This window comes from Marinobacter sp. L-46, assembly GCF_056859535.1.
The window spans coordinates 57672-113826 of sequence record NZ_JBSXOP010000070.1 but is presented as its reverse complement, the minus strand read 5'-3'; the positions used below and the strand labels follow the sequence as shown (position 1 = coordinate 113826).

General features: G+C 56.9%; 52 protein-coding genes, 1 tRNA gene and 2 pseudogenes (2 of these 55 only partly in view). 22 read left to right on the top strand and 33 right to left on the bottom strand.

Annotated elements, in window-relative coordinates; all coding sequences use genetic code 11:
• The 3 genes in view from cydD to AC13DJ_RS11355 are tightly spaced (each overlapping or abutting the next) and all read right to left on the bottom strand, a layout consistent with a single transcriptional unit that may run on beyond the window.
• A protein-coding gene (gene cydD / locus AC13DJ_RS11365) for a thiol reductant ABC exporter subunit CydD (protein ID WP_482933625.1) crosses the window boundary here: on the bottom strand, nt 1–783 show its beginning. Its footprint begins 897 nt before the window's first position; only the first 783 of its 1680 coding nucleotides appear in the window; it begins with the start codon at nt 781–783; its stop codon lies beyond the left edge, outside the window.
• Nucleotides 784–1785: a cytochrome d ubiquinol oxidase subunit II gene (gene cydB / locus AC13DJ_RS11360; RefSeq protein ID WP_199457531.1), complete on the bottom strand. Its 1002-nt coding sequence runs from the start codon at nt 1783–1785 to the stop codon at nt 784–786.
• Nucleotides 1785–3230 carry a cytochrome ubiquinol oxidase subunit I gene (locus tag AC13DJ_RS11355; protein WP_482933626.1) on the bottom strand — a complete coding sequence of 482 codons (1446 nt, stop codon included), beginning with the start codon at nt 3228–3230 and terminating at the stop codon, nt 1785–1787. The genes cydB and AC13DJ_RS11355 overlap by 1 nt, the downstream gene beginning before the upstream one ends.
• A gap of 180 nt (nt 3231–3410) precedes the next feature.
• On the opposite strand from AC13DJ_RS11355, the gene AC13DJ_RS11350 reads away from it, so the two are divergent.
• On the top strand, nt 3411–4034 hold the full coding sequence (locus tag AC13DJ_RS11350) for a class I SAM-dependent methyltransferase (RefSeq protein WP_473801344.1): 624 nt from the start codon (nt 3411–3413) through the stop codon (nt 4032–4034).
• Between the two features lie 105 nt (nt 4035–4139).
• Nucleotides 4140–4226: transfer RNA gene (locus AC13DJ_RS11345), tRNA-Leu, on the top strand.
• 19 nt (nt 4227–4245) lie between these two features.
• On the opposite strand, the gene AC13DJ_RS11340 is transcribed toward AC13DJ_RS11345, so the two are convergent.
• The gene (locus tag AC13DJ_RS11340) at nt 4246–5850 is read right to left on the bottom strand and encodes a sensor domain-containing diguanylate cyclase (protein ID WP_482933627.1); all 1605 of its coding nucleotides are present in this window, start codon (nt 5848–5850) and stop codon (nt 4246–4248) included.
• A gap of 195 nt (nt 5851–6045) precedes the next feature.
• Here AC13DJ_RS11340 and AC13DJ_RS11335 point away from each other — a divergent pair, with 195 nt between their 5' ends.
• The gene (locus AC13DJ_RS11335; RefSeq protein ID WP_199457527.1) at nt 6046–6837 is read left to right on the top strand and encodes an enoyl-CoA hydratase; all 792 of its coding nucleotides are present in this window, start codon (nt 6046–6048) and stop codon (nt 6835–6837) included.
• An 11-nt stretch (nt 6838–6848) separates the two neighbouring features.
• On the opposite strand, the gene AC13DJ_RS11330 is transcribed toward AC13DJ_RS11335, so the two are convergent.
• From AC13DJ_RS11330 to AC13DJ_RS11320, 3 genes are read right to left on the bottom strand one after another with little or no spacing between them, the layout of a single operon-like run.
• Nucleotides 6849–7340 carry a DUF192 domain-containing protein gene (locus tag AC13DJ_RS11330; protein ID WP_058340920.1) on the bottom strand — a complete coding sequence of 164 codons (492 nt, stop codon included), beginning with the start codon at nt 7338–7340 and terminating at the stop codon, nt 6849–6851.
• Entirely contained in the window at nt 7340–8101 is a 762-nt protein-coding gene (locus AC13DJ_RS11325) for an ABC transporter permease (protein WP_094624002.1), read from the bottom strand. The genes AC13DJ_RS11330 and AC13DJ_RS11325 overlap by 1 nt, the downstream gene beginning before the upstream one ends.
• Before the next feature lie 23 nt (nt 8102–8124).
• On the bottom strand, nt 8125–9045 hold the full coding sequence (locus AC13DJ_RS11320; protein ID WP_022988235.1) for an ABC transporter ATP-binding protein: 921 nt from the start codon (nt 9043–9045) through the stop codon (nt 8125–8127).
• 138 nt (nt 9046–9183) lie between these two features.
• Between AC13DJ_RS11320 and AC13DJ_RS11315 the strand changes: the two genes are divergently transcribed.
• Nucleotides 9184–9633, top strand: coding sequence for a hypothetical protein (locus AC13DJ_RS11315; RefSeq protein WP_094624000.1), 450 nt, complete (start codon nt 9184–9186; stop codon nt 9631–9633).
• A 40-nt stretch (nt 9634–9673) separates the two neighbouring features.
• The gene (locus AC13DJ_RS11310; protein WP_058340923.1) at nt 9674–9970 is read left to right on the top strand and encodes a hypothetical protein; all 297 of its coding nucleotides are present in this window, start codon (nt 9674–9676) and stop codon (nt 9968–9970) included.
• Here the strand turns inward: AC13DJ_RS11310 and AC13DJ_RS11305 are convergent.
• From AC13DJ_RS11305 to AC13DJ_RS11290, 4 genes are all read right to left on the bottom strand, one after another.
• Entirely contained in the window at nt 9963–10541 is a 579-nt protein-coding gene (locus tag AC13DJ_RS11305; protein ID WP_482933628.1) for a hypothetical protein, read from the bottom strand. The genes AC13DJ_RS11310 and AC13DJ_RS11305 overlap by 8 nt on opposite strands.
• A gap of 142 nt (nt 10542–10683) precedes the next feature.
• A complete protein-coding gene (locus AC13DJ_RS11300) occupies nt 10684–12150 on the bottom strand; it encodes a PhnE/PtxC family ABC transporter permease (protein WP_482933629.1) in 1467 nt (488 codons plus the stop codon).
• A 17-nt stretch (nt 12151–12167) separates the two neighbouring features.
• A complete protein-coding gene (locus tag AC13DJ_RS11295) occupies nt 12168–12818 on the bottom strand; it encodes an ATP-binding cassette domain-containing protein (RefSeq protein ID WP_474540190.1) in 651 nt (216 codons plus the stop codon).
• On the bottom strand, nt 12818–13696 hold the full coding sequence (locus tag AC13DJ_RS11290; RefSeq protein ID WP_482933630.1) for a putative selenate ABC transporter substrate-binding protein: 879 nt from the start codon (nt 13694–13696) through the stop codon (nt 12818–12820). The genes AC13DJ_RS11295 and AC13DJ_RS11290 overlap by 1 nt, the downstream gene beginning before the upstream one ends.
• Nucleotides 13697–13862: 166 nt before the next feature.
• Between AC13DJ_RS11290 and senB the strand changes: the two genes are divergently transcribed.
• On the top strand, nt 13863–14834 hold the full coding sequence (gene senB, locus AC13DJ_RS11285; RefSeq protein WP_482933631.1) for a selenoneine biosynthesis selenosugar synthase SenB: 972 nt from the start codon (nt 13863–13865) through the stop codon (nt 14832–14834).
• Between the two features lie 8 nt (nt 14835–14842).
• On the opposite strand, the gene AC13DJ_RS11280 is transcribed toward senB, so the two are convergent.
• From AC13DJ_RS11280 to recQ, 5 genes are all read right to left on the bottom strand, one after another.
• On the bottom strand, nt 14843–15457 hold the full coding sequence (locus tag AC13DJ_RS11280; protein ID WP_473801353.1) for a helix-hairpin-helix domain-containing protein: 615 nt from the start codon (nt 15455–15457) through the stop codon (nt 14843–14845).
• A gap of 46 nt (nt 15458–15503) precedes the next feature.
• Nucleotides 15504–15902, bottom strand: a complete 399-nt coding sequence (locus AC13DJ_RS11275) for a hypothetical protein (RefSeq protein WP_058340929.1) — start codon at nt 15900–15902, stop codon at nt 15504–15506.
• Nucleotides 15903–16056: 154 nt separating this feature from the next.
• Nucleotides 16057–17583: a carbon-nitrogen hydrolase family protein gene (locus AC13DJ_RS11270; RefSeq protein ID WP_273132752.1), complete on the bottom strand. Its 1527-nt coding sequence runs from the start codon at nt 17581–17583 to the stop codon at nt 16057–16059.
• An 84-nt stretch (nt 17584–17667) separates the two neighbouring features.
• Nucleotides 17668–18582 (bottom strand): hypothetical protein, encoded by a 915-nt coding sequence (locus tag AC13DJ_RS11265; protein ID WP_482933632.1) that lies wholly within the window; start codon nt 18580–18582, stop codon nt 17668–17670.
• Between the two features lie 209 nt (nt 18583–18791).
• Nucleotides 18792–20666: a DNA helicase RecQ gene (recQ, locus tag AC13DJ_RS11260; RefSeq protein ID WP_482933669.1), complete on the bottom strand. Its 1875-nt coding sequence runs from the start codon at nt 20664–20666 to the stop codon at nt 18792–18794.
• Between the two features lie 174 nt (nt 20667–20840).
• Between recQ and AC13DJ_RS11255 the strand changes: the two genes are divergently transcribed.
• On the top strand, nt 20841–22046 hold the full coding sequence (locus AC13DJ_RS11255) for a 1-acyl-sn-glycerol-3-phosphate acyltransferase (RefSeq protein ID WP_482933633.1): 1206 nt from the start codon (nt 20841–20843) through the stop codon (nt 22044–22046).
• A 1-nt stretch (nt 22047) separates the two neighbouring features.
• Here AC13DJ_RS11255 and AC13DJ_RS11250 read toward each other — a convergent pair whose 3' ends face one another.
• From AC13DJ_RS11250 to glgA, 3 genes are read right to left on the bottom strand one after another with little or no spacing between them, the layout of a single operon-like run.
• On the bottom strand, nt 22048–22698 hold the full coding sequence (locus AC13DJ_RS11250; protein WP_482933634.1) for a hypothetical protein: 651 nt from the start codon (nt 22696–22698) through the stop codon (nt 22048–22050).
• Nucleotides 22652–24601 (bottom strand): alpha-glucan family phosphorylase, encoded by a 1950-nt coding sequence (glgP, locus tag AC13DJ_RS11245; RefSeq protein ID WP_482933635.1) that lies wholly within the window; start codon nt 24599–24601, stop codon nt 22652–22654. The genes AC13DJ_RS11250 and glgP (AC13DJ_RS11245) overlap by 47 nt, the downstream gene beginning before the upstream one ends.
• 19 nt (nt 24602–24620) lie before the next feature.
• A complete protein-coding gene (glgA, locus tag AC13DJ_RS11240) occupies nt 24621–26012 on the bottom strand; it encodes a glycogen synthase GlgA (RefSeq protein WP_482933670.1) in 1392 nt (463 codons plus the stop codon).
• A gap of 14 nt (nt 26013–26026) precedes the next feature.
• Between glgA and AC13DJ_RS11235 the strand changes: the two genes are divergently transcribed.
• The 3 genes from AC13DJ_RS11235 (at nt 26027) to AC13DJ_RS11225 (ending at nt 27007) form a co-directional block, all read left to right on the top strand.
• Nucleotides 26027–26236, top strand: a complete 210-nt coding sequence (locus tag AC13DJ_RS11235) for a 4-alpha-glucanotransferase (RefSeq protein WP_482933636.1) — start codon at nt 26027–26029, stop codon at nt 26234–26236.
• Between the two features lie 122 nt (nt 26237–26358).
• Nucleotides 26359–26718, top strand: coding sequence for a PilZ domain-containing protein (locus AC13DJ_RS11230; RefSeq protein ID WP_474543920.1), 360 nt, complete (start codon nt 26359–26361; stop codon nt 26716–26718).
• A gap of 28 nt (nt 26719–26746) precedes the next feature.
• Nucleotides 26747–27007 (top strand): SDR family NAD(P)-dependent oxidoreductase, encoded by a 261-nt coding sequence (locus AC13DJ_RS11225; RefSeq protein ID WP_482933637.1) that lies wholly within the window; start codon nt 26747–26749, stop codon nt 27005–27007.
• Between the two features lie 374 nt (nt 27008–27381).
• Here the strand turns inward: AC13DJ_RS11225 and AC13DJ_RS11220 are convergent, their stop codons facing one another.
• The 4 genes from AC13DJ_RS11220 to AC13DJ_RS11205 form a co-directional block, all read right to left on the bottom strand.
• Complete coding sequence (locus AC13DJ_RS11220; protein WP_482933638.1) at nt 27382–28401, bottom strand: DNA-binding protein; 1020 nt, start codon at nt 28399–28401, stop codon at nt 27382–27384.
• Nucleotides 28402–28799: 398 nt separating this feature from the next.
• The gene (locus AC13DJ_RS11215; protein WP_123889267.1) at nt 28800–29159 is read right to left on the bottom strand and encodes a DUF3147 family protein; all 360 of its coding nucleotides are present in this window, start codon (nt 29157–29159) and stop codon (nt 28800–28802) included.
• Nucleotides 29160–29166: 7 nt separating this feature from the next.
• Complete coding sequence (locus AC13DJ_RS11210) at nt 29167–29517, bottom strand: DUF6488 family protein (protein WP_008169744.1); 351 nt, start codon at nt 29515–29517, stop codon at nt 29167–29169.
• Between the two features lie 25 nt (nt 29518–29542).
• Entirely contained in the window at nt 29543–30352 is an 810-nt protein-coding gene (locus AC13DJ_RS11205; protein ID WP_177412324.1) for a HupE/UreJ family protein, read from the bottom strand.
• Between the two features lie 164 nt (nt 30353–30516).
• Between AC13DJ_RS11205 and AC13DJ_RS11200 the strand changes: the two genes are divergently transcribed.
• Nucleotides 30517–31833, top strand: a complete 1317-nt coding sequence (locus AC13DJ_RS11200) for an IS1380 family transposase (RefSeq protein WP_482933639.1) — start codon at nt 30517–30519, stop codon at nt 31831–31833.
• A gap of 396 nt (nt 31834–32229) precedes the next feature.
• On the opposite strand, the gene AC13DJ_RS11195 is transcribed toward AC13DJ_RS11200, so the two are convergent.
• Genes AC13DJ_RS11195 through AC13DJ_RS11180 form a run of 4 tightly spaced genes read right to left on the bottom strand, consistent with a single transcriptional unit; the run spans nt 32230 to nt 38346 of the window.
• Nucleotides 32230–35337 (bottom strand): efflux RND transporter permease subunit, encoded by a 3108-nt coding sequence (locus tag AC13DJ_RS11195; RefSeq protein WP_482933640.1) that lies wholly within the window; start codon nt 35335–35337, stop codon nt 32230–32232.
• A 14-nt stretch (nt 35338–35351) separates the two neighbouring features.
• Nucleotides 35352–36584, bottom strand: coding sequence for an efflux RND transporter periplasmic adaptor subunit (locus AC13DJ_RS11190; RefSeq protein WP_482933641.1), 1233 nt, complete (start codon nt 36582–36584; stop codon nt 35352–35354).
• 23 nt (nt 36585–36607) lie between these two features.
• A complete protein-coding gene (locus tag AC13DJ_RS11185) occupies nt 36608–37918 on the bottom strand; it encodes a TolC family protein (protein ID WP_482933642.1) in 1311 nt (436 codons plus the stop codon).
• 59 nt (nt 37919–37977) lie between these two features.
• Nucleotides 37978–38346 carry a hypothetical protein gene (locus AC13DJ_RS11180; RefSeq protein WP_482933643.1) on the bottom strand — a complete coding sequence of 123 codons (369 nt, stop codon included), beginning with the start codon at nt 38344–38346 and terminating at the stop codon, nt 37978–37980.
• Between the two features lie 221 nt (nt 38347–38567).
• Between AC13DJ_RS11180 and AC13DJ_RS11175 the strand changes: the two are divergent.
• Nucleotides 38568–39104 (top strand): annotated as a pseudogene (locus tag AC13DJ_RS11175) (manganese efflux pump MntP).
• A gap of 12 nt (nt 39105–39116) precedes the next feature.
• Here the strand turns inward: AC13DJ_RS11175 and AC13DJ_RS11170 are convergent.
• A complete protein-coding gene (locus tag AC13DJ_RS11170) occupies nt 39117–39536 on the bottom strand; it encodes a BlaI/MecI/CopY family transcriptional regulator (RefSeq protein WP_050898225.1) in 420 nt (139 codons plus the stop codon).
• Nucleotides 39537–39733: 197 nt separating this feature from the next.
• On the opposite strand from AC13DJ_RS11170, the gene AC13DJ_RS11165 reads away from it, so the two are divergent.
• The 6 genes from AC13DJ_RS11165 (at nt 39734) to glgP (AC13DJ_RS11140) (ending at nt 47852) form a co-directional block, all read left to right on the top strand.
• The gene (locus AC13DJ_RS11165) at nt 39734–39955 is read left to right on the top strand and encodes an AbrB/MazE/SpoVT family DNA-binding domain-containing protein (protein ID WP_008169731.1); all 222 of its coding nucleotides are present in this window, start codon (nt 39734–39736) and stop codon (nt 39953–39955) included.
• The gene (locus tag AC13DJ_RS11160; RefSeq protein WP_123889262.1) at nt 39952–40386 is read left to right on the top strand and encodes a PIN domain-containing protein; all 435 of its coding nucleotides are present in this window, start codon (nt 39952–39954) and stop codon (nt 40384–40386) included. The genes AC13DJ_RS11165 and AC13DJ_RS11160 overlap by 4 nt, the downstream gene beginning before the upstream one ends.
• A 23-nt stretch (nt 40387–40409) precedes the next feature.
• A complete protein-coding gene (locus AC13DJ_RS11155) occupies nt 40410–41651 on the top strand; it encodes a site-specific integrase (RefSeq protein ID WP_008169727.1) in 1242 nt (413 codons plus the stop codon).
• A gap of 18 nt (nt 41652–41669) precedes the next feature.
• Nucleotides 41670–44657: a Tn3 family transposase gene (locus tag AC13DJ_RS11150; protein WP_123889261.1), complete on the top strand. Its 2988-nt coding sequence runs from the start codon at nt 41670–41672 to the stop codon at nt 44655–44657.
• A 73-nt stretch (nt 44658–44730) separates the two neighbouring features.
• Entirely contained in the window at nt 44731–45330 is a 600-nt protein-coding gene (locus AC13DJ_RS11145) for an SDR family NAD(P)-dependent oxidoreductase (RefSeq protein WP_482933644.1), read from the top strand.
• 17 nt (nt 45331–45347) lie between these two features.
• A complete protein-coding gene (gene glgP / locus AC13DJ_RS11140) occupies nt 45348–47852 on the top strand; it encodes an alpha-glucan family phosphorylase (protein WP_482933645.1) in 2505 nt (834 codons plus the stop codon).
• Nucleotides 47853–47854: 2 nt separating this feature from the next.
• Here glgP (AC13DJ_RS11140) and AC13DJ_RS11135 read toward each other — a convergent pair whose 3' ends face one another.
• Entirely contained in the window at nt 47855–49273 is a 1419-nt protein-coding gene (locus tag AC13DJ_RS11135) for a TrkH family potassium uptake protein (RefSeq protein WP_036219095.1), read from the bottom strand.
• 163 nt (nt 49274–49436) lie between these two features.
• Between AC13DJ_RS11135 and AC13DJ_RS11130 the strand changes: the two are divergent.
• Nucleotides 49437–49838 (top strand): annotated as a pseudogene (locus tag AC13DJ_RS11130) (outer membrane beta-barrel protein); the annotation flags it as partial.
• Nucleotides 49839–49870: 32 nt separating this feature from the next.
• Nucleotides 49871–50068, top strand: coding sequence for an outer membrane protein (locus AC13DJ_RS11125; RefSeq protein WP_482936979.1), 198 nt, complete (start codon nt 49871–49873; stop codon nt 50066–50068).
• A 58-nt stretch (nt 50069–50126) separates the two neighbouring features.
• On the opposite strand, the gene nhaD is transcribed toward AC13DJ_RS11125, so the two are convergent.
• Complete coding sequence (gene nhaD / locus AC13DJ_RS11120) at nt 50127–51380, bottom strand: sodium:proton antiporter NhaD (RefSeq protein ID WP_482933646.1); 1254 nt, start codon at nt 51378–51380, stop codon at nt 50127–50129.
• 228 nt (nt 51381–51608) lie between these two features.
• Nucleotides 51609–51995 carry a hypothetical protein gene (locus AC13DJ_RS11115; protein ID WP_482933647.1) on the bottom strand — a complete coding sequence of 129 codons (387 nt, stop codon included), beginning with the start codon at nt 51993–51995 and terminating at the stop codon, nt 51609–51611.
• Nucleotides 51996–52179: 184 nt separating this feature from the next.
• Here AC13DJ_RS11115 and AC13DJ_RS11110 point away from each other — a divergent pair, with 184 nt between their 5' ends.
• Complete coding sequence (locus tag AC13DJ_RS11110; RefSeq protein WP_482933648.1) at nt 52180–53448, top strand: tyrosine-type recombinase/integrase; 1269 nt, start codon at nt 52180–52182, stop codon at nt 53446–53448.
• Between the two features lie 12 nt (nt 53449–53460).
• Here AC13DJ_RS11110 and AC13DJ_RS11105 read toward each other — a convergent pair whose 3' ends face one another.
• Both AC13DJ_RS11105 and AC13DJ_RS11100 read right to left on the bottom strand, forming a co-directional pair.
• A complete protein-coding gene (locus AC13DJ_RS11105; protein ID WP_482933649.1) occupies nt 53461–54909 on the bottom strand; it encodes a malate:quinone oxidoreductase in 1449 nt (482 codons plus the stop codon).
• Nucleotides 54910–54973: 64 nt separating this feature from the next.
• Entirely contained in the window at nt 54974–55546 is a 573-nt protein-coding gene (locus AC13DJ_RS11100; RefSeq protein ID WP_094625131.1) for a hypothetical protein, read from the bottom strand.
• A gap of 123 nt (nt 55547–55669) precedes the next feature.
• On the opposite strand from AC13DJ_RS11100, the gene AC13DJ_RS11095 reads away from it, so the two are divergent.
• Nucleotides 55670–56155, top strand: partial view of an NAD(P)-dependent alcohol dehydrogenase gene (locus tag AC13DJ_RS11095; protein WP_482933650.1) — the beginning only. Its footprint extends 570 nt past the window's final position; only the first 486 of its 1056 coding nucleotides appear in the window; it begins with the start codon at nt 55670–55672; the stop codon falls past the right edge of the window.

Below are 56155 nucleotides of genomic sequence, written 5' to 3'. Positions count from 1 at the left end.
AATGGCGACCGAGGAAAAGAACTCCAGTACCGCCGACGACAGAAAGGCCACCTTCAGGGTTTTCATGGTGATACGCCGGTACTGATCCGAGCGTTGATACAGGGTATCGCTGGCCTGGGCGGTCTGGCCGAACAGCTGCAAGGTCGTCAGGCCCCGAACCTTGTCCAGAAACTGCCCGGACAGCCGGCTGATGGTTTCGAAATGCTGCTGGTTCACTTTCTCTGCACCCATACCCACAAGGGCCATGAACAGAGGGATCAGGGGCGCGGATAACAACAGAAAGGTGCCGGCCAGCCAGTCGAGCCAGAACACCAGCGCAAGAATCATCAGAGGGATAACGGTGGCCAGGATCATCTGGGGCAGGAACCTGGCGAAATAACCGTGCAAGGCTTCCACGTGGTCCAGCCATTCCCGGGCCAGGGAAGCGGCAGAGGCTTCCGACAGAGCTACGGGGCCGGCAGCTTGCCAGTGGTCATTCAGTTGGCGACGGGCATGCCGGCGTACCTGTTCGCTGCAGCGCGCCGCAAAGCGTGTTTGCAGGCCCTGGCAAACTGCCCGCACAACGAGCATGCCCACCAAAACCAGAAACCAGGGGGTGAGAGCAGAGACCGGCTCACCGGCAATTACCCCCTGATAAACCAGCCAGGCCAGTAACACCATCTGCACGATGGTGGCCAGCCCGGCCAGGGTACCGGCGACTACTGTGGCGTTTATCCAGTGCTGGCTGGTCCGGGCAAGCCCGGCCAGCCAGCCTTTGATATCAGCCTGGGCCGGTTCTGCCACTCAGTGATACCCTTCGCCGGCCCGCACCTTGCCGCGGAATACCCAGTAGGTCCAGGCGGTGTATACCAGCACAATGGGAATTACGAACAGCAGGCCCAGCAGCAGGAACAGCTGGGATTCATAGGCAGACGCTGCATCCCAAAGGGTGTAGTTGGGCGGCACCATATAGGGCCAGCGGCTGACCACAAGCCCCAGATAGGTGGTGATGAACAGCCCCATGGTGGCTACGAAGGGCATACCTTCGAAGCGGTTGCGCACAGAGCGCCAGATCTGGAAGGCGCACAACAGCGTCAGGGCCGGAAGGATCCAGATGATGCCAATGTGGTCAAACCAGCGTTCACGCACCATGTCGTCCACAAACGGTGTCCACACGCTGATAATGGCGAAGATGGCCAGCACGGCGAACAGCAGCGGCGTTGTTACCCGGTAAGCCCAGTCCTGCAGGCGGCCTTCGGTTTTCAGGATCAGCCAGGTGGAGCCGAGCAGGGCATAGCCTGCCAGAGTGCCGAGGCCGGTCAATACAGTGAACGGGGTAAGCCAGTCCAGCGCGCCACCCACATACACGCCATCAACCGTGTTGAAACCCTGGATATAGGCACCAACCACCGCCCCCTGGGCGAAGGTGGCGACGGTGGAACCGCCGGCAAACGACCAGTTCCACAGGTAGCGGGACGTGCGCGCCTTGAACCGGAATTCGAACGCCACACCCCGGAAAATCAGCCCGGCCAGCAGCAGGAACACGCCTATGTAGAGCGCAGGCAACAAGATGGTGTACACCATAGGGAAGGCGGCCAGCAGCCCGGCACCGCCCAGCACCAGCCAGGTTTCGTTGCCGTCCCAAACCGGTGCCACCGAGTTCATCATGGTATCGCGGTCTTCTTCAGAGGGGGCGAAGGGAAAGAGAATGCCCACGCCCAGGTCGAAGCCGTCCATCAGCACATACATGATGATGCCGAAGCCGATAATAAACGCCCAGATGAGGGCCAGGTCAAACAGTTCCATCAGGATTGCCCTCCTTCGTTAACGGGTTTTGCGTGGTTAACCGCACCCTTGCCGGATTCGATCTCGAACGGAACATGGGCCGCCGAGAGCGGGCGGGCAGGGCGATCGGCTTCATGGTCGGTATCGTCTTCATCGCCTTCCAGGCCGACGAACAACACCCGCATCAGGTAATAAACACCGGCGGAGAATACCGCTGCGTACACCAGGATGTAACCGATGAGGGTGAACAGCGCCATGCCCCCGGTCAGCGAGGGTGTTACCGAATCAGCCTGGTTCATAATGCCGTATACAAGCCAGGGAGCCCGGCCAACTTCGGTTACGAACCAGCCGGTCAGTACCGCGAAGAAGGGCGCAATGCTCATGGCGCGCAGCCCCTGCAGGAACCAGCGGGCCTTGTAGTAGCGGCCGCCGGCCCGAAGCACCAGCCCGGTTACCGCGAACAGGATCATCAGCATACCCAGGCCAACCATCACCCGGAACGACCAGAACACAATCGCCACCGGAGGCTGCTCTTCTCTGGGAACATCCTTCAGGCCAGGTACCACACCATCCCACTCGTGGGTGAGAATCATGCTGGCCAGGCTGGGGATGCCGATTTCAAAATGGTTGGTTTGTGCTTCCTGGTCCGGAATGGCGAACAGCAACAGCGGCACATTGGAAGAGGTTTCCCAGTTACCCTCCATCGCAGCCACTTTCGCAGGCTGGTGTTCCAGTGTGTTCAGGCCATGGAAGTCACCTACCACCAACTGGGCCGGGGCGATAAACAGCAGCAACCACAGGCACATGGACAGCGCCTTGCGGTTGGCTTCTACCTCCCGGCCCTTGAGCAGGTACCAGGCACTCACACCGGCCACCACAAAGCTGCCGGTCAGGAATGAAGCCAGCCCCATGTGCATGAAGCGGTAGGGGAATGACGGGTTGAAGATGGCTTCGCTCCATGACACCACATGGAACACGCCGTCACGCAGCTCGGTGCCCGCCGGAGTTTGCATCCAGCTGTTGGCCGACAGTATCCAGAACGAGGAAATGAACGTGCCGGTGGCAACCATAATGGCCGCAAACAGGTGAACGCCCGCAGGAACCTTGTTGCGCCCGAATAGCAGAACCCCGAGGAATGCCGCTTCCAGGAAGAAGGCCGTGATAACCTCATAGCTCAGAATCGGGCCAAGGAAGTTGGCAGAAGCCTGGGAGAAGTTACTCCAGTTGGTACCGAACTGGAACGACATCACGATCCCGGAGACCACCCCCATCCCGAAGACAACGGCGAAGACCTTTGTCCAGAATCCGGAAAGCTTCGTCCAAACCGGGTTACGGGTTTTGAAGGCAAGGCCTTCCAGAACGGCTATATAAGATGCAAGCCCGATGGTAAATACCGGGAAAATGGCATGAAATGACACGACAAACGCGAACTGGATTCGCGATAGGATGAGGGGATCTAGTTCCACAGGAACCTCCGGTAACTTTCACAAGTCACAACAGACAGGTGCTAACCTGCCCGGCCGCTGCCTTAGGCGATTTTGTTATGTTGTTATTACCGGCAGTTGATTATGATGCTACGGGAATTGTAGCAGAAAGAAATAGGGCAGTTTGTCGCACCTTTGATATAAAACAATGACGGTGAACCTATGAGCTTCTACGAAGACCGGATTCTTCCCCACATTATCGACAAGGCCTGCTCCATGGGCCAGGTAATGAAACTGCGCAGCCAACTTGTGCCAAGGGCTCGCGGCCGTGTGCTGGAAGTGGGAATGGGCTCGGGTATTAACCTGGAATTCTATAACCAGGACCAGGTGGAGATGGTGTACGGGCTGGAACCATCGGAAGGGATGCGGCGCAAAGCCTTGCCGAACCTGGGCCGGTCACCGGTGCGAGTAGAGTGGCTGGACCTGCCGGGTGAGAAGATTCCGCTGCAGGACAATTCGGTCGATACCGTTCTGCTTACCTTTACCCTGTGCACCATCCCGGACTGGCACACGGCCTTGCTGCAGATGAAGCGGGTACTCAAGCCCGGTGGCGACCTGCTGTTCCTGGAACACGGAGAAGCCCCACACGACACCACGCGCAAATGGCAGCACCGGATAACACCGGGATGGCGAAAGCTGGCCGGCGGCTGCCACCTGAACCGGCACATCGCGGAATTGATTGAACACGCAGGGTTCGATATTCAGGAGCTGGAGAACCTGTATATGCCCAATGCACCGAAAATTGCCGGGTATATCTACAAGGGCCGGGCAACCAAGCCCGAATAATCAGGGTCCCTGCCGGAAGTTGCTTAATTACTGAGCGATTCTGAAAGCGGAATTGCGTTAGCCATCCGGGCCTTATACAATTCCGGCCTTCAGTTTTCACCCGATGCTCCGGTGGTGAAATTGGTAGACACAAGAGACTTAAAATCTCTCGACCGCAAGGTCGTGCCGGTTCGATTCCGGCCCGGAGCACCATCCTGATTTCCCCGGCCCTTCAGCCGAAAATGTTTGCCGCATCCTCACCAAAGCAGGCAACCCGGTTCCGGCCTTGATCCTTCGCCTCATACAACGCCAGGTCTGCGCTGCGCATGAGTGTGGAGCCGGAAACATTGTCCACGTTTACACTACTGGCAACACCGACACTCACGGTGACGACATCGCTCACTGGAGAGTCTGCGTGGGGCAGTTTCAGGCCTGCGATGGCTTTACGGAGTTCTTCGGCACAGGTTCTGGCTTGTTCCAACCCTGTTTCGGGCATCAGCACACTGAATTCCTCACCGCCGGTGCGGGCAACCAGAAAGCCATGGGGCTTGACGGTTTGCTCCATGCACTCCGCAACGCTGGCGAGACATCTGTCACCTTCCGGATGGCCATAGCGGTCGTTATAAAGTTTGAAATGGTCAATATCCAGCATCAACACGGAGGTCGGCTTTTCCGGTTCATCCGACAGGCTTTGTTGCAAGCTGGCATCGAACAGTCGGCGATTGGCCAGGCCTGTCAGCGGATCGTGCTGGGACAGGTCCAGCAACATTTTTGACTGTTCCCGTTGCTGGCTGATCAACCTCTGGGCGTGGCGAGCGAGGGTGCCGAACTCGTCTTTCCGCTGCAACAGGCTGCCTGGTACGTCTGCCAGGTTCTCGCGCTGGGCAAGGGAATTCTCGCCCTGTTTCCCGGTAACAAAGCGGGTGAACAGGCCCAGTGGCTTCAGTACCAGGCTATATAGCAGTGCCAGCACCACCCCGATCACAACGGCCAGCAAAACGGCCGTCCAGGCAAGTGAATAGCGGAAAATCCTTGAGGCCCTTTTTACACGGTCTCTCGGAATTTCGGTGCTCAACATCAACTCGGGCCCACGGGAATGGGTTAACAGGGGCTTGCCGGCATGCAGCAGTTCTGGCCCTCGCTGAAGGGCAACTTTCCGTTCCGTATCGGCCGGGGCTGCTGGACGTGTGGAAATCTGCACCGATAGCCCTGTCTGATCCTCGAGCAAATCCGTCAGCCGTTCGTCAATCAGCCGAAGCTTGATAAGCCAGCCCCGGGATGGGCCTGTCCTGTCGGTTTGAAGTATGGGGGCTATGGCAACGAGTGCAGGCCGCGGGGAGGCAAGGTTCAGTGGCAGCCCCGATGCTTCTACCTCGCCCAGAAACGGCTGAACCTCAGCGATGAGCGGTGCCGCCCAGCTGCAGTCGCCCGTTGCCGAGGTGCAGGTGCCGTAGGTGTTCCTGCCCGGATCAATGCCGGAAATCCACATTGGTTGCTGGTCTTCACTGATGAAGATCATGGCCTGGTCGTGCAGGTCTTCGAACATCTCCCGGCTGAAGTTACTGGTGGCGTAGTCGCTGTTTGCATCCTGGATGAACTGGTAAGTGTCATCCCAGTGCGCCCAGTCCCGGGTTTGTGCGGTCAGCGCATTGTGGTTCTGCGCCAGCGAATTTTCGATGCGCGCGAGTTCCTGGCCGGCTTGCTGATTCTCGGCATTCATGAGGACCGGCTGGAAAACAACTCTTTCGATCAGAAGCAGGGCGATCATGGCCAGTACAAGAAGGCCCGCCAGAAACAGAACAAACCTGGAGGCCAGTGAGTGGCGGACTTGCTTCATACTGCATTTACCTGTTCGCTGTTTTAACAAGCTTCTGGCTTGCTTGTTTTAAACATTCATCGTACCGGTCGGGGTTGCCTGCGAATACTCGGTAATAGCCGCAAATTGCAACTATTTGTATACGCCCAAAGTCTGTTCGACAGGCTGGCAGCTGTTGGCAATACTGGCGTGATAGCCATCAAGGAGTTTCGAATTATGTCCGCCGCGCAAGAACGCCCAGTGCGAGTCCGTACAGAAAATGGTATTACCACGCTGACCCTGAACCAGCCGGAACGCCGGAACAGCCTGTCGATGGCCATGCTGGAAGGGTTGTCTTCAGCCCTTGAGAAAATCGCCCGGGATGACAGCAGCCGGGTAGTGGTGCTGGCTTCCGCCGGCCATGTGTTTTGCGCCGGCCACGACCTGCGGGAGATGCGGGATAAATTCGACAGCCACGAATTTCAGCTGGCTCTGTTCCAGCAGTGCAGCAAGGTGATGCAACAGATTGTGAACCTGCCGAAGCCGGTGATCGCCCGGGTAGCCGGTGTGGCAACAGCGGCAGGGTGCCAGCTGGTGGCCAGCTGTGACCTGGCGGTAGCGGAGCGGGGCAGCCGGTTTGCCACGCCGGGTGTGAACATCGGTCTGTTCTGCTCCACGCCAATGGTGGCGCTGTCGCGCAATGTTTCCCGCAAACATGCTATGGAAATGTTGTTAACCGGCGAAATGATTGATGCGGAAACCGCAGAGCATATCGGGCTGGTGAACCGGGTAGTGGAACCGGAAGCCCTGGATGAGACCGTCTACAACATGGCCGCAACCATTGCCGGTAAATCTGGCCATACCCTGAAGATCGGTAAAGAGGCGTTTTATCGGCAGCTGGAAATGCCCCTGGCCGATGCCTACGATTACACCGCCAGGGTGATGGCCACCAATATGACAGCTGAAGATGCACAGGAAGGTATTTCAGCGTTCCTGGATAAGCGGGATCCGAACTGGCAGCACAAATAGCCGGAGTGGTTTCAGGGCTTGCAGGCACCGTTGGCTGGCCATACCAGCCGGTCACCGGTGCCAATGCCGCGTTCATGGAAGTAGCCGGCATTCATTTCCACCGCACTCAGGAAGGGCTTGCCGGCCGGATAAGCCGGGCAGTCGCTGCTGCGGGAGGATGCACAGGGGTGCATTTGCCGCAGGCTTACTATCTCGCCCTGTGCCCCCAGATAGGCGATGTCGAGTGGGATCAGGGTCTGGTACATCCAGAATCCGTGGTCGGCCGGTCGCAGCTGTTGGTACTCGAACAGCATGCCGGCGTTATCCTGCAGGTGTTCCCGGCCCATCAGGCCCCGGCGCCGCTGCTCCGGTTCACTGGCCACTTCAAGCATGACCGGGTAGGAGCGATCAGCGGTTACAAAACAGGCCTCAATCGCCGGCAAGGGTTGTTCGTCCCGGGCGTCTGCCGCGCCGCAGGCGGCCAGCGCCATCAGGGCACAGGTTGCCAGCAATACACGAAACATCACGAACGCAGCCGGTATCCGGTTTTAAAGATCCACCAGACGGTGGTCATGCACATGGCCAGGAATATCAGGGTCATGGCAACGCTGATGCCCACGTGCACATCAGATACGCCATAGAAGGCCCAGCGGAAGCCGCTGATCAAATACACCACCGGATTGAACAGGCTGATGGTCTGCCAGACCTGGGGCAGCATATCGATGGAATAGAAGGTGCCGCCAAGGAACACCAGCGGGGTTACGATCATCATGGGCACGATCTGCAATTTCTCGAAGCCGTCGGCCCAGATGCCGATGATGAACCCGAACAGGCTGAAGGTCACTGCCGTCAGCACCAGGAAGGCCAGCATCGACACGGGATGCAGTACCGAGTAGTCGACAAACAGCCGTGCGGTCGCCAGGATAATCAGCCCCAGAATAACCGCCTTGGTGGCCGCAGCGCCGACGTAGCCCAGAACGATCTCGGCATAGGACACAGGCGCAGACAGAACTTCATAGATGGTGCCGGAAAACTTTGGCATATAGATGCCGAAAGAGGCGTTTGAGATGCTCTGCATCAGCAGGGACAGCATCAGCAGCCCCGGGATGATGTAGGCGCCGTAGTCGATGCCGTCGATATCGCCCATGCGGGAGCCGATGGCAGAACCGAATACCACGAAGTACAGGCAGGTTGAGATCACCGGCGACAGCACGCTTTGCATGATGGTCCGCTTCATGCGCGCCATTTCGAACTTGTAGATGGCTTTTACACCGTAAAGATTCATTCTGCTCTCTCCGTTCGGGCGGCTTATTCGTGAACCAGGCCCACAAAAATCTCTTCCAGGGAGCTTTCCCGGGTTTGCAGGTCCCGGTACTCGATGCCCAGATCCCCAAGGGTCCGAAGTAAGCGGGCGACGCCGGCTTGCTGTTGCTGGGAGTCAAAGGTGTAGATCAGCTCGTAGCCGTCTTCCGAAAGCTCGACGGGCTCCAGGGTGAGTTCGCCTGGCACCCTGTCGAGTTTGTGCTGCAGCTGCAGGCGCAGTTCTTTTTTACCCAGCTTGGACATCAGGGTGTCCTTGTCTTCAACCAGGATAATCTGGCCCTGGCGAATCACCCCGATGCGGTCCGCCATTTCCTCGGCTTCTTCAATGTAATGGGTGGTCAGGATAATGGTGGTGCCGTTCTCGCGGAGTTTCCGGACCATCTCCCACATGTCGCGGCGAAGTTCTACATCCACGCCGGCCGTGGGCTCGTCCAGAAACAGGATGCGAGGCTCGTGGGACAGGGCCTTGGCAATCATCACCCGGCGTTTCATGCCGCCAGACAGCGACATGATGCGGTTGTTGCGCTTGTCCCACAGGGAGAGGTCTTTCAGTACCTTCTCTATGTGGGCCGGTTTCGGGGCCTTGCCGAACAGGCCGCGGCTGAACGACACCGCGTCCCATACGGTTTCAAAGGAATCGGTATTCAGCTCCTGGGGCACCAGGCCGATGGCTTCGCGGGCCTTGCGGTAGTTTTTCACGATATCGTGGCCGGCCGCGGTTACTTCACCGTTGCTCTTGTTCACTATCCCGCAGATGATGGAAATCATCGTGGTTTTGCCCGCACCATTGGGGCCAAGCAGGGCGAAGATCTCTCCCGGGTAGATTTCCAGGTTAACGTCTTTCAGGGCCTGAAAGCCGTCTTCGTAGATCTTGTTCAGGTGCTTTACGGAGATGTCCGGTTGCACAGCGGTATCCTGTTTCTTGGGTGATTCAAGCCTGAAAGCCGGGCATTTTCTCATGCTGGCCGCGGTTTAGAAACCTTTGCCATGTCGGCATTTATGCCCATAATGCCCCCTTCAAAAAGGGGATGAGAGGCTGCTGATATGATACGAGCCATCGTAACAGGGGGTTTACTGATTGCTGCTGTAGCGATACTGGCATTTGCTCCCGACTACCTGAACGAAGCCAGCAACGAGGAGCAGAAACCACCGTGCGACCTGCTTGCAGGCCCTTGCAGCTGGCAAACGGATCAAGGCCAGTGGCAGGTCATGCTGACCCCCGGCCCGGAAGGAGACCAGGGCGTGGAGTACCAGCTTCAGGTGACCGTGCCGGAAGCGCCGGATCGCTTTCTGGCGGTACTAAGGGGCGAAAACATGTACATGGGCGAGTACCCGGTGCCGCTGGTACGGGAAGAATCGCTGGAATACCGGGCCAGGTTTACCGCGCCGTTTTGTACCACTGGCAGTGAAATGATCTGGAGAATCGATTTTCAGGATGGCCAGGATTTAATCGAAAATGTGCCGTCAACACTGGTCTTTCGTGCGGAGAAGTAGTTAAATTCCTGGAAAATACAACAATCTCCAGGGAAATGTGATGGATTACGGGGAAAGTGTTCAAAAGGTTCTGCTCAGAAAGATTCTCAAGGCAGAACAGGATTTGCTTCAGCTCAAACTCGATTACTGCCGCTTTGTCTTCGGGCTCACCCACCGGGCGCGTGTGAACGCAGGCGGGAAATCATGGCTGGTACGGTCTGTGGATGTCGACTCCATGCAGCACACTGACGACGGCGGATTTACCCGGCCGGTGATCGCCGGAGTGCCCGCAGAGGACGAAACCGGCACCACAGCGATTAACCTGGGCAGTAATTGGGAAGTTGAAGCCGTCAGATAAACGCGTTGCTGGTGGCTGCGTCGTAAAGGCTGGAGGGTGCCGGTACATACTGATGTTGCTGCCAGTGTTCAGCACCTTCAAGGCCGGCCCGGTAGCAGGCCAGTAACACGGAACTGGAGGTGAGGGTGCTGATAGCCTGCAATGCTTCCGGTTGGCGAATGCCTGTTTTACGGCTGACAATGCGTGCCACCATGCCTGCAAGGGCATCGGAATGGCGCACCGGTTGGTGGCTCAGTGCACAACCGGCCCCATACAACCAGGCGGCTGCATACATCCGCACCGCCTCTGGCGCCTCGGCCAGCAAAAGCCCCTTGTCCCGACAATCCCGCTCCTGGAGCCCGGCCAGAATGTGCAGCTGGGTGCGCAGTTCGGTGCCATGGGCGGAGGCAATTTTCACCCGCTTGCCGGTACGCGCCGTGCGCCTTGCCACCGGGCCGGGTATTTCCGGTTCGGCTATACCACCTGCCAGTTGAAGAGCTTCTCCCCGGGACAGGGCAACCATCCGGATTGCCAGAATGCCGACCAGTGCCAGCAAGCCGAGTTCAGTAACTGTGACCAGTCCGTTGACCATGAAGGGTATCTTGCCTCGCATTCCTGAAATTAGAACGATAAGGCATTGTAACGATATGTAACGATCGGCAAGGTAACCGGCTTCCCAATTCTGGCGGTACCGGCATTTCAGGCGCGGGAATTGTGATGCTGGTCTCAGCTGATCAGCAGGTTTGCATGGTCTGCAGGGCCAGTTTCCGGCGAATGTAGCGGCCCAGTGCATCAACGCCGATGTTCAGCAACGCGGTGATCAGTATCAGCACCATGGCCCGGTCGAAACGGATGTTCTGTATGGCGCTGTCGACATAGAAGCCCAGCGTGTAGATGCCCAGGATGCCCAGGATGGCTGTTTCCCGCATGATGATTTCCCAGCGGTAGAACAGAAAAGCCAGGAACGAGCGGTAAACCCGGGGGACCAGTTCCCAGCTGTACCGGGTGAAGCCGGTGGGCGCATCCGGGCGCAACTGAATGGTGTTGGTCTGCCGACCGATCAGGTGGCCGATAATGCCACCGTTGTGCAGGGCCAGTGCCACCACCGCCGGCAGCATAGACGGCCCCCAGAGTTGCAACAGAATGTAGGCCAGGATGTATTCCGGCGTGGAGCGGGCAATCACCAGCAACACATGGCCGGAGGTACGGCGCACCGGGCCACCGAAGTGGTTGGAAATCAGCGGGAATGCCAGCAGGGAAATAATGCCCGTAGCCACCAGGGCAATCTGGGTAAGGACAATGGTGTTCCAGATGCCCGGCAGTGCCTCGGTGACCATTACATCCCCGAACCAGGCAGACAGGCCGGCAAGCCCCTCGCCATCACGCAGCGGCGCCGGGATGATGTCTTCGGTGAAGAACCGCTCCACGTTGCCCCAGACAATGGGGAACCCGTCTCCCAGAAAGAACGGAGCGGCCAGAATGTAGAACGGCAGCAATTTCGGCCGAACCCACAGGGGCAGGGTGGCAATCAGGATATAGAACAGAATCAGCATGGCGCCGGCATCGGAATACATGCCCTGGGAGAACGACGATTCCAGGTAGAACCCCAGCGTAGGTAAACCCACGAAACCGAGAATGGCCGAGGAGCGCAGGCCGCATTCCAGGCGGTAAGAGGTGTAGGTGCGGATCTGTTCCCAGCAATCCGGAATACGGGCATACAGAAAGGCTGACACCGAACCGGTGCCGGGAGGCAGCAGGCGGCCGGGCTCCGGATCAGACTCTTCAAAGATCTCCGAGTACACCTTGGCGAAGATACCCGAATAGGGGATGGCAATGGCCAGCACGCCGGTCAGTGGGTGGAAACCGAAGAACTGTAAGAAGATCAGCGCCCAGAACAACTCATGAATCGAACGGATGAAGGCACAGAAGATTCGAACCGGCAGAAACCGATAACCCAGCGCCAGCAGAAATCCTGCCAGGCTGCCGATGGTTACACCCACGAAGGCGAACGCCACCGTGCGCAGCAGGGCGGTCATCAGGCCTTCGGTGCTGAAAAAGTTGGGGGTAGCTACGCCCAGAAAGAACCGGCCAAGATCCTGCCAGGGGTTGGCGGTGGTGATGGCAATATCGGCCACCAGCAAACCGCCGAGCGCAATGGCAAGGAAGATAAAACTGGCTCTGACGGTGGGGTAGGAAAACATAAACTGGTTCTGGCCCGTTAATACAGCGACATGATGTCGGATGCGACAAGCGAGGAAGCCGCTTCGTCCAGCGCTACCTGGCCGTCCTGAATGCCGATGATCCGGTTACAGTAACGCAGTGCCATGTCCACATCGTGCAAAGCAATAATCGAGGTGGAGAACCGGTTGGTGAGGGTTTTCATGACCAGGTGCGCCATGGGGCCATCCAGTGCCGAAATGGGCTCATCCGCTAACAGCACAGGGGCCTGCCGGTAGATGGCCCGGGCAATGGCCACCCGCTGGCGTTGCCCGCCAGACAGTGCAGCCGCCGGTATCCACTGTTTCTCGGGAATTTCCAGTTCTTTGAGCAAGGCCTTTACGGTGTCGCGGTCGCGACGGAACGGGCGAATCAGGGTCAGGACGTTATACCAGCCGGGATGTCGGTCCAGTTGTCCCATAAACACGTTATGAAATACCGGCAGCGCGTTCACCAACCCCAGGCCTTGCGGAATCAGGGATGCCTCACTCTCAAGCCGGTCGTAAAGCAAACGGATCAGCGTAGACTTGCCGGCGCCACTTTTGCCGACCAGCGCCACATGCTCGCCTTCATTTACGTGCAGGGAGAGCGGGCCAATCACCCGCTCTCCGTTAAAGCTGGCTGTCAGACCATGAAAATTAAATCCTGGCATCAATCGAGGATTCCGATGTTTTCAGCGGTCTTGCGAATGGGCTCGTAATCATCGTTAGACGCCGGAATAAAGCCGGAACGGGGGAAGCTTTCAAGCAGTGCCGGATCGTCCAGTTCCAGCAGGGCCTTGGTCACCTTGTCTTTGAAACCTTCACCGAACCGCTCGTTCACGTCACCGCGGATGGTCCACTGGTAATCCGGGTACGCCGGGGTTTTCCAGATAACCCGAACGGCATCGGTATCGATGTTTCCATCTGCCAGCTCTTTTTCCCAGACCTGGAAGTTGAGCGCGCCCACTTCATAGGTGCCAGCCTCTACCAGGCGAAGAGTACGGGTATGGTTACCGCTGAAACCAACACGGGAAAATACAGATTCCGGTGCCTCGCCAAAGGTGTCGCGCAGGTGGAACTCGGGCATCAGGCGGCCGGAGGTGGAACCCTTGGAACCAAAGGTAAAGGTTTTGCCACGCAGGTTGTCTTCAAGGTCCGCCAGGCTGTCTGCCGGCTCGATTTCGGTGCTGGTGTTGGCGATGAAATAGGTGACAAAGGCTTCATCTTCCACGCCCTGGGCGATGGCCTCAGAACCCGGCACCAGGCGCCGTGCCTGCACACCGGACAGCCCGCCAAACCAGGCCAGCTGCACCTGGTTGTTGCGGAAGGCGGATACCGCGGCCGCATAGGATTTCACCGGGATATAACGAACGTCTACGTCGAGCTGCTCGGAAAGGTAATCAGCCACGCCGCGAAAGCGCTCTACCAGCTTGGTTTCATCCTCATCAGGAATAGCCGTAAACACGAAGGTTTGTGCCTGTACGGCAGTTACGGCAGAAAAAGACAGAAGGCCGGAAACCAGCCATTTCCGTAGATGTTTGATGACCATGATGATTCATTCCTTTTTGTCGGGGAGCTTTTGGGTGGCCCGGCGAGCGCCGAAGGCAGCCTCAGGATACCGTGAATTGCCATAAGTCTGAACCGGTATACGCAGGAATCCTTTACCCGGAGCACTGGCCCGTGCAGAATTTCGGTAAATTTATCGGACACCCTTTATGCATCTTCTGATCATCACTCCTGCCGGCCCGGACTCCAAGGCCGGTAATCGAGCCACGGCCCTGCGCTGGCAGGTACTGCTGGAGCAATCCGGCCATCAGGTCCAGGTATTGACCGGGTATGAAGGAGAAACGGCTGATCTTATGATCGCCCTTCACGCATGGCGCAGTGCGCATGCGGTAGAGGCATGGAGAGAGCAAAATCCGGACAAGCCATTAATTGTCGTGCTGACGGGTACCGATATCTATCATCACCAGCATGAATATCCCGGGGTTACCCTGGCTTCGATGGACACGGCGGATTTGCTGATAGGCCTGCACGACCTGGTAGGCCGGGACATTCCGGAATCGTTCCGCGACAAACTGGTTACTCTTCGCCAGTCTGCGGCGCAGCCTGCCGTGCGTGGCGGCTCCCGGCCGGAACCAGGGCAGTTCAATATCTGTGTGATCGGCCACCTGCGTGATGAAAAAGACAGCCTTCGGGCAGCCCTTGCCGCGCGCCACCTGCCGGAAGATTCAAGCATTGTCGTTAATTGTGCCGGCCGCCCGCACACCGAGGAGTGGCGCGAGAAAGCTCTGTCAGAAAGCAAGGATAACCCGCGCTTTCACTGGTTAGGGGAGCTGGATAAACCGGGCCTGGAAAACCTGATGGCCGTGAGCAGTGTGATGGTCATCAGCTCGGTGATGGAAGGTGGCGCGAATGTGGTCTCTGAAGCCTGCAGGGCAGGTTTGCCCATTCTGGCGTCGGATATTCCGGGCAATAAAGGGCTGTTGGGTGAGGATTATCCGGGCTATTTCCCGGTTGGGGATGACAAGGCACTGGCCGAGTTGATGTACCGGGCAGAGCGGGAACCGGAGTACCTGGCAAAACTGAGAGCGGCTGTGTCGGCGCTCGCTGAAACCTTCACCCCCGAAAAAGAACGCCAGAGCCTGGACGAGGCTCTGGCGCGGGTACTCGACATTCGAGGCTAAGGTACGTTTTACAGTACTTTTTTCGCCTCTGCAGTCAGCTGGCTGTAGCCTTTCATGCTCTTGAAGGCTTCCAGCTTCTGCTTGTCTTCGGCGCTCGGGTTGGCAATCTGCTCGATGGAAGTAATGCCTGCTTCTTTCATCTTCTTCGCAGTCGCCGGTCCGATACCCTTCACGCGGGTAAGATCAGACTTGTCCGCAGGCTTGGCTGCCTTCGGAGTGGCAGTTTTCCTGGCGGCAGGCTTTTTGGCAGGCGCCTTCTTTGCAGCCGGCTTGCTGCCCGTAGCGGATTTGGCCGCAGACTTGGCTTTGCTGGCTGTTTCGTCCGCCGCTTTGCGGGCTTCCTTGGAGGCAATGCCCACGCGCTCCAGCAGGGTGGCCTGCAATTCGTGGAATTCGTTCATCCGGCGCTCGAACTCTTCGTTAAAGCGCTTCATTTCCCGGTCACGCAGCTCGTCCATGTCTTTGAGCAGCTTGCGCACGGGGTCCTGAATCTGGTGCTGCAGGTGGTCGAACTGTTGCAGGGCATCGCTAATCAGCCCCTCGATCTGGGCAGAGGTTTTCTCGAACTCCTTGTTCACCTTCTTGACGATCTTATCTACGCTCGGTTTGGCTTTCTTTGCCATGGGGACGTCTCCTTGCAGACGGATGCTTGGTAAGTACTACGGGGTATCAGGCCAGTTGCCTCATGCTCGCGACGGGGCCCGGGCCACGGCGGGATTTGAGACTTTGTTTTTTCAGAAGTACTTCGTGAATGCGCCGGAGTTTTTCTGACAGGGGAGAAGCGTCTTTGGTGTTAAGGTCAGAAAAATCAATCGAATAGAAGAAATTGCTGCAGTGCTTTCTCTTTTCGGTGACCAGGCCGGAGACACCCTCGGCCCGGATTTCCTCAAACGGCATATCCATTACCAGCTCCAGAACCAGAGTATCGCCCGGCTCGAAAACCTTGTCGGTTTTCATTACGCAGCCATAGCTGTCCAGCTCGTACACGCGGGCCTCGACGGTTTCTTTACGAAACAGTCCCTGGCGAACACGGAAGCGGGCAACCAGATCCGGTAGTGGGTCGTTCATTAACCTGTATCTCTGCGTTTTTCAGTACATCAGAATGTGTATATAGATCAAACAATAGACGGCGAAAGCAATTATGGCAATGCTGTCAGCCGTCTACGGTAACCCTTTCAGGGAATGGTTCAAGAGCCTGGCCGGTGATTCCGGGCCAGATCCGTTACCGTGAACGGGTTTTGATTTCGTACATATCAACACGGCGATCTTTAAGATTAGTGACAGAACCTTCGTTACGCACCAGTTTCAGCTTTTCCAGGTCCATATCCGAGAACATGATCATCTCGGTGTTGGGCGTGGTTTCCGCCATCACGGCATCGTGGGGGAAGGCGAAGTCCGAAGGCGAGAATACGGATGACTGGGCGTACTGAACGTCCAGGTTTTCCACCTTGGGCAAGTTGCCCACGCTGCCGGTGATCACCACATAGCATTCGTTTTCAATGGCTCGCGCCTGGGCGCAGTGGCGTACCCGCAGGTAGCCGTTCTTGGTGTCTGTCCAGAAGGGCACACAGATAATATCGACGTTCTGGCTGGCTGCAATACGGCCAAGTTCCGGGAACTCGATGTCATAGCAGATCTGGATAGCCACGCGGCCGGCATCTGTTTCGAACACCTCGAAGCTGTTGCCACCTTCGATCACCCAGTCACGGCGTTCATGGGGTGTGATGTGAATCTTGCGCTGCTCATCAACCCGACCGTCCCGGTGGCAGAGATAGGAGACGTTGTATACCCGGTCGTTCTCGATCAGCGGCATGGAACCGGTGATGATGTTGATGTTGTAGCTGACCGCCATTTCCGACATCTCGTTACGGAACTGTTCGGTAAAGCCGGCCAGGAAGCGAATGGCGCGGGTCTGGTCCATCTGATCGGTCAGGCCCATCAACGGCGCGTTGAAGAACTCGGGGAACAGGGCGAAATCGCTTTTGTAGTCCGACAGGGCATCGACGAAGTACTCCACCTGCTTGAGCACTTCCTCAACCGAGGTGAATTCCCGCATCTGCCACTGAACTGCCCCCATGCGCACCTGGGTTTTCTTCACGTCCAGTACTGAGGAGGGCGGGGTATACAGGATGTTTCGCCACTCCAGAAGCGTGGCATAGCCCATGGACTTCTCGTCTTCCGGCAGGTATTTGTGCATCAGCCGGGTAACCTGGAAGTCATTGGAGAGCTGGAAGCTCAGAATCGGATCGTAGATCTCTTTGCGGTCTACCCGGTGGATGTACTCTTCCGGCGTGTACTGCTCGGAATACTTGAAGTAGTTGGGAATTCGGCCGCCGGCCAGGATGGCACGCAGGTTCATGGAGCGACACAGTTCCTTTCGGGCTTCATACAAGCGCCGACCCAGACGATATCCGCGATATTCATGGTGGATGAACACATCCAGCCCGTACAGGGAATCACCATTGGGGTTGTGCCAGATCTTTTCGTTGCGAAGGATCAGGTCGTCGTAGGCGTGGGGGTTGCTGAAGCGCTCGTACTTAACGCTTACGGTTAGTGCTACGGCTACCAGGTGGCCATTGTCTTCAATACAGATCTGGCCGTCCGGGAATTGTTCCACCAGCGCCTTGATGGTTTCTTTTGGCCATGCACCGCCGATGTCGTCATAAACATCGTCCATCAGTTCCTGGAGCTGTGGGTAATCCTCGAGGGTGAGGTTGCGCAGGTTCAGGTGCAGTTCTTCGTGGGCCATTCAGAGATTCTCCGTTTTTGACGAGCGGATGCACGGTTCAAGATGCATCAGTTTAACAGAGGTTCCTGAATACTTCGCCCGGGACTATTGGTCCAGGTGTTTAATACGCCGGCTCAGCTCTTCCAGCGTTTTCCGGCCAACACCATTGGATTCATCACTGAGGTACGGATTCTTGAGGGCGATGATGGTGCGACGCTTCAGATTAAGTTCGTTCATCGCGCGGCCGAAGTATTGGTTCAGATAGTCCGCAAAACTGCCATCATTGATGGCGCGCTCAATGCCGAGCTGGAGCCGGTGGGCAGTGTCGTGATCGTGTTTTGCGGCAAACAGGTAAGAAGGTAACGGGTAAGCAATCAGGAGATCGGGTTCAATCACCAGGCCACTGGCGCGAGGCTGTTCGAGGTCAAAAAGCACTTCACTGATGCCCCGGGCAAAGCAGTCGAAACGTTGGTTCAGCAGCATCCCGAACAGCACTTCGAAACGTGGATTGGTGATGACCCTCAGCCCGTTGGCCTCGAGAATCGGGGTGTCTGGCCAGTGCGTTCCCTGGCCAATACTGATTTTACGGGCTTTGAGGTCTTCAAGGCTGGAAATATCTTTGAACTTCGGCAGGGTTTCCGGCATTACCAGGCAAACCCGAAAGCCCAGCAAGCCGCCATCTACCGGAACCGGGATCGGGTTCAGGCTGTCTTCCCGATCAGCCGTGGTGGCAACGTTGGCAATATCTAGGATCCGGTTGTTACGTTTGGTCAGCTCCAGCAATGCCCGCCCCTGGCTGACCTCCAAACTGCGAAGGAGTTCATAGCTGCCGTACTCGGGGGTTTTATCCAGGGCCAGCAACACCAGGTTGCGAATTGCCGGGCTATCGTAGTTGCGGTACCAGAGGGTGAGCTCCCGGTGGTTGTCTGTTGTTTCGGCAACTACATGGGTGGCGGGTACCAGGCTTGCCAGCAGGCAGGCCGCGAAAGAAACGACGCGGAAAAGGGGAGTACAACCCAAGTCGGCTTTCCTTCTGGAAGATGCGTGAAATGTCGTTGTATTGTTCTGATTTGCATTGTTGTTGCTTTACGCGCAATTTTGCAACGCAAATTCGCGGTAACTGGAACCAGGACACCAGATTCATGGCTTTGATCGACAGTATAGAGGAGGTTGGGCCGGACCGGGTGCGGAAAAAGGGCTTCAAGGCGGAATAATCCGCCCTCGCTTGGTTAGCCAGCGCCCAGTTCGGCGATGGCTTGAAGGAAAGTTTCGCCGTACTTCTCCAGCTTGGCGGCACCAACACCGCTGATTTCGCCCAGCTCTTCGATACTGCCAGGGCGGCGCTGGAGCATTTCGAACAGGGTGGTGTCGTGGAAGATCACATAGGGCGGCACCCCCTGCTTGTCTGCCAGCTCCTTGCGGCAGGCCCGCAAGGCGTCCCAGCCAGCATGGTCGGTGATCTGGTCCCGGATATCCTGCCCGCTGGCGCGACTGCCGGATGACTTGCTGCCAGAGCCCTTCTTATGCACCGGGTCTTTACGCAGCTGGATAGGCTGTTCACCTTTCAGCAAGGGGCGACAGCGTTCGGTCAGTTGCAGGGCGCCGTAGCCTTCCGGATCTGCGCGGAGATATCCGTTAGCCACCAGTTGCCGGAATACCGACTTCCATTCGGTAGCCGACAGATCCTGCCCGATGCCATAGGTGGAAATGGCCTGGTGGCCGGATTGCAGGATGCGTTCGTTCTCTGAGCCGCGTAGCACATCAATGACATAGTTGACGCCAAAGCGCTGGCCGGTACGGTACACGCAAGACAGGGCTTTCTGTACAGCAACCGTGCCATCCCAGGTTTCCGGCGGGTTCAGGCAGGTGTCGCAGTTGCCGCAGGGCTGCTCTAGGGTGTCACCGAAGTAGCGCAGCAGAACCTGCCGGCGGCATTGAGTGACTTCACACAGGCCCAGCATGGCATCCAGCTTCTGCCGCTCGACACGTTTAAACTGGTCGTTGCCCAGGGACGCTTCCAGCATCTGCCGCAGTTTGATGACATCCTGCAGGCCATAAACCATCCAGGCCGTCGAGGGTTTGCCGTCACGACCGGCCCGGCCGGTTTCCTGGTAGTAGGCTTCCAGGCTCTTGGGAAGGTCCAGGTGGGCAACAAACCTGACATCCGGTTTGTCGATGCCCATGCCAAAGGCAATGGTCGCCACAATGATTACGCCATCTTCGCGCAGAAAGCGTTCCTGGTTCCTGGCTCGTTCTTCGGCAGTCAGGCCTGCGTGGTAGGGCAGTGCCAGGTAGCCTTTGCTGGCCAGCGACCTGGCAGTGGCGTCCACCTTGTTCCGGGAAAGGCAGTAAATAATGCCGCAGTCACTCTCATGTTCGGCTTTGATAAAGTCCAGTAACTGTTTGTTGGCATTGGTTTTCGGGGTGATTCGATACTGGATGTTCGGGCGATCGAAACCGCTGATGAAGTGCCGGGCCTGGGTCAGCGACAGGCGCTCGGCAATTTCCTTTCGGGTACGTTCATCGGCGGTTGCGGTCAGGGCAATCCGGGGAATGCCGGGAAATTCTTCCGCCAGCATGCTCAGCTGTAGGTAGTCAGACCGGAAATCATGGCCCCACTGGGAGACACAGTGGGCTTCATCGATGGCAAACAGCGACAGCGACGCGTTGTGCAGCAGTTCAATGGTACGAGGCTGAATCAGCCGTTCCGGTGCGCAATACAGCAGGTCCAGCTCACCGGTCATCAGGGCATATTCGGTGGCCCGGGCCTGTTCGAAATCCATGGTGGAGTTCAGGAACGCCGCTTTCACGCCCAGTTGTTTCAGGGCGGCCACCTGGTCCTGCATCAGGGCGATCAGCGGCGAGATCACCACCGCCGTACCCGGTCGAACCAGCGCCGGAACCTGATAACACAAGGACTTACCGCCGCCGGTGGGCATCAGTACCAGGGCATCACCACCGCCCACCACTTCCTGCACGATATCGCCCTGCAGCGGCCGGAAACTTTCGTAACCGAATACCTCGTGCAGAACCTGCTCCGGGCTTCGGCCGGTGGCAGAAGGGGGTTCGCGGGTCAGTTGGTCAAAATCCTGGTCCGGATACATGCTGGTCTTTGCCTGTGGGCGGGAAATGTTCAGGGCGGGGATGATAACAGATCCGCCGGCGGGATTGGTTAACCCCGCCATTTCGGTGGAGGAAATCAGTGCCAAGACAGGATAGAATACCGCCAATTTCCAACCACTTCTTGATTAACCGCTTCGAACAACAACAGGGCTTGCATGCAGGAATTTGACGCAATCCGTCCCTATTCGGATGAAGAAACAGCGCCGGCCATCAAACGCCTGGTTAATGATCGGGAGTTCCTCGACATGGTGGGCCGCTTCAAGTCCCCCCTGGCGGCGAAGTGGGCGCCGGCAGTCTTGCGGATGTTTGTACGGCGCTGGCTGGTTGGCAACTTCGGCCACTATCACCGGGTGGATGACCTGCAGGCGGAGCTGTCAAAGTACGTAGGCGAACTGGTTGAAAGCACCACCTCCCGGGTAACCCACAGCGGCCTGGAGAACCTGAGCAAGACCAATGCCCATTTGTTTATCTCCAACCACCGGGACATCGTGTTTGACCCGATGGTGGTGAATTACCTGCTGTTCCAGAACGGTTTCCTGACTACCCGCATTGCCATCGGTGACAACCTGCTGCAGAACCGGGTGTTTGCAGAGATGATGCGCCTGAACAAGAGCTTTGTGGTGCGTCGTAACATGACCAGCCCGCGGGAAATGCGCGATGCCTACCTGACGTTGTCCGGGTTTATCAATCACAGCATCGACACCAACCACAGCATCTGGATAGCCCAGCGTGAAGGCCGCGCGAAGGACGGCATAGACGCTACCGACCCAGCCATCATCAAGATGTTCTACATGAGCCGGAAGAAATCCGGGCTGGACTTTGGCGAGGCCATGAACCGGCTGCATATTGTGCCGGTGTCTATTGCCTACGAGTACGACCCCTGCGATGCCGACAAAGCCAGGGAGCTGGAAGTGAAGGCCCGTACCGGCAGTTACCAGAAAACCGAAGGGGAAGATTCCGAGCAGATAGTGAAAGGCCTGACCGGTTACAAGGGGCATGTGCATGTGCACTTCGGTGCGCCTATTGCTGATGCACCGGACAATCCGAAAGCCCTGGCCGCCCGCATCGACCACGAAATGCACTCCAATTACCATCTGCATGCATCCAACCTGGTGGCTTACCAGATGCGGGGCGTTCACCCGGAAGCCCGGGAAACGCCGGGCAGTGTCAGCGAAAACGTGGTGACTGCAGAAACCTGGTCGCCGGCGGACCTGGAAGCGGCCCGGGCGGAAATGGAGCGCAGGCTGGAAGCCTGTGATCCGGCTACCCGGCCTTACCTACTGGATATGTACGCCAATCCGGTGGTCAACGCCCTGGCCGCCAATAACAACGGCGAGGCGCTGACGCCAACCGAAGACTAGCCTAGGCCCAGAGCATGGCGCCCATCTCCAGCGGATGGGTGAGGGCGTCATGGTAGGGATAGGCCCTCAATCGCAGGGTTTGCAGGCCCGGGTAGGGCGCTTTGATGCGCGCGGAGAACAAAGTTTTGCCATCCTGGTCACCTGCCGGTTCCAGGATAAAACTGTCCGGCCCGGGCTCGCCATGGCTGCCGGTACAGTCCGGTGATACCACGCATTCCACCCGGATATCCTCCGGTGCCAGCCCGTTCAGGGCCACTTCCACGCTCAGTTCCACTTCTTCATCCCAGTTGCAGCGGTCTGTGACACAACCGTGCATCTGAATGTTCACCCCGTGCCAGGCCGCCCGTATCCGCGCCTTCCATTGCGCCAGCTCGTTGGCCAGTTCGCCTTTGTTTGCCGCCAGGCGGTGGCCCTGGGCGCTGGCCGGCTGGTAATAGTTCCGTACGTAATCCATCACCATGCGCTGGGAATTGAACCGGGGCGTAATGGTTTTCATGGACGCCTTGGAACGGGCCACCCAGTCTTTCGAGTAACCCTGGGCTTCCCGTTTGTAGTACAGCGGGATAATTTCCATTTCCAGCAAGTCGAGCAGGTCCCGGGCTTCTTCACGGTTGCGGAATTCCTGGTCCAGGCGAATATCCCGGGGGGGCAATGGCCCAGCCGTTGTTACCGTCGTAACCTTCGCCCCACCAGCCATCCAGCACACTCAGGTTAAGGGCGCCGTTCATGGCGGCTTTCTCGCCGGAGGTACCGCTGGCTTCTTTCGGATATTCCGGCGTATTCAGCCAGACATCCACGCCGCTTAACAGCCGCCGTGCCATGGCCTGGTCATAGTCTTCCAGAAGTATAATGTGGCCCATCAGGGACGGCTCCATGGACAGGTCGTGGATGACCTTGATCAGTTGCTGCCCCGGGTTGTCCTTGGGATGGGCCTTGCCGGCGAAGACCAGGACTACGGGGTTGTCAGGGTCTGTCAGTAACCGTTCCAGCCGCGGCAGGTCGGAAAATATCAGGGTGGCCCGCTTGTAGGTGGCAAAGCGCCGGGCAAAGCCGATCACCATGGCGTCTTTTTCGGGGGATACCAGCTTTCGGGTCATGCGCTCGGTGACCGAATGGCCGGTACCGTTGCGCTGATGCTGGCGCCTCAACCGGCGCACGATGAATTCTGCCATCTGTTGTTTCAGGGCTTTATGCACGCTCCAGTAGTGATAATCCGGAATTCTGTCGACAAAATTCCAGAAATCCGGGTTTCTCAGCTCGCTTTTCCAGGTGGGCGCCTGCATTTCAAACAGGCTGGCCCATTCCGGCGCCAGAAAGGTAGAAACATGCACGCCGTTGGTAATGTAACCGATGGGGTTTTCTTCCGGAGGAATTTGCGGCCAGATGCTGCCTTCCATTTCTGAGGCGACCCCGCCGTGGATACGGCTGACACCGTTGTGGAACCGCGAGCCCCGCAAGCCCAGGCTGGTCATGTTGAAGGTGCCATCGCCGTTCTTGCTGCCCAGCTCGAAAACCTGGTCAAAATCCAGCCCTGCGGTTTCCGTATACGGGCCCAGGGCATGGGCAACCAAATCCCGGGGGAAAATGTCATGGCCGGCGGGTACCGGCGTATGGGTGGTAAACAGGGTGCAGGCGGCAACGGATTCCAGGGCGGCCTCGAAGCTGAGGCCATGTTCCATGGCCATCCGGCAGCGCTCCAGGATCTGGAAGGCGGCGTGGCCTTCGTTAATGTGCCAGGCGGTGGGCTTGATGCCCAGTGCTGCCAGCGCGCGGGTGCCCCCGATGCCCAGCAGGATTTCCTGGCTGATGCGGGTGTCTGAATCGCCGCCGTACAGTTGCAGGGTCAGTTCCCGGTCCTGCTCGTTGTTCTCTGGTGTATTGGCATCGAGCAGGTACAGGCGGATATGGCCAACCCGCGCCTGCCAGACCCGGGCCCACAGCTCCCGCCCCGGGAAGGGCACGGAAATCTTGAGTTGCTCGCCATCCTGTTCTACCGGGCTGATGGGCAGCTCGTCGCTGTCGTGGCACTGATACCGGGCTACTTGCTGGCCCTGGGCATCAATGGTCTGCATGAAATAGCCCTGCTGGTACAGTAGCCCGACGGCCACAAAGGGCAAGCCGAGATCGCTGGCCGCCTTGCAGTGGTCACCGGCCAGGATGCCCAGGCCACCGGAATAGATCGGAAAGCTTTCGTGAAACCCGAACTCGGCGCAAAAATAGGCCACCAGGCTGGTTTCGGGGTTGAGCAGCTCCACTACTTCTGCACCCGGCCCGGCCTCTACGTAGGCATCGTAACTGGACAGCACCCGACGGTATTCGGCGAGAAAGGCGCGGTCGGCAGCGGCTTCTTCGAGCCGGTGCTGGGATACCCGCCGCAGAAACAGCTTTGGGTTGTGCTCCACTTTCTGCCACAGGCGCAGATCAATACGGGCAAACAGCCCCCTTACGCCGTGGTTCCAGCTGTAAAACAGGTCGTTTGCCAGCTCCCCCAGCCGATGCAGGGCTTCGGGCAGTTGGGGGCGGGCTTCAAGCCGGAATTCCGTAGCCTTGTGCATGTTCAGAACCTCCCTGTGGTTACTGGTTATGCCTGAGCTTGTTGTAGAGGGCGGCGTATTCGCCGGCCCGGTGCTTCCACGAGTAATCTGCGGTCATGCCATTTTGCTGCAGCTGTTGCCAGGTTTTCCGGTGCTTGCGGGCCTCGAGCGCCCGGTTCACGGCGCGCTTCAGCCCGTGGGCGTTGGGCTCCCGGAAAACAAATCCGTTGGCGTCCCGTACCGGCACCTCGCCGGGGTCCAGTACGGTATCGTTCAGCCCGCCCGTGCCGTGCACCACCGGTATGGTGCCGTAGCGCAGGCTGTACATCTGGTTCAGGCCACAGGGCTCAAACCGGGATGGCATCAGGAAGATGTCCGCGCCGGCGGTTATTTCGTGGGCCAGGGCCTCGTTATAACCCAGCGTAAGTGACAACTGTTCGGGCCAGTCCCGGGCCAGGTGTTGCAGCGCCTGTTGGTAACGGGCCTCTCCGGAACCGAGAATGGCAAACTGACAACCCTTTTCCAGTAAAGTCGGCAGTGCTTCCAGCAGCCAGTCCAGCCCCTTCTGTTCTACCAGACGCCCGACAAATCCCAGCACCGGAGCGCCGTTGACTTCCAGCCCCAGTTTGCGCTGCAGGGCTGCCCGGCACTGGGCTTTTCCGGAGGTATCGTCCGGGCTGTAGTGGAAATCCAGGTGCTGGTCTGACTTCGGGTTCCAGTAACGGTTATCGATGCCGTTCAATATGCCGGTCAAAGCATGGGACCGGTGCTCCAGCAAACCGTCGAGCCCATAGCCAAACTCCGGCGTGCGGATTTCCCGGGCGTAGCTCGGGCTGACAGTGGTGATGGCATCGCTGAACACCAGGCCGCCCTTGAGAAAGGAAAACTGGCCGTGAAATTCCAGCTGGTCAAAACGCCAGAGATGATCCGGCAACCCCAGCGCCCTGAACGTTTCATGCGAGAAAAGGCCCTGATACGCCAGGTTATGGATGGTGAAGACAGTGGCGGGCGCGTGCTTGTCGTTGTGCAGGAACACGGGGATCAGGCCGGTTTGCCAGTCGTTGCAATGCACGATATCCGGCTTCCAGGATAACCCCAGTTGCCCCAGCGCCATCATGGCCCCGATTCGGGCAAACAGGTGAAAACGATGGGCGTTGTCCCACCAGTCTTCACCGTTTTCGTTCTGGTACGGGCTGTCACCTTGCCTGTCGAACAGGGCCGGACAATCCACCAGCCAGAGCAGTACCTGGGTCTCCGGCACCTGGGTTTGCCAGAGTGAAACATCGTATTGCCCGAAACGGAAGCGGGCCTTGCGCTGAGAACCGGCCTCCCGGGCCGCCTTAAGGGCAGCGGGATAACCCGGCAGCAGGATCTGGCAATCGTAGCCGAGCCGGCACAGGGCTTCCGGCAGGCTGCCTGACACATCGGCCAGAAGAGGCAGCGCAGATGCCCTGGCCAGTTATCCAGGCCGCCATGGGATCGGTCTCCGGGCTGGTGGTTGTGCCCGTACAGGACTTGCTGGGCCTGGGCTCTGATGCCCGATTCAACACCCCCGGCACCATCGAGAACAACTGGATATGGCAGCTTCCAGAGCATTATCAGGAGCTTGTGGATATTGCCCGGCTCAGGGAAACGGTGCAGCTATACGGGCGGTAATGTTGCTCCGGTTATTTATTGATCAGAGTCAAGTTGATCAATAAACAAACAGATATAACTGGTGCATGAACAGGTCTAACCTGTATCCGCCAGAAACCAAAAGTTTGTGAAAGGGGGCTCGAATGGAACACCGTCTTAGCCAGCGAATTGAAGGGGAGTTGCCTATACTGGTGTACAAGCGTGGTATGCCTGTAGCCACCGGGGCGATAAAAGATGCGTCCAGGCGGGGGCTTTTTATTGTCACCGGCTTTGATGATGTTCGGCTGAACCAGGCCCTGCACTTGTCGTTCCGGTTTCCCGAGCAACCCGAGAAACACCATACGCTGAAGGCCCACGTGGTTCGAAGGGCCGACCAGGGGCTCGGCGTCGATTTTGACAGCGCAGAGAATGACGCAAGGGTCATTTCCGAGCTGATACTCTGGTTGGAAGACCACAAAGACGCAGAAGGCCGGGCGGCCCTCAGACATCGCAAGATTCACTAAAAACCCGAAACGAAAGGAAGAAACAGCAATGGCTAGACTGGAAGGCAAGGTAGCAGCGGTAACCGGCGGAGCATTGGGCCTGGGCCGGGCCATGGTGGAACGGATGGTAGAGCAGGGCGCGGCAGTAGGTGTGCTCGACGTGCTTGATAAAGAAGGCGAAGCCCTGGTGCAGGAACTCACCAAGAAAGGTTTCCGGGTGGCTTACTGGCATTGTGACGTGGCCGATGAAAGCCAGGTGAAAGCAGAGGGTCGGACGGGATTCTGGAAATATCCGCCAAAGTTGAGATAAGCTATTGATAACAAAAATATTTTCGCTATTCAGAAACCCTTGATCTTTCATTGATACCTTCCCCTACGCTCTTCACGAGGTGCGGCCGGTAATAGTGCTAAATTTAGCCGAATGTTCTGTATATCGTTGATTGCAAGTGGAAATACTGAAAACCTTGTAAGGCTCTGTAGCCCCGTTCCTTAAGTGGCTGGTTTGTCGTGTTGACGCCGCTTTTCAGCCATTAGACGCCCAATCATCTCGTTCTTAACCGATAGCTCCGCCTCCAGTTTGAGGCCGGTCGGTAAAACTGTAAAATTCAGCCACTAACTCTGCATCTCATTGTTTTCAAAGGAAAATCTGGGACAGCCAATAAGTAATTCTGGATCACCTCCCGCTTACGTAGCCGGTGCGTCATATTGGCGCCGGTTTTCAGCCATTAGGCGCTCAATCATATCGTTCTTAACCGATAGCTCAGTCTCCAGTTTGGCCTGGCTGACGGTAAAATCTTGCACCTTGCTTTGCGCCGATTCAAGGCGTTGCGTCAGCTCATCAATTTGCGAGGCCTGGCGCTGAGCGCTGTCGGCGTACTGCTGCAGATCCGTCGTCTGGGTTTGCAATTGCTTATTGGCATCTTCAAGCTTCGCGTCAGTCCGATTAAGCTTCGATTCGAGGTCCTGTGTTGCTTTGCGCGCAGCGCCCAACTCGCTCACCAGGCGCGCGTTATCCTTGTTGAGCTGGGTCAGGTCGCCCTGCTTGACGGAGATTGTCTGGTTTAACGTGCGAATCTCGGCCTGAAGCTGCTGAATTTGTTGCTCATGCCGGCGCTGATCCTGATCCCTCTGCTCTTTCACCGATTCACGATAATGCTCCAGTGCCTCCCGGCTGTGACGGTGCTTTTCCTCAAGGGATTCGATATGAGCCTGCTTTTCCTTGAGCAGCGCCGTCGTGCTGGCCTCGCGCTGACCCGCCTCGTTGAGTTGTTTATCTAAGGCATCGCAGGCTGCGGATTTGGCAGCCAGTTGCGCACTCGTCTCATCAAGGCGCGATTCCAACACTTTCTGCTGATCGCCCAGCTGGCCAGCCTCTTGAGTGAGCGCGGTGCAGCGGTCAGAGAGCTCTTTGATCTGGTGTTCATAGCGGCTTTTACTCTCTTCGACGATGCCGTGGGCCTCTTCCTGAAGGCGCGATGCCAGGCGCGCAATGAGGTCCTTAATGGGCTGGCTCAATAGGGCCTCATCGTCGAGTCTGGTGGACGCCTCCTCCTCCAGCTCTTTGAGATAGCGATGAATCGTTGATTTGGAGCCGGTATTACCGAGCTCTATACGTATCGCGTCAATGGAGGGGTTTTCCCCCTTGGCTAGAACGGCCTGATGGGCCCTGGTCACCAGTGCTTTGTTGATACCGCCACGTGCCATGGAATTCCCTCCTGCTTATTTCGTACTGTATTACGTACTATGTATATACATACGATTTTAGCTCGTGCTTTAGACTTTGTATAGCTTAGATATGACACAGGATAATAATAGATTATCTTATGTTAGGGTGAATTTTCTTCAGCTCGACGCCAAAATGCGTACAGATGGAGTCTATTTAGACACGTTGCAAGAGGCCAAACTGGACGTAATTGTCGAATTGACGCTACAGCGGCTCTGTCAATTAGGACAGCTCTTTTCGATTGTACTCAAGGGAATAACTCAAAAGTGTCTTGCACCGCTCTGAATTGTGCCCACACTACGGGAACCGCGAACGAGGCCAGCGTTACACTCGCCCCGTTTTGCGGATGTTCGTTCGACAAAAACGCTGGTAACACTCCCTACGGCTTCAATTCAATGCCAAGCTGCCCAACCAGTAACGAAAATAGCCAAAAACAGGCTGCGGTCACCAAAGCACTGGCTAACAGCGTAGGCCAAAAGCCGATTCGGGGCAGCAACGTCGGAAATATTAAAAACATCGGAAGTGTCGGCACCACGTACCAGAACGTATACCAAGCGTGATTCGCCACTTTTTCTGTCGAGTGCGTTTCTACGTGCAACCAAATCAGCGCCAGAATCGTCACCAACGGTAATGCCGCAACCAAAGCGCCCAGCTTGTCGCTGCGTTTGGCGACCTCGGAAACCACTACCACGACGGCGGCGGTAATCAGATATTTGGTTATGATCCAATGCCATGTCATGTATGCTCTACTCCAAACCGTCGAATTCACCCGTAAAATTTACATCGTAAACTCCCCCGTCACTCGATAGGAGCACGTAAAGTGTTTGAGCTTCAGCCCGATTGGTGACCGATACGATGAAATAACCGCTGCCTTTCTTATGGATTTTTACGGCGTCTTCAGGAACTACCTCCCAGCTTTCGGGAAGCTTTCCGAAGCCTAAGCCTGCGTCTTTTTCGGTTAGTTGCATAGTTGCCGCTCTGCCACGCTCAAGCGCCGATTTTTCTGAAATCGACTTATGGGCATGGTCACTGTGTGCAAGCACCTGTTGAGATCCGACCAATAAAACAAGTGTGAAAATGGCAGTAAAGAGCTTCATAAGGGTTCCTCGAAGTTTAATATGATTAATGGGAGTGGGGTTCACCGTCCTCGTGGCGATGGACTTCAGGTTCACTGGCTTGTTCAGCCGGCTCTTCGCCCTCTGTGTCGGCGGATGGCCCTCGTAATTCGAGGCGTCTTGGGTAGCTCGATAGCGGTGCTTTTTTATCCGCCATGTCTTCGTGGGTATGTTGGTGATCATCCCGGTTGAGCGGAAAATCATCCGGGTACTGCGTGTGCTGAAACCCATGTAACTGCATCAGCAGCAACAGACCACCGGCAAGCATCAGCCCCACGTTGGAAGCTTTGCTGAAGCGCTCAAACGATGCGGTTTTTCGCCACACCATAAGCACGGCCAGCATGATGCTCAAAGCCACAATCTGTCCCACTTCGACGCCGACATTGAACGATAATATTTTGAACACCAGACCATCGTCGCCCAGCGGCAACTGCTGAAGCCGAGTGGACAGGCCAAACCCGTGGATCAAACCAAAGGCAAACACCATCCAGGTCAGGTTCGGGGATTTCATTTGCAAGTGTTTCTGAAAGCCGCCGAGGTTGTCGAAGGCTTTGTAACAGACGGTCAGCGCAATCACCGCATCAATCAGGTAGTAATTGGCGGTAATTCCGAACAGTGTGGCGAACACCAGGGTAATGGAATGACCGATGGTGAAGGCGGTGATGAACTTGATGATCTCGCTAAAGCGCGTCAAAAAGAACATAACACCGAACAGAAACAGCAAATGATCATAGCCGCTAAGCATATGGGTGGCGCCAAGCCGAATGTATTCCAGGTAGCCCGCATTGAGTATCCGGGCTTGGTCTTCCGCCGACATGCCATGCGCCCAGGCCGCAACACTGGCAAGGGACGTAATGATGATAATTAGGACCTGAATCCGTGACTTCACACGGTCTAATTTAATCCCCAGACCTGCAACCGCAAGGCCTGAAGCAGTATAATCGCACCTGACATCCATTCACCCAGTCAGTGCATCGGCCCATGCGTACCTTCACCCTCCAGCAATCAAAGACCGAAGTCTACACTCCCCACGGCGGGCTGGCTCTGGTGGGCCACTGCCTGAATCGGCACACGTCGCTGCCCCAAACCACCCGCACCGTGGTCAAGCGTCACGGTATTCCGAACATCGACCTGATCCGAACCTATCTGGGCTTGATCACGCTCGGCAAGAGTGATTTCGAGGCCGTGGAGTCAGCGCGTACAGATCCCTTTTTTAAATCCGCCATGGGGATCAAACAATCGCCCTCCTCGGCCCGATTACGGCAGCGATTTGATGAAGATGCCAAGGCACTCACGCCCTTATTGGAGGATGCCAGCTGTGAGTTTTTGACGTCCGTCGAAGCGCCGGTTTCTCCCCTGAAAATGGGGCATGTGGCCTTAGACATGGACGTTTTCCCTATGGATAACAGCCAGACGAGCAAGGAAGGCGTCAGTTACACCTACAAGGGGCACGACGGCTATGCGCCCATTGCTGCTTACCTTGGTCAGGAAGGCTGGTGTCTAGGGTGTGAACTGCGCCCCGGCAGCCAACACGCCAATAACGGTTTTCTGGAGACGTTGAAGCGTGTCTTACCCCGGGCCCGGTCACTGACTGGTTCGCCCATCCTGCTGCGTCTGGACAGTGCCCACGATGCCCGCGACAACCGGGATTTTCTGAGTCAGCAAGAACAAGTGGATTTCCTGATCAAGTGGAATCCTCGTAAACAAGACCCTCTGGTCTGGGCCGACAAAGCTCAGGAGCAGCAAGTCTGGACGCTGGGCCGCTACGGCAAAATGGAAGCGGTTCTGTCGGAAGAGCTACCGGACGAACCCGGCATTCGCCGGGTCGTCAAAGTGACGGTCCGTACCAGTGATGCGCAGGGCCAGTTATATCTGGAACCGGACGTCAGACTGGAAGGCTGGGTGACATCGCTGCCAGTGAGTGTTGCCAGCAACCAGCAGGTTATAGACTTGTATTGCGATCATGCCACCAGTGAGCAGTTCCACAGTGAGTTCAAAACCGATCTGGATCTGGAGCGCTTGCCTTCAGGCAAATTCGCCACCAACAACTTGGTGATGACGTTTGCAACGCTGGGCTACAACGTACTGCGCTGGATGGGACTGAGGCTCACCGGCCCCGATGCACCTGTGCGCCACCCGGCCAAGCGCCGCCGCCTGAGAACCGTGATGCAGGAGCTGATGTACATGGCTTGTCGCCTGATCCACAGCAGTAGGCAACGGTTCCTGCGCTTTGGTCGCCACTGTCCGGGTTTTGCCGTTTACCGTGACCTCTATCGAGGTCTTGCGTCTCCCGGGTAGACAACCCGGATCGCTTCGTTGCTTGATCTCACCCCGACCAACTTATTGGGCAGATCGCCCGTGCCTGAGAAACATGATTTGATCAATATTTGATCGAAACAAGGCCGGTTTGCAGGTGTTGCAATCGGTAAACTGACAGTCGTGCTCTCAACATAACTGGACTGGCTTCAAAAATGAGTTAGGCGTGAGCCAACCAAGGCTCAGGGTGCTATATTCGAGCGGAGTCACTGATTCAGGTAGGAGTTTAAGCATAATACCTTCAATTTTTTTGGAGGTGATCGAAGTAATCACATGTGATTATGGAATTGAGTGGCGGGCGCGCCCACAGTTGTGCTGCGCCCGTCAGGGTTTCCTTGCGGAAACAGGCTCCAGGCGTGCCCGGAGCCTGCTGGTTCGCTAAATTTCCGCTTTCTTACGGTGCAACAGTGCATACAGCACCGGGAGCACGAATAGCGTCAACAAAGTCGAGGAAATAATTCCCCCGATCACCACCGTCGCCAGCGGTCGCTGCACTTCCGCGCCAGTACCGGTGTTGAGCGCCATGGGAACAAAGCCGAGGCTTGCGACCAAGGCCGTCATCAGTACCGGTCGCAGGCGGATCAGGGCACCCTCGACGATCGCTTTCATCAGGTCGCCCTGCTCGTGCCACAGGTCGCGAATAAAAGCCACCATCACCAGACCATTGAGAACTGCGACGCCAGAGAGCGCGATAAAGCCCACGCCTGCGGAGATCGACAGCGGCATATCCCGCAACCACAGGGATAAAATCCCGCCAGTGAGCGCAAGCGGTACGCCAGTGAAAATAATCAAGGCGTCTTTCACCGAACCGAACGCCATGACCAGCAGGCCGATGATGATCGCCAGGGTAATCGGTACAACAATGGCGAGACGGGCGCTGGCCGATTGCAGTTGCTCAAAGGTACCGCCGTAATCCAGCCAATAGCCATCCGGCAAATCCACCTCCTGTGCGATGCGCGCTTGTGCTTCTTCGACAAATCCACCCAGGTCGCGGTCCCGTACGTTGGCGGTCACCACCACCCGGCGCTTGCCATTTTCCCGGCTGATCTGGTTGGGCGCCGGGGCCAGTTCCAGGTCGGCGACTTCCGATAACGGCACATAGTCGCCGCCGGGCAAGGGAATGGGCAAAAAAGCCAGACTGTCGATGTCCCGCCTTATCCCTTCCGGCAGTCGCACCACCAACTCAAAGCGGCGGTCACCCTCGTAAATCAATCCGGCGTTTTCACCACCAATCCCGGTCGCCACCAGCGCTTGTACGTCTTCGACATTCAGACCGTAGCGCGACAGCACCATACGCTTGGGATGGACCGACAACATGGGCAGTCCCGTGACCTGTTCGACCCGGGCATCCGCCGCGCCTTCCATGGACTCCACAACGTCGAGGACCTCGTTGGCTGACTCCAGCAATTGATCCAGATCATCGCCAAACACCTTGATCCCGAGATCGGCCCGTACCCCCGAGATCAGCTCGTTAAAGCGCATTTCAATGGGCTGTGTGAACTCGTATTTGTTGCCAGGCAGTTGGGTCACGGCTTCTTCGATCTCCGCCACCAGTTGATCCTTGGTTTTGTCGGGATTGGGCCATTGGTCGCGCGGTTTGATAATCACGAAGTTATCCGCCACGCTCGGAGGAGCGGGATCGGTAGCCACCTCTGGCGTGCCGATTTTGGCCACCACCTTATCCACTTCCGGGAACGTTTTCAGCGTCTCCTCCAGCTGAGTCTGCATCGCGATGGATTGCTCAAGTCCGGTGCCAGGAATACGCAGCGCGTGCAGCGCAATATCCCCTTCGTCGAGCTGCGGAATAAATTCCGAACCTAAGGTAGTTGCCAACCAGATACATACCGCCACCAACGCCGTTGCCGACCCCAAAACCAGCCAGCGAAACTTTATCGCGACAAGCAAAGCTGGTTTGTACATCGATTTGGCACCGCTGATTACCGGACTTTCCTTTTCGCTGATTTTGCCTCGCAGCAACACTGCAACGGCGGCTGGCACCACAGTCAGCGACAGCACCATGGCGGATAACAATGCCATTACTACAGTGGCCGCCATGGGGTGGAACATCTTGCCCTCAACGCCGGTGAGAGAAAAGATCGGCAAGTACACCACGGTAATGATGGCGACACCGAACAGACTGGGGCGAATGACTTCGTTGGTGGCTTCGTACACCAGCTGGAGCCGCTCCCGCAGTGGCAACTGGCCGTTGTGCTGGGACTGGGACAACCGCCGAATGCAGTTCTCGACGATAATCACCGCACCATCCACGATCAGGCCGAAATCCAGCGCCCCAAGGCTCATCAGGTTGGCCGATACGCCCGATTGCACCATGCCAGTGATGGTGGCGAGCATGGACAAAGGAATTACCGCCGCCGTGATCAGAGCGGCGCGTAGATTGCCGAGCAACAGAAACAGCACGACGATCACCAGCAATGCGCCTTCGAGCAGGTTCTTTTCCACCGTGGCGATGGCCTTGTCCACCAAAGTCGTGCGATCGTACACCGCCTCCACCTTTACCCCCTCGGGGAGTGAAGGCTGAATGGCCTTCAATTTTTCAGCCACGGCCTGCGCGACTGAGCGGGAGTTTTCTCCCATCAACATCATGGCCGTGCCCAGCACCGTTTCCTTGCCGTCGCGGGTCGCCGCCCCGGTGCGCAGTTCCTTGCCAATGGCCACCTCGGCCACATCAGTGACTTTTACCGGTGCGCCCTGCCGATTAGCGATAACCACCTGTTCAATCTCAGCGATGGAGGCCAACTGTCCAGGTGAACGGACCAGCAGCTGTTGCCCTTTGCGCTCGATATAGCCTGCACCGCGGTTGGTGTTGTTGGCTTGCAGTGCGTCCGCTAGTTCATCCATGGTGACGCCAAATTGCAGCAACTGTTGTGGGAAGGGCGTGACGTGGTACTGCTTGTTGTAGCCACCGATGGTGTTGATCTCAATCACCCCAGGCACCTGTGCCAGTTGGGGTTTGATAATCCAATCCTGAATTTCCCGCAGTGCCGTGGCGTCCAACGGACTGCCATCCTCTTGAGTGGCGCCGGGCCGCGCTTCGACCGTGTACATCAAGATTTCGCCAAGGCCGGTGGCGATGGGACCCATTTCCGGCTCCAGGCCCGGTGGCAGGGCATTCTTGATGGTGCCGAGGCGTTCATTGATCAGGTTTCGGGCGAAATAAATGTCCGTACCCTCTTCGAATACCACTGTGACCTGGGACAGACCGTAGCGGGATATTGAGCGGGTATAGGACAAATTAGGCAAACCATACAGAGCCGTTTCCACCGGGAAAGTGATCCGCTGCTCAGCCTCCAAGGGGGAATACCCCGGAGCCTCGGTATTGATCTGCACCTGGACGTTGGTGATGTCTGGTACCGCATCGATCGGCAGGCGCTGAAAGCTCCACAGGCCTACACCGACCAACACCAGAATAAGGGATAACGTTAAAAACCGCCGCTCTACCGAGAAGCGTAAGATGGCGTTTATCATCAAAGCCTCCTGGGTTAGTGGTCGTGGGATGCGCCGGATTTTTCGATATCGGCCTTGATCAGATAACTGTTGTCCACTACATAGCGGTCACCCGCTTGCAGCCCACCCAGTACCTCAGTCAAAGTGCCGTCGCTGGAGCCTAGCTCCAGTGGGCGAATTTCATAAGTATCTCCCACCTGGATAAATACCACGCTCCAATCCCGAAAAGGCTGCAGCGCCCGGTTCTCGACCGCCAGTGGCACCTCAAGGGTCTCTACCACTATATCCCCCGCCATCAGCAAGCCTGGGTTCAGCGTGCCGTCCGGGTTGTCCACTTTCACTCGGGCCAGGGTATAGGGCGCATTGTTTGGGGAAGGCAGCAGATGGCTAATGTTAGCCTGCTGATTAAATCCCTCGGCTTGCAGTAGAACTTTCTGGCCGACCGCCACCTTGGTGCGCTGGCCCGGAAATACCTGAAGCTCCGCCCACAAGGTGAACAGATCGGTGATGGCAAATAGAGGCCGGTCACCGGCGATTTCGCCCACACTGATCTGGCGCTCGGTTACCACGCCATCCATGGGTGAGCGCAGATCATAGGTTTTAAGACTTTCATTGGACTCCACTTGCGCCAGCAGATCACCTTTGGCAACACGGTCTCCCAAACGAACATTGACTCTGGTAATGACGCCGGGAAAGCGGGCGCGCACCCGCGCGATTTGCTCCGGCGCGGTGGTCAGTCGCCCATAAGTGGTCAAGGTTCGCTCAATCGAGCCCGGACCGGCCTCGGCTGTTCGGATTCCAGCCTTTTCAGCAATATCGGCTGCAATGCGGGTACGGCCTTCGTGGGATTCCCATTGCCACTGGTATTTTTTACCGTTCAAGGCAAGCGTGACTTCCACATCAAAGGAATGTGGCTCGGTCACCACGCCATCCCCCAGCCAATAGTCTCCTTGGAAGGCAAAATCAAAGGTATCCTCTTGTCCGCCCAAACGAGTGAGTTGAACGTTGAGGTCAACCCCATCGGTCATGGGCTTACCGTCCTTTGTCACCCAGGCACGATATTCTGGAGGAACACCTTGCTCGAAAATCTGCAGTTCGACGGTAGCGTCGTCCCGCTCAAGCAAGAGGCCACCATGAGGGCCTTTGGTTTCGGGCGCGGTCTGTTGTGCTTCGTTAGAAGCATCGTCCCGATCTTGCGCCGCTAGCAGGGGGCTGGCGGCCAGACAGGTGGCCACCAGAATCAGACAGAGTTGTTTTATCAGTTGCATGGTGTGAATCCTGAATTTGTGGGTTAGCGCGTCGGGGCGCCCGGAACAGTCGCGAGTGGCTGCGCCGTAAGTTGTTCGATCAACGCCTGGTTGAGCAGCGCCGTGGTGGCGGCGTCGACCAGTGCCTCCCGTGCTGAGAGCAGCTCCCGCTGTGCGGCGGTCCACTCCACATAGCTGTAGCGGCCGTTTTCATAGGCTTCGCGGGTCTGAGTGAGTGCCTCGGTCAGGTCGGGAAGCATTTGGCTGCGAATCTGCTCAACAGTCTCGATGCTTTGTTGCCGCAAGTGGTAGGCGTCGAACAGGCGCGAATGGAGGCGCAGCAGGGTATCCTCCCGGCGGAATCGGACCTCATCCCGCGCCGCCAGGGCGGCCTGCACCTCGCCGCGATTGCGCCGTCCGGAAAAGAGCGGTACCGAGAGCCCAGCGGTCAAGCCCGTATCATCCGTCACTTCGAAGCGCCGGATGCCGACCTGCCAACGGATGTCGCTCTCGGACTGGCTGCGCGCCAGCTGAATTTCCGCTTCGCGGATACGCTGTTCGCTGGCGTAGATTTGAATGGCCGGGCTGTCGCTGACCCGCTGGTACAGAGCAACGAAGTTGTCGGAGGAACCGAACTGGAACAGGTCGCCTTCCAGCATTTGAAAGTCCGGGCTGGTATCACCCCACAGGGAAGCCAGAGCCATTTTCCGGCTCTCGTAGGCGGCTCGCAGATGGGACTGCTCAATACGACTCTGGGTGAGCGCGGCCCTGGCGCGCAGGACTTCGGCCTGGGGCGCCGCGCCGCGGTCGGCGCGACGGGTGACGATCTCGTGGGTGGCCTCGGCCAGCGCCACGGCTTCAGCGGCGAGTTGGAGTTTTTCCTGCAGGGCCAGGGTGGCGACAAAGCGCTGGGTCACCTGTCCGAGCACATCCAGGGTCTCGGCCCGGCGCTCGGCCTCGACGCGCCCGTATCGTGAGTCAACCACGCTGACGCGGGCCTGACGCTTGCCGCCAAGTTCGAGAACCGATGACAGGGATAGGGTGTACTCTGCCCCGTCAACTCCTCGCAGATTGTCGCTGCCGAGGAAGTTTTCCACTCCCAGGCCGGCCTCCAGGGCAGGATTTTGATCTGCCGTGATGCGTCGGCCATCAAGACCCTGAAGGCGAAAATCGAAGACCTGGAGGCCGGGGTTTTGTGCCATGGCCCGCGAGAGAGCTTTGGACAGAGTGAGCGGTTTCTCCCCGGCGAGTGCCAGGGTAGAACCAAATGCCAGCGTTAGAAGGCAAAAGGCATGGATAATAGAGTGGCACGGCATTGCGCGCCGCCCAGTGCTCATGGGCTTGCAAAAAAGCATGTAACTTCTCCTACGAAGGTCTAAATAACAGATGTTTCCCTAGTGGGATGGTCGTAGGATTAGGCGATTGGAGGGCGGAACAGAGAGGGTGGTATGACTGAAGTATGGCTGGCCTGATAGTCGGACAGGCGCTGACCGGCGGACAAAACGGCAATACCCGTTGCCGCGCTCAACAGCACCATGTGAAAATGGGCATGGTTTAGATGGCCATGATCAGATGAGTGATCCCGCGAAGGGTCCGATGAGGTGGAAGACTCCTCCATTTCCAGCGTGACCGAGTCAATGACAACGTCTTCATGGGAATGCTCGTGATTATGAGCGTGATGAGGCGTCGCGGGATGAGGTTGGTTTGTATCGCCAATAGCCGCCAGTGACTGCAGAGCAATCACCAGTGCTAAAACGATTGTTACCCAACGATTCTTCATCAAAGCGGACAGACTCTCCAGACTAAGGCCGGGACACTACCACAAGGAAACCCTTAGGTCAAAACCCGCATTCTGTTCGGTTTCCCCAATCTCGAGAGGTGGTGGACCTTGGGACGCAATGGTGCAAAACACCTCTCGGTTGGCGAGACCATCGATAGCTCCATGCCGGAAGTCGGGCGTGTGGGTCTTTCGTAGACTCGAGTCGCCCGGCCGGAGCAGACCGCATGAACCCGATTGCTCTCCTTTTGCTTACCCTTGCGATGTCCACCGATGCCTTTGCCGCCGCGATCAGCAAAGGGGCGGGCGGAGCCCTGCGAATGGGTCTTATCTTTGGGTCAATTGAAGCAGCAACACCTTTAGTCGGCTGGTTGCTTGGTAAATCGGCATCGACTTACGTTGAGGCGTGGGATCACTGGATAGCGTTTGCGCTATTGGTTGCTCTAGGGCTGCACATGCTTTATGAAGGCCTGAAACCCAGCGCTGAAGAAGTGTCGAAGCCCTCCAGACAGTCATTTCTCAAGGTTTCTTTGACAGCCATCGGCACGAGCATGGATGCCATGGCTGTAGGTATTGGCCTGGCATTTATCAACGTCAACATCTGAACTGCGGCGGCCCTGATTGGTCTGGCGACGACCGTTATGGTTACGCTTGGAGTGATGTTGGGACGGGCAATTGGATCGTTAATTGGCCAAAAGACCGAGATCTTAGACGGGCTGACACTAATCGGAGCCGGTGTTTGGATCCTGTCGAGCCATCTGTAAGGTCAAAAAATGCTACCGCACATGAAGAGCTTCGCCGCGCGTACGCATATTTTTAAGTTCAGCCTCTAGCGTATGCAAGGCTTCCTCGTTCAGCCAATTCGCCGCTTCGACGGACGCCGCCAGCGAAGAAGCGGTATCGCCGCCGAAGCGGCTGAGCACCTCGTTGACCAGACCGGCTACCAGCTGCTCACGGGCCACCTGCGGGGCATACCGGAATGCATGGCTAGCCTTGAAGCGCTTTAGCAGCTTTTTCCGATACAGCCGTTCCAACGTGGACTGCACAGTATTCACTGAAATGCCGCGCGCCACACCAATGGCAGCATGTACCTCTTTGGAGGACGCCTCCGGGACTCGCCACAGATGTACCAGCACCGCTACTTCGAGAGTGCCTAATGGTGGAATGGCAAGTTTATCAGGGGTGTCTTGAGTCACAGGTTTTCCGGCGACGGGTCGTGAGAAGATGAGCTAGAGTATAGAAGCACAAAAACCGATGATCAATCGGTTTTGTAGAGCGAGTGCGCCCTGTCTGAGGGTTTAGATCGAGGTCAGCGCCATTTCCTTTACTTCTTGACCTGAAGCAAAGAGGTCGGTAGTCTTTACTCTATTGATTAATGTAAAGGGTTCTAGTCATGCCAAAAGTCAGCTCAAAACGACAAATCACCTTGCCTGTGGATCAGTGTCGGCTGGCGGGCATTGAGCCTGGTGATGAATACGACAGCTACGTGGACAACGATGGCCACATTACCATCATCAAAAAGGTCTCAGGAGCCGCGCGCGGGATTCTCAAGGGCATCCGTGTGGATCGCCAGGTGAGTGAGGACGATTCCCGCCAAAACGGTATCGGTGCGTGATTGCCATTGATACCAATGTGCTGCTTCGTTACCTACTGCTGGACGATAAGGCTCAGTCGCATAAGGCCGTATCACTGATCACGGGCTCTGTACCCGCTCTGGTGACGGATGTCGTGTTGGTGGAGACAATGTGGGTTCTAACGGGTAAGCGCTACAAGCTTGACCGCGAGGCCATTGCTGGCGTGATCAGTGCGCTGTTTGCAGAGCCGAACATTGTCTTTGAGGATAGGCAGACTGTGTGGCGTGCTCTGAATGACTATAAGAAGGCGCGGCCGGTGAAGGTCGGTGGCAAGAAAAAGAGCGCTGACTTTCCCGACGCACTCGTTGTGAATAAAGCCATGCGCCAAGCACGCGAGTGGGGCCAAGCGTTTGAAGGCGTCTATACGTTCGACGTCGCGGCTCTGGAAATACTGGGGACGCTAAGTCCATAATTCGCCAAAATTAAAAGGTCGGCATGAGCAGCATTGACCACTACATACGCGCGGGCACCCGCGCCAATACTCGCAAAGCCTACCAAGGAGCAGTCCGCCACTTTGAGGACGAATGGGGCGGGTTTCTGCCGGCCACGGCCGACAGTGTTGCACGTTACCTGGTTGACCACGCGCGCGCTCATTCACTAAACACCCTGCGCCAACGACTGGCGGGTCTGGCGGCCTGGCACCTTGAGCAAGGTTTTCCCGATCCTACCAAAGCACCGCATGTTAAAAAGGTGCTCAAGGGCATTGCCGAACTGCACCCTGCCCCAGAAAAGCGGGCCAGACCCCTCCAGTTGGTGCAGCTGACGGCCATCGTATCGCACCTGGACCAGCAGATTGCTCGACAAGATACACACCGGTTGCCATTGCAACCGCTTCGCAACAAAGCACTTATGCTGATCGGTTTTTGGCGGGCCTTTCGCAGCGACGAGTTGGGGCGGCTCCATGCGGAGCATATTCAGGTGGAGCCTGGCTCGGGCATGGAGATTTACCTGCCCCGCACCAAAAGCGACCGCTCCGGGCAAGGGCGTTACTTCAAAGCGCCGGCCCTCAGGCAACTGTGTCCTGTAGAAGCCTATTTGGAATGGACTAACGCGGCACAGATCAAGCAAGGGCCGGTATTTCGGGCCATTAACCGTTGGGGCCAACTTGCGAATGAAGCTCTGCATCCGAACAGTATCATCACCATCGTCAGATCCTGTTGCCAAGCGGCAGGCATAGAGGGCTCAGACGCTTTCAGCAGCCACTCTTTGCGCCGAGGGTTTGCGAGCTGGGCCAATGGCCAGCGCTGGGACACAAAGTCTTTGATGGAGTATGTGGGATGGCGAGACGTTCATTCCGCAATGCGCTACATCGATGCACCTGACCCGTTCGCCCAGCATCGGATAGAGCAGAGCCTGGAAGGCCATCAGGCCGCTCCTTCTTTGGCGCAATCGACACTGCTGGAGGTGACCCTTCGGTTGGAGCGCTATAACAGCCAAGTGCGCAGCATAAAGAAAGTCCGTGAGCTTATCGAGCGCGTGTGCTTTGCCAACTGGGCCATGGCCAGGCTCAATGAGCAAGGAACGCAGTATCACATCACAATCACACATGACAGCCCGGAGCACCTTGATGAGGTTCTGGATGAGCTGCTCGCGCAAATGCACGCCTTAGCCAATGACCACCAGTGCATGCTCGAGGCGACAATCATGAATCCTGCCACTGGGACGACGTGGGACTAACTGGAGCGAGCGTGAGCCATGAGCAGCCTGCACGAAACAGCCTACCCGCGGCTGAAATCCGAAATCACCGAAAAAGAGCTGCAAGAATCCTATACGCCGTCCGACACTGAGCAGCTCTGGGGTCGACTGGCCAAAACACCGGTGGCCCGATTGGGTCTGTTGCTTCATCTTAAGCTCTTTCAGCGCCTGGGCTATTTTCAGTCCCTCGCGGCGGTGCCACGGGAAATCATTGAGCATGTCGGTCTCCAGTGTCAGTTTAGAAAGCTTCCGACCCAAACGCAGCTCCTACAGTACGACCGATCCGGGGCCAAGCACCGACACCTGAGGCAGATCCGGACCTACCTGGATGTTAAGCCCTTGGCGGGCACCGACAATAAGTGGCTTTACGAGATTGCTCTGGATGCGGCGGAAACCAAGGAAATGCTTGCGGACATCGTGAACGTCATGCTCGAAGAGTTGGTGCGCCATCGTTTTGAGTTGCCGGGTTTCACCGTTCTGAAACGTACGGCACGGCGTGCACGGAACCACGTGAACGAGCGCTGCTTTAGCGCCATCACCTCCCAGCTTACTGACGAGGCGAAGCAGAAGATTAATGAGCTGCTCTCACCGAACGGCCAGACCTACAGTGCCTGGCATATTCTCAAACGCGAACCGAAGCGCCCCGGCAACAAGGAGGTGCGTAGCTATCTTCAGCATGTGCACTGGCTGCAGACGCTTGGCGAAGAGATGCCTGCGATCAAGTTACCTATCGTCAAACACCGGCAGCTGGCGTTGGAGGCGCGTGCGCTGAACGCGACCGAGATGGCCGACCTGAAATTCAATAAACGTTATGCATTGGCGGTCATCCTGACGCGCAATCAACACAGCAAGGCGCTTGATGATGTGGCCGAACTGCTCATCCGTATGGTTCGCGCCATGGAAAGTCACGCCCAGGCGGCGTTACAGCAATACCTCCTGGACCACCAAAAACACGTTGATCGGTTGATAGAGACCTTTAAGGATGTGCTGACAGCCTACGAACAAGACACCTCTCAGCAACAGCGCTTGTCCTCGATTGAGGACATCATTGGCGAAAACAGCGGTACGCTGATCGACCGCTGCAACGAGCACATGGCTTATTCCGGCAACAATTACTTTCCCTTTATGCTCGCACCCTATCGCCAGAAGCGGGCACTCTTGTTCAATTGCCTTACCATTTTGGAACTCAAATCCACTTCCAACGATACCAGCTCAAACGCGTTGCTTACGCTCTTTCGCTCTCTGCAGCCGAGCCGTGCAGAGTACATTAAAATCGCGGCTGCCAGCGACACCATGGGCGAAACCTTTGACCCCGGCTGGATGCCGGAGAAGTGGCGAAAGTTGGTGCTCATTAAGTCCGAACAGTCGGGTGACTATGATCTATTGCACCGCAAGTACCTGGAGTTGTGGATACTGATCCATATCAAACAGGAGCTGTCATCGGGCGATCTTCACATACCACACAGTGCCCAATTTGATGATTATCGGGAGCAACTGATTGATGATGAGACACTCGATGCGGAGCTTGAGGAGTACGCCCAGCAGGTGGAGTTACCGCTGAGCGAGCCCAAGGCATTTTGCGTCCATCTGAAAGACCTGCTTACAGAGGCCTCCCGGAGGGTAGATGAACGGTTCCCGAAAAACCTGCACGCGGACATCCAAAATGGGCGACTGGTGTTACGCCGACACAAGGCTGAACTACCCACCAGTGAATTGAAAAAGCTCGACGAGCTCATCACCCAAACTCTTCCGCAGACCAGCATCATCGATGTATTAACCGATACCGAAAAGTGGCTCAATTTACACGGCAACTTCACGCCCTTGTCGGGCAACGAGTCTCGCCTGAACGAAGCCCAGAAGCGATTCATCACAACCCTGTTCTGCTATGGATGCAACCTGGGGCCCACACAGACAGCGCGTTCCATCAAAGGCATCAGCTCGCGGCAAGTAGCCTGGCTCAACCTCAAACACGCAACCGAGGAACGACTGGATAAAGCCATCGTTCAGGTGGTGAACGCCTACAACAAGTTCGACTTGCCAAAATACTGGGGTACCGGCCGCCACGTCTCGGCAGACGGTACCAAGTGGGATCTTTATGAGCAGAATCTGCTCTCCGAATACCACATCCGCTATGGGGGCTACGGCGGCATTGGTTACTATCACGTATCCGACACCTACATTGCGCTGTTTAGCCATTTTATTCCCTGCGGGGTGTACGAAGCCGTTTACATCCTCGACGGGCTGATGAGTAATAAGTCCGACATCCAGCCCGATACACTGCACGGTGATACTCAGGCGCAGAGCTACCCTGTGTTCGGGTTGGCCTATCTGCTGGGCATTAATCTGATGCCGCGCATCCGCAACATCCAAGACCTGACGCTGTGCCGACCCGATAAGCGATACCGTTACCAAAATATCGATTCACTGTTTACAGGGCACGTGAATTTCAAGTTGATCGAAACCCATTTGCGCGACATGCTCCGAGTCGCCGTCTCTATCAAGAAAGGGCAGATTACCGCTTCCACAATCCTTCGCCGTCTCGGAACTTACAGCCGTAAAAACAAGCTGTATTTCGCTTTCCGAGAGCTCGGGAAAGTGGTTCGAACGCTGTTCTTACTGCGGTACATTGATGAAATTGAACTGCGCGAGACCATCCATTCAGCTACTAACAAGAGTGAAGAATTTAACAACTTTACCAAGTGGTTGTTTTTCGGTGGGCAGGGGATCATTGCGGAGAATATCCGGCACGAGCAGCGCAAGGTCGTCAAATACAATCAGCTGGTAGCCAACATGGTCATACTGCACAACGTCGAACAGATGACGCAGGCATTAAAAACATTTGCCGACGACGGGCAAGGCCTCACCAAGGAGGTTTTGGGCGGGCTATCGCCGTACCGCACGGCCCATATCAACCGCTTTGGCGACTACACCCTGGATTTGAGACGCAAGGTCCAACCCCTGAATTTTAACGCCAAGATCATAAGTTAGCCCGATAATGGTGGTGCTTAATGCCAGATAACGAACACCCCCGGATATTCCCTTTAAATTCAGACACTTAGGGTTGATTTGGCGGATTTTTCCAGGATACCGTCGGACCCTCAAAGCAGCGCTGGATGGCGTGGCCGAGCGCTTTGGCAAGCTGAACGTTATGGTGAGCAATGCCGGTATCTCCGGTGCCAACAAGCCGACCCACGAAGTGACCGAGGCAGAATGGGACAAGGTTCAGGATATCAACGTAAAGGGTGTGTTTTTCTGCACCAAGCACTCGGTTCCGCACATGCTGAAAGCCGGAGGCGGCAGCATCGTCAACCTGTCCTCCATTTATGGCCTGGTAGGGGCGCCGGACGCACCGCCATACCATGCCTCCAAGGGTGCGGTGCGGCTGATGTCCAAGACTGACGCCATGATCTACGCCAAAGACCGAATCCGGGTGAACTCTGTACACCCCGGCTTTATCTGGACACCGATGGTAGAGGGCCACATGAAAACCACCGGAGTGGATCCGGAAGAGGCCAGGGACGCCACCGCCGCCCTGCACCCGCTGGGCCATATGGGCGAGCCGGATGATATCGCCTGGGGTGTGGTTTACCTGGCGTCAGATGAATCCAAGTTTGTAACCGGCAGCGAGCTGGTGATCGACGGTGGCTACACCGCACACTGACGGCTTGAGGCCAGCCCATGACACTTGCTGCCTATTCCATGCGGGCCCTGCCAGACCAGTTGTCGGGGCTTATCTCCCTGGCACTGGACCTGCGCTGGACCTGGCATCACGGCGGTGATCAGTTATGGCGGGCCCTGGACGAAGAAGCCTGGGAAGCCACCCATAATGCCTGGCTGGTGCTCAACGGGGTTGCAGTGGAGCACCTGCAGGCGTTATCCCAGGATCCGGATTTCCTGACTCTCTATCAGGAGCAGGTCAGCCGGCACGAAGAGTTTACCCGGGCTGCGACCTGGTATTCGGATTCCTGCAATAACAAACTCGATGGCGGAATCGCCTGGTTCTGCATGGAATATGGTGTTTCCGAATCCCTGCCTCTCTACAGTGGCGGGCTCGGAGTACTCGCTGGCGATTTCCTCAAAGCTTCCAGTGACCTCGGTGTTCCGGTGATGGCTGTGGGCCTGCTGTATCAGCAAGGATACTTCCGCCAAGCCCTGAACACGGCAGGTGAACAGATCGAATTCCATCCCTACAACGATCCCACCATGTTGCCGGTATCGCCCTTACGGGACAGCAACGGCGAATGGGCGAGGGTAACCGTACCTTTTCCGGGCCGGGAGGTTCGGCTTCGGGGCTGGAAAGGCCAGGTGGGGCGTTGCGAGCTCCTGCTGCTGGACAGTAACGACCCCCGCAACGAACCCGGCGACCGGGGTATCACCAGTGAACTTTACAGTGGCGACCCGGAAAAGCGTCTGCAACAGGAAATGGTTCTGGGCATCGGAGGCTGGCGTTTGCTGGAGCTTCTGGATCGGAAACCGGCACTTTGCCACATTAACGAAGGCCACAGCGCCCTGGCCCTGGTAGAGCGGGCCCACCAGTGGCAACGCAGCCAGCAAACTGATTTCGAAGTCGCCCGCGTTGCCACCCGGGCCACTAACCTGTTCACCACCCACACATCCGTGGCCGCCGGATTCGACCGTTTTCCCCGCGCACTGGCGGCCCTGTACCTGGAACCCTGGCTGTCCGGGCAGGGCAACCGCCTGGATAACCTGCTGGGCATCGCCAATGGCGGCACATCAGACCTAAATATGGCGGGGCTGGCCTTGGGTATGAGCGGCCGCTTCAACGGTGTCAGCCGGATACACCAAAAGGTGACCCAGACCATCTTCCAGCCCTGGTTTGGTCGCTGGCCCACGCCGGATATCCCTGCAGACTACGTGACCAACGGAATCCATACCCCGAGCTGGGATTCTCCGGAATCCGACCAGCTCTGGACTCGCGCCCGTGGCAAGGACCGCTGGCGCCAGCCAATGCTCGAACCGGAACCCATGTGCGACGTTGATGACCTATCTATCTGGGAAATGCGCCGCAGTCAGCGCCGCCGGTTGGTGGGCTATCTGCGCAAACGCCTGCACGCACAACATTGCGAACATAACTACGGAAACAACCCGGACGCCGCCTGCGGCCTGTTGCTGGATGCAGAAAACCTGACACTGGGTTTCGCACGGCGGTTCACGGCCTACAAACGCCCGGACCTGTTGCTGAAAGACCCGGAAAGGCTCGTCCGGTTACTGACCACCCGTGACCGGCCGTTGCAGATCGTGCTGGCTGGCAAGGCACACCCGAAGGACAAGGTTGGCAAGGAACTGATCCGGCGCTGGAAAGCCTTTTCGCAGCGCCCGGAAGTGGAAGGCAAAGTAGTGTTCATTGAAGACTACGACCTTGCCGTGGCCGGCCAGCTGATTCAGGGCGTTGACGTGTGGTTAAACACCCCGAGCCACCCCTGGGAAGCCTGTGGCACCAGTGGCATGAAAGTTCTGGTGAACGGCGGGCTCAACCTTTCCCAGTTTGATGGCTGGTGGGCGGAAGCCTGGAACAATCAGGTTGGCTGGGCGATACGGCCCGGGGCCAGTTTTGAAGAACTGGCACTGGATGGCAGCCATGACGACTCAGATGCCCGGGAACTTTATGAACTGCTGGAACAGCAGGTGATTCCAGAATTCTACCACCTGGATGACAAGGGCTTGCCCGGTACCTGGCTGCAACGCATCCGTGCCAGTATGGACCAGCTGACCGCCCGCTATTCGGCAAACCGCATGGTGCGGGAGTATGTTTCCGACTTTTACCTGCCGATGGTGACCCAGGGTAACGAACGCACCCCGGAAATCGCGGCCGAGCTGGTTGCCAACCGAAAGAACGTCTGCCGGCACTGGCCAAAACTTCGGTTTGGTGAACTGACCGAACAGACGGGCGACAACAGCCAGACCTTTTCACTCTGTGTTTACCTGGACGGCCTGGGCCATGAACAACTGGCGGTGGAACTGGTGGCGGAAGCGTCGGAGTTCGGGCCAAGACTGGTGCAACCCATGGCTATGGAGCATGCACTGGAGGGGTCAGAAGACAGCTATCTCTACCGGGCAACCGTGCCCCCGCGCCCGGCAGGCCACTTCACCCCGAGAATCCGGGTAAAGGATGCCCGCCTGAACCTGCCGCTGGAAGACAGCCACATCCTTTGGTACCGATAGAATCAGCCGCGCCAGAATCCCGGTGACAACACAATCACCACGCTGAGAATCTCCAGGCGGCCCATCAGCATACCCACCGAAAGAATCCACTTGGCGGCATCCGGCAGCGGGCCGAAGTTACCGGCAGGGCCGATAATGTCGCCCAGTCCAGGCCCAACGTTGGTGAGCGATGTCAGCGCGCCCGACAGCGAAGTGACAAAATCCAGCTGCAGGGAAGCCAGCAGCACTGTAATGATCAGCAGGCACAGCAGGAAAATAAAGGTATAGGCAATCATCGAGGAGATAATCTCGTCGCTGACCGCCCGGCCGTTGTAATTCCGGGTAAACACCGCGCGGGGGTGCAACAGGCGCATCAGCTGCTCCCGCAGGATGATCAGAGACAGCTGGAAGCGGAAAATCTTCATACCGCCGGCCGTAGAGCCGGAACAACCGCCGACAAACATCAGGAAGAAGAAGGCGACGAACGCCAGCGGGCCCCAGGCTGAATAGTCTTCGGAGGCGTAACCGGAGGTACTCACCACCGAGGTAACGTTGAACAGCGTGGAAACATAGTTATGGAAGGGGTCGAATGCTACCGGCGATACCCACCAGCGGTGCAGCGTGAGCAACAGCGGCACCACCAGCAGAATCGCCAGGAACAGGCGTACCTGTTGATCCTTGAACAGCACAAAGTGCTGGCCGTGCATTTCCCGCACAAACAGGAAGAACGGCAAGCTGCCGAGCATCATAAAGAAAGTCGCTTCCATAAGGATCAAGTCGTTGAACTTGCCCATGGACATATCGGAGGTAGAAAAGCCGCCGGTAGCGATACTGGTCAAACCGTGGTTGAACGCATCAAACAAGCCCATACCGGATAACCAATAGGTCGTTACTGCGATGACCGTGAATACCAAATAAACGAACAGAAGGCCACGGCTGAGGGTTTTCATCCGGGGCAGGGCCTTGTCAGTCCACTCCGAGGATTCGGTCGCAAACAGGCGCATTCCGCCCACCCGCAGGAACGGCAGAACGGCAACGAACATACCGATAATCCCGATGCCACCGAGCCATTGCAGAATGGAACGCCAGAGCAGCAGGTCCCGGTCAAAGTTATCCAGCCCGCTGAACACGGTAGCGCCCGTGGTGGTAATGCCGGAGGTGCCTTCAAACACCGCATCGGCAGCAGAAATACCGTTATCGCTCAGATAAAAAGGCAGGGACGAGAGCAGGGCGATAATAAACCAGCTGGATACGGTCAGAACAAACATGTATCGGGGCTTGAGCTCCCGATTATTGTTGCGGGTAAGCAGGATACCCAGAATACCCAGCACACAGACAATCGCAGCAGACTCTGCAAACGCCATAGCATTAGGCGCGCCAGAGGGAGTTCCAGCCAGGAGAAACACCGGTAACGTCATGAAAGCACTCAAAAGTACAAACATCACGCTGACAATAAAAATAACAGGATTTAGATTTCTCAAGGTGCGCCCGTACCAGCTGACAGTGAGAGGCCGTCAGGATACCCGCGGTGCCCTGTATCCGCAAGGTAACAGCCCGCGTGGCGCAGGATTACCGGCAAATTAAAACACTGTAAATTCCGGGTAAATGCGGAACCTTACTATGGCCAGTGCCGTTGAGTTGGTGCAAATTGATAACAGGAGTGCAACACAGCTCCGTTTTCCACCAAGGAGAAACGCTATGACTATCAAAAAGAATGTTCTGATTGCGTCTGTGGCTACTGCCGGCATCGCCATGGCTGGCGCCGCGTCGGCCCAGGATATGTACAAATCTGGCGTTGGCGGTTTGTATGCGGGTGGAAATTACACCTTTATGAACGCAGATTTTGACGGTGTTGGTGATGCCGATGTTGGCACGCTGTCTGGCAAAGTGGGTGTGATGGCCACCGAATACTTTGGCCTGGAAGCGCGCGCGGGCTTTGGTGTTGATGACGATACCGTTCGTGGTGTCGATGTGGAGCTGGATAACTTCTTTGGCGGCTACGCCACCTTTAACATGGTGAACGAGAGCCCGATTACGCCATATGGTGTACTGGGTTTCACCGCATCGAGGCCCAGGCCGGCAATGTTGAGGATGACGATTCCGACTTCTCTTACGGCGCTGGCGTCAACTTCGCCTTCGCCCCGAACCTGTCCGCGAACCTGGAGTACATGCGTTACTACGATGATAACGATGTAACCGTGGACGGCCTGGGCATCGGCATGCAGGTCAATTTCTAACCCCGCGCCCAACGGCTCAAAGCCCGCCGGAAGCCTCTTCCCGCGGGCTTTTTCATGCTCAGCCGTTTATAAAGGATCCGAGTAACAACACCCCGCCATAGCCCAGCGTATAGGCGGCCAGCAAATGCAGGGCATAGCGCATGTAGGTGCCAAAGGTGAGTCCCTGAATCTTGCTCATGGCGACAATGCCTGCGGCAGAGCCTATCACCAGCAAAGAACCACCCACGCCCACGGCGTAGGTAAGCCCCATCCATTCTGCAGGGCTCATATCAATCCCGGATTTCAGCAACGCAGCGGTCAACGGAACGTTGTCGATAATCGCCGAGAAAATGCCCATCAGATAATTGGCGTAGACCGGCGGCAGTACGTCATAGATGGCAACCAGCGAATCCAGCGCGTGGATTTCCTTGAGCATACCCACCAGCAACAGAATACCGAGGAAAAACAGCAGGGTTTCGAACTCGATCACGCGGATGTATTCCAGGATCGGGTCCAGGTCTTCGTTGCTGCTCATGAACCGGGACACCAAGAACATGATAGAAAGACCGAACAAAAAGGTAAGAACCGGCGGGATGCCAAACAGGGCATTTCCACTGATGGTTCCGATAATGGTCGCCAGGAACAGAATCGCGATAATCACATCAACCTTTCGCACTTCATTGGAGCTGGCTTGCAGCGTCACCGTTCCGGACAGCCCGCCGGAGAGGAACACCGCCAGGATAAACACCGTGATCGAAGCCGGAATGGCCAGCGTCAGCAATGTCAGAATCTCTACCTTGTCGGCCAGGAAGATCATCAGCGTGGTTACATCGCCGGTAATCAGCGAGACACCACCGGAGTTCACCGCAAACACTACCAGAACAATAAATTGCAGGCGTTTCTTGAGTTCAAGGTTCAGGGACAGGATCAGTGAGCAGGAAACGAGGGTAGCGGTGATATTGTCCGCCAGCGACGAAAACACAAAACAGAACAGCCCGGTGAGAAACAGCAACCGGCGTTCCGTCACTTTGCGTGGCATGATCAGATAGATCATGTTCTCGATCATGCCTTTCTTGTTCAGGTAAGCCACGAAGGTCATGGCCGCCACCAGGAACAACCAGAGCCCGGCAATCTCGGCAATACTTTCAGACAGCCCGGCAGAGACCGCGGCAGTTTCATCCGGGCTGGAACTGAAAAGAAACAGCACCACCCAACTCAGGGTGCCAAAAAACAGGGTCGTCTTTGCCTTATTAACGTGGATGACTTCTTCGAAAATCACGCCAAGAAGCGCAAGTACCGCAACCGCAATCAGAACAGCATCAAGAACAGGCATATTAGGATCCTGAACCGCAGAAAAGGAATAGCTGCCCCTGAATGAGCCGCCGGGAAAGTCGTTGGCGATTCTAAACCTGTATGGCGCTTATCACAAAGTGTAAGTGGGCAGATCCCTATACTACATTTAACATAATATACATTATACGCAGTACGGTATGGGGGGTATCTGCTCAAACAGGTAAGCCCTTCATGTCGTCAGAATGGCAAACACAGGCCCCGCCGTATTTCACAGAAATGCCTCTAAAGCCTCAATCAAGCCCTGGTGGGGATTCTGCACACGCAGCCGGCCACTTTCCAACTCTGTGGTAACGGTAAAGCGCAGGACAACCTGGCCGGCCATCACAATCTGCACGGGCTGGCCGAGGTTTGCCCTGGTCATTTCGTGGAGCTCAGTTCGGCCCTGGTCGTCGAGAACAATCCATAGAAGCCCGTCTTCCGAGATTGACGCTTTCTCTACCCGTTCGACGGGCACAGAAAACTCGACGACCGCAGGTTGTTCATCCCATAGCGTCTCTGCACCTGAAGGAAACGCAAACAGGCACACCGAGAACACAGCGGCGGTTACCAATCCCGATAAGCCGTTTTTTGTATCCATAACTTGCTGAAACTCCATTTTCGTCGCATCAACTGAAGCAGAGAGAGATTGCTGATGCGCCGAAACGCTTGAGAGTTACTGCATGAAGAGTTGGCGATAACTCACTGAATTGTATAAACTCTCAATATGTCCAATATTTAGGAGTATTGGACATTTCAGGCTTCCCGACCGTACAACACACTTCGCAAACAAGGCTGCCCAGATGAACGCCAGGCCCGGATTTCCCGGTTTTCCGCTGTTTGACACCGCTGATCTCATCCACGAACAGGCCGAGCTTGCGCTGTATCCGGATCTGCGTGCAGCGCTGGATGCGGTGCCCATCAACCCGGACAAAGCCCGTCAGGACTTCTACACCGCCCGCCGCTTCCTCGAAAAGTACAGCGATGTTTCCGGCACATACAACCGTTTTCGAAGCGAAATCCAGCGTTTTCTCAACTACACCTGGCTGATTGCCCGCCGTCACCTTGCCCAGGCAGACAGCGACCTGATCACAGGCTACTTTGCCTTTTTGAAAACCCCTCCGGCTCCCTGGATATCCCGTGGGATCTATCCGGCATTTGTCTCACAGGCGGACCTGCGTCGTTCCAATCCGGACTGGCGACCCATGGCGCTTCGATCCAAAGCCGTACAGGCGCCCTACTCTGTTACCCAGGCCAGCCTGAACGCCAGCCGCACGGCACTGCAGACCTTCTTCAAATACCTGGTGGCCCATGATTATCTGCCCAAAAATCCACTGATTGATGTCCGCAAGCGGGACCGGAACGCCAAACCCAACCTGAATCAGGACCGGGACGCCGAAGTGCGGCGGCTGACAGACTGGCAATGGTCGTTCCTGCTGGAAACCCTCACCGAACTGGCGGACAGCAACCCGAAATTCGAGCGTAACCTGTTTGTGATCGTCACCATGAAAAGCCTGTTTCTGCGGGTCAGCGAACTGGCACCGCGACCAGTGGACCGGAACCAGGTGCGTACCCCCTGCTTTGGTGATTTCCGCCGAACCATTGTCGATGGCGAACCCTACTGGGTGTACTCGGTGTTCGGTAAAGGAGACAAAACCCGGCAAGTTACCCTGCCAGACGCCTACCTGGATTACCTGAAGCGCTGGCGAGGTCATCTGGGCCTGCCTTCTCCGTTGCCGGTGCCCGGAGAATCCACGCCCATTCTGCCCTCAGCCAAGGGCGATGCCATCGGCAAGCGCCAGGTGCAACGGATCTACGAACAAGCCATGGTCGCCACCGCGGACCGTATGGAGCGTGAAGGGTTCATGGACGAAGCCAGGCAAATGCTGGCGATTCGCTCCGAAACCCATTACCTGCGCCACACCGGTGCCAGCCAGGCCATCGAGGCCGGCGCGGATATCCGCCACATCAGTGAAGAGCTCGGCCACGCCAATGCCACCTTCACGGAATCCGTCTACGTAAACTCGGAACAGGCCCGCAGGCGAACAGAAGGCCGTCGCCGGCGGGTGTAACTGCTGGTTCTGTTAAACGATGCCTAGCGAATGGTTTACCCCGTCACGAATTTCGCGGTAGCGCTCAGCATCGTTGGCAAGGATTTCCAGGTTATCTTCCGGAAAGATTGCTTTTAGCTTGCTCCTGGCTTCCTCTGTGTTTAACCGCGCGGGCATCAGCTGTTCCAGTGCGCGCAACATCACTTCCGGCGAAACCGAGGCTCCGGGCGATGCGCCCAGCAAGGTGCCATAGGTCTTGTCGCTGGACACGATAATCTCCGTGCCCATCTGCAGGTCGCCATCTTTAATGATCTGTACCCGCTGCCCGGCTTCCACGGCTTGCCAGTTGAACTTGTCACCGAGCCCGGGGGCGAATTTCTCCAGCGAATCCAGCATGCTCTGCTCGCCTTTGAAGGTCTCGGAGACCAGGTATTTCACCAGCGGGAAGTTCTCCATGGCCACGCTCAACAGGCCCGGAATGTCATGCAGGCGCATGGAGCGGAGGTAATCAACAAAGCCCCGTCCTTTCTCAAGAACCGGCTTAAACGAGGCAAACGGCCCGAATAACAGGTAATGCTGGCCATTGGCCACCCGCAGATCCAGGTGCGGAACAGACATCGGGGGGGCGCCCACTTCTGCCCGGCCATAGGTTTTGGCGCGGTATTGGTCAGCCTGCTCCGGCGTAACCGGCGCCTGCAGGAAACGGCCACCCACCGGGAAGCCGGCGAAACGCCTGGCAAACGGCAAATGGCTCCGTTTCAGGAGCGGGAAGGCGCCACCGCCGGCGCCAACAAACAGTACGTCAGCTTTATATTGGGTGGACGTGCCGTTGCGCTCGGTTTCCAGCACCCAGCTGCCGGCGGGGCTGCGGTGTGCCCGCTTTACGTGTACACCGTACTCAATGGCCACGCCCAAATCCCGGTCAGCGTACGCAGCCATTTGTTCTGTCAGAGAGCCGAAGTTCACATCCGTGCCGGTTTCAATCACCGTGGCAGCCATCTTTTCATGGCGCGGCCGGCCTTCCATGGTGAAAGGGATCCAGCTTTTTATCTCATCAAAATCATCGGAATACCGCATACTTTCGAAGAAATGATGGCCAGACATTTCCTTGTGCCGAAGCGCCAGCTCTTCAATGAAGGATTCCGAGACCAGGGTGCAGTGCTTGGTCTGGTTGATGAACGTAGAGGGGTCTTTAATGGCACCCTTTTCTACCAGGTACGCCCAGAATTGCTTGGCCACGTTAAACTGGGCGTGGATCTTCAGGGCCTTTTCAACGGAGATAACCTCACCGTCTACCGGGGTGTAATTCAGCTCACAGTTGGCTTCGTGACCGGTACCAGCGTTGTTGAACACCCAGGAGTTCCCTGCCCCCGGGCCATCCAGCCGTTCCAGTATGGTGATATCCAGCTCGGGTGCCAGTTCCTTTGCCAGTGTGGCAAGGGTGACACCCATAATGCCTGCGCCGATAACAATTACCTTCATAGCCTGTGCCCGCCCGAGTCGGTTGTAGGAGTTTGCTCATCAAAGCCTTTTGGCCAGTGTACTCCTACTGCTGCATGTGCTCTACATCCTCACGGGCATCACGCAAAAAGGACTCCACGGTTTCTCCGGGCAGCAGCAACTGCTGTTCTATCATCGAATCCCGCCAGTCAGACTCTGCAAAGATGCATCGGTATTCGTTCGGGAACTCTACATAAAGGCGTTTGAAATACTCCCTTGCCCGCACCTTGTTCGGCTCTTTGCGGCGGGATTCCAGTACAGCCATGTTGTACAGCGCCCCGGCCCTGACCTGGTCCGGCTGGCTATCATCTTTGTAAATCCGTTCAAGGCGGCTGAGCACTTCATTCACACCGGTCAGCCGGTATTCCCTGAGGATCTCTGTGGCGGATTCCATCACCCGGTCTTCGCCGTGCCGGCAGGGTGAGTTGGCATGGTCCTGCACATATTGATCGATGGCCCGCTCTACTTCATGGCGGTGTTTGTGGTCCTGCTTCTGTTCATACACAAAGCCGGTACCCACGCCGGTGGCGATGGTGCCGGGCATACAGCCGGCTACCAGCCCGGCCAAGGCCAGGGACCCGGCAACGCCGAACGCCCTGAGAGATTTCATCTGTGTCATCTGGTCATCCCTGATGGTCTGGAATACGTAGGTTACAACCGACGAATGTCGGGTAACATACGATAACGGTCATATCGTACCGGTACCGTGACCCCTGTATTAAAACCGAAAAGGAGTAATCGAATGGCAAATACCAAAGCATACGCCGCCACTGCGCCGGATTCCGGCCTGGCCCCCTACGCCATTGACCGCCGGGAGCTGCGTGCCGACGACGTAGCCATCGAAATCGACTACTGCGGTGTCTGCCACAGCGATCTCCACACCGTCGAGAACGATTGGGGCGGCTCGAAGTATCCGGTTATTCCCGGGCACGAGATTGTGGGCCGGGTAACCGCCGTAGGTCCGGATGTAAAAGCCTACAAAGAGGGTGACCTGGTGGGCGTGGGCTGTATGGTAGACAGCTGCCGTACCTGTTCCGCCTGCGAATCCGGGCTGGAGCAATATTGCGATGAAGGCTCTACCATGACCTATGGCAGCCTGGACCGGCACGATGGCACCGTTACCCACGGTGGATACTCGGAGAGAATCGTGGTCAGCGAACGCTTTGTGGTTCGCGTGCCAGAGAAACTCGACCCGGCTGCCGCGGCACCGATTCTGTGTGCGGGCATC

What these genes read in the sequence shown, in the direction of transcription:
- cydB (WP_199457531.1), bottom strand. Translation starts at nt 1,785, where the DNA reads ATGGAACTGTTTGACCTGGCCCTCATCTGGGCGTTTATTATCGGCTTC.
- AC13DJ_RS11350 (WP_473801344.1), top strand. Translation starts at nt 3,411, where the DNA reads ATGAGCTTCTACGAAGACCGGATTCTTCCCCACATTATCGACAAGGCC.
- AC13DJ_RS11340 (WP_482933627.1), bottom strand. Translation starts at nt 5,850, where the DNA reads ATGAAGCAAGTCCGCCACTCACTGGCCTCCAGGTTTGTTCTGTTTCTG.
- AC13DJ_RS11335 (WP_199457527.1), top strand. Translation starts at nt 6,046, where the DNA reads ATGTCCGCCGCGCAAGAACGCCCAGTGCGAGTCCGTACAGAAAATGGT.
- AC13DJ_RS11330 (WP_058340920.1), bottom strand. Translation starts at nt 7,340, where the DNA reads ATGTTTCGTGTATTGCTGGCAACCTGTGCCCTGATGGCGCTGGCCGCC.
- AC13DJ_RS11325 (WP_094624002.1), bottom strand. Translation starts at nt 8,101, where the DNA reads ATGAATCTTTACGGTGTAAAAGCCATCTACAAGTTCGAAATGGCGCGC.
- AC13DJ_RS11315 (WP_094624000.1), top strand. Translation starts at nt 9,184, where the DNA reads ATGATACGAGCCATCGTAACAGGGGGTTTACTGATTGCTGCTGTAGCG.
- AC13DJ_RS11310 (WP_058340923.1), top strand. Translation starts at nt 9,674, where the DNA reads ATGGATTACGGGGAAAGTGTTCAAAAGGTTCTGCTCAGAAAGATTCTC.
- AC13DJ_RS11305 (WP_482933628.1), bottom strand. Translation starts at nt 10,541, where the DNA reads ATGGTCAACGGACTGGTCACAGTTACTGAACTCGGCTTGCTGGCACTG.
- AC13DJ_RS11300 (WP_482933629.1), bottom strand. Translation starts at nt 12,150, where the DNA reads ATGTTTTCCTACCCCACCGTCAGAGCCAGTTTTATCTTCCTTGCCATT.
- AC13DJ_RS11295 (WP_474540190.1), bottom strand. Translation starts at nt 12,818, where the DNA reads ATGCCAGGATTTAATTTTCATGGTCTGACAGCCAGCTTTAACGGAGAG.
- AC13DJ_RS11290 (WP_482933630.1), bottom strand. Translation starts at nt 13,696, where the DNA reads ATGGTCATCAAACATCTACGGAAATGGCTGGTTTCCGGCCTTCTGTCT.
- senB (WP_482933631.1), top strand. Translation starts at nt 13,863, where the DNA reads ATGCATCTTCTGATCATCACTCCTGCCGGCCCGGACTCCAAGGCCGGT.
- AC13DJ_RS11280 (WP_473801353.1), bottom strand. Translation starts at nt 15,457, where the DNA reads ATGGCAAAGAAAGCCAAACCGAGCGTAGATAAGATCGTCAAGAAGGTG.
- AC13DJ_RS11275 (WP_058340929.1), bottom strand. Translation starts at nt 15,902, where the DNA reads ATGAACGACCCACTACCGGATCTGGTTGCCCGCTTCCGTGTTCGCCAG.
- AC13DJ_RS11270 (WP_273132752.1), bottom strand. Translation starts at nt 17,583, where the DNA reads ATGGCCCACGAAGAACTGCACCTGAACCTGCGCAACCTCACCCTCGAG.
- recQ (WP_482933669.1), bottom strand. Translation starts at nt 20,666, where the DNA reads ATGTATCCGGACCAGGATTTTGACCAACTGACCCGCGAACCCCCTTCT.
- AC13DJ_RS11255 (WP_482933633.1), top strand. Translation starts at nt 20,841, where the DNA reads ATGCAGGAATTTGACGCAATCCGTCCCTATTCGGATGAAGAAACAGCG.
- glgP (WP_482933635.1), bottom strand. Translation starts at nt 24,601, where the DNA reads ATGCACAAGGCTACGGAATTCCGGCTTGAAGCCCGCCCCCAACTGCCC.
- AC13DJ_RS11235 (WP_482933636.1), top strand. Translation starts at nt 26,027, where the DNA reads ATGCCCTGGCCAGTTATCCAGGCCGCCATGGGATCGGTCTCCGGGCTG.
- AC13DJ_RS11230 (WP_474543920.1), top strand. Translation starts at nt 26,359, where the DNA reads ATGGAACACCGTCTTAGCCAGCGAATTGAAGGGGAGTTGCCTATACTG.
- AC13DJ_RS11225 (WP_482933637.1), top strand. Translation starts at nt 26,747, where the DNA reads ATGGCTAGACTGGAAGGCAAGGTAGCAGCGGTAACCGGCGGAGCATTG.
- AC13DJ_RS11220 (WP_482933638.1), bottom strand. Translation starts at nt 28,401, where the DNA reads ATGGCACGTGGCGGTATCAACAAAGCACTGGTGACCAGGGCCCATCAG.
- AC13DJ_RS11215 (WP_123889267.1), bottom strand. Translation starts at nt 29,159, where the DNA reads ATGACATGGCATTGGATCATAACCAAATATCTGATTACCGCCGCCGTC.
- AC13DJ_RS11210 (WP_008169744.1), bottom strand. Translation starts at nt 29,517, where the DNA reads ATGAAGCTCTTTACTGCCATTTTCACACTTGTTTTATTGGTCGGATCT.
- AC13DJ_RS11205 (WP_177412324.1), bottom strand. Translation starts at nt 30,352, where the DNA reads ATGTCGGCGGAAGACCAAGCCCGGATACTCAATGCGGGCTACCTGGAA.
- AC13DJ_RS11200 (WP_482933639.1), top strand. Translation starts at nt 30,517, where the DNA reads ATGCGTACCTTCACCCTCCAGCAATCAAAGACCGAAGTCTACACTCCC.
- AC13DJ_RS11195 (WP_482933640.1), bottom strand. Translation starts at nt 35,337, where the DNA reads ATGATAAACGCCATCTTACGCTTCTCGGTAGAGCGGCGGTTTTTAACG.
- AC13DJ_RS11190 (WP_482933641.1), bottom strand. Translation starts at nt 36,584, where the DNA reads ATGCAACTGATAAAACAACTCTGTCTGATTCTGGTGGCCACCTGTCTG.
- AC13DJ_RS11185 (WP_482933642.1), bottom strand. Translation starts at nt 37,918, where the DNA reads ATGCTTTTTTGCAAGCCCATGAGCACTGGGCGGCGCGCAATGCCGTGC.
- AC13DJ_RS11165 (WP_008169731.1), top strand. Translation starts at nt 39,734, where the DNA reads ATGCCAAAAGTCAGCTCAAAACGACAAATCACCTTGCCTGTGGATCAG.
- AC13DJ_RS11155 (WP_008169727.1), top strand. Translation starts at nt 40,410, where the DNA reads ATGAGCAGCATTGACCACTACATACGCGCGGGCACCCGCGCCAATACT.
- AC13DJ_RS11150 (WP_123889261.1), top strand. Translation starts at nt 41,670, where the DNA reads ATGAGCAGCCTGCACGAAACAGCCTACCCGCGGCTGAAATCCGAAATC.
- glgP (WP_482933645.1), top strand. Translation starts at nt 45,348, where the DNA reads ATGACACTTGCTGCCTATTCCATGCGGGCCCTGCCAGACCAGTTGTCG.
- AC13DJ_RS11135 (WP_036219095.1), bottom strand. Translation starts at nt 49,273, where the DNA reads ATGTTTGTACTTTTGAGTGCTTTCATGACGTTACCGGTGTTTCTCCTG.
- nhaD (WP_482933646.1), bottom strand. Translation starts at nt 51,380, where the DNA reads ATGCCTGTTCTTGATGCTGTTCTGATTGCGGTTGCGGTACTTGCGCTT.
- AC13DJ_RS11115 (WP_482933647.1), bottom strand. Translation starts at nt 51,995, where the DNA reads ATGGAGTTTCAGCAAGTTATGGATACAAAAAACGGCTTATCGGGATTG.
- AC13DJ_RS11110 (WP_482933648.1), top strand. Translation starts at nt 52,180, where the DNA reads ATGAACGCCAGGCCCGGATTTCCCGGTTTTCCGCTGTTTGACACCGCT.
- AC13DJ_RS11105 (WP_482933649.1), bottom strand. Translation starts at nt 54,909, where the DNA reads ATGAAGGTAATTGTTATCGGCGCAGGCATTATGGGTGTCACCCTTGCC.
- AC13DJ_RS11100 (WP_094625131.1), bottom strand. Translation starts at nt 55,546, where the DNA reads ATGACACAGATGAAATCTCTCAGGGCGTTCGGCGTTGCCGGGTCCCTG.